Source organism: Arthrobacter koreensis, assembly GCF_009193255.1.
GTDB classification, from domain to species: Bacteria; Actinomycetota; Actinomycetes; order Actinomycetales; family Micrococcaceae; genus Arthrobacter_B; species Arthrobacter_B koreensis.
This window is the reverse complement of the sequence record NZ_WACG01000001.1, coordinates 628885-684114: the sequence shown is the minus strand read 5'-3', so window position 1 is coordinate 684114 and position 55230 is coordinate 628885. Positions and strand designations below refer to the sequence as shown.

54 protein-coding genes and 1 riboswitch (2 of these 55 cut by a window edge) are annotated in these 55230 nt (G+C 67.1%); of the genes, 38 read left to right on the top strand and 16 right to left on the bottom strand.

Annotation, left to right across the window (positions count from 1 at the left end; genetic code table 11):
- The 3 genes from GD628_RS03205 to ccsB all read left to right on the top strand — a co-directional run.
- Positions 1 to 489, top strand: the 3' portion of a protein-coding gene (locus tag GD628_RS03205; protein ID WP_091602267.1) for a cytochrome c biogenesis CcdA family protein. The gene continues 228 nt to the left of window position 1, outside the view; the window shows 489 of its 717 coding nt (coding positions 229–717); the start codon falls outside the window, past its left edge; its stop codon occupies positions 487 to 489.
- Between the two features lie 68 nt (positions 490 to 557).
- A complete protein-coding gene (resB, locus tag GD628_RS03200) occupies positions 558 to 2294 on the top strand; it encodes a cytochrome c biogenesis protein ResB (protein ID WP_152273807.1) in 1737 nt (578 codons plus the stop codon).
- Positions 2294 to 3322, top strand: a complete 1029-nt coding sequence (gene ccsB, locus GD628_RS03195) for a c-type cytochrome biogenesis protein CcsB (protein WP_091602052.1) — start codon at positions 2294 to 2296, stop codon at positions 3320 to 3322. Before resB ends, ccsB begins: the two co-directional genes overlap by 1 nt.
- 259 nt (positions 3323 to 3581) lie before the next feature.
- Here the strand turns inward: ccsB and GD628_RS03190 are convergent, their stop codons facing one another.
- Positions 3582 to 3962 carry a PLD nuclease N-terminal domain-containing protein gene (locus GD628_RS03190; RefSeq protein WP_152273806.1) on the bottom strand — a complete coding sequence of 127 codons (381 nt, stop codon included), beginning with the start codon at positions 3960 to 3962 and terminating at the stop codon, positions 3582 to 3584.
- 121 nt (positions 3963 to 4083) lie between these two features.
- On the opposite strand from GD628_RS03190, the gene GD628_RS03185 reads away from it, so the two are divergent.
- Both GD628_RS03185 and GD628_RS03180 read left to right on the top strand, forming a co-directional pair.
- Positions 4084 to 4392 carry a DUF4229 domain-containing protein gene (locus GD628_RS03185; protein WP_091602055.1) on the top strand — a complete coding sequence of 103 codons (309 nt, stop codon included), beginning with the start codon at positions 4084 to 4086 and terminating at the stop codon, positions 4390 to 4392.
- Between the two features lie 79 nt (positions 4393 to 4471).
- On the top strand, positions 4472 to 5533 hold the full coding sequence (locus GD628_RS03180) for an SdpI family protein (protein WP_152273805.1): 1062 nt from the start codon (positions 4472 to 4474) through the stop codon (positions 5531 to 5533).
- Between the two features lie 13 nt (positions 5534 to 5546).
- Here GD628_RS03180 and GD628_RS03175 read toward each other — a convergent pair whose 3' ends face one another.
- The 3 genes from GD628_RS03175 to GD628_RS03165 form a co-directional block, all read right to left on the bottom strand.
- Positions 5547 to 6431, bottom strand: a complete 885-nt coding sequence (locus GD628_RS03175) for a 1,4-dihydroxy-2-naphthoate polyprenyltransferase (RefSeq protein WP_091602061.1) — start codon at positions 6429 to 6431, stop codon at positions 5547 to 5549.
- A gap of 212 nt (positions 6432 to 6643) precedes the next feature.
- Entirely contained in the window at positions 6644 to 7780 is a 1137-nt protein-coding gene (locus tag GD628_RS03170) for an AMP-binding protein (RefSeq protein WP_152273804.1), read from the bottom strand.
- A 6-nt stretch (positions 7781 to 7786) separates the two neighbouring features.
- Positions 7787 to 8740 (bottom strand): 1,4-dihydroxy-2-naphthoyl-CoA synthase, encoded by a 954-nt coding sequence (locus GD628_RS03165; RefSeq protein ID WP_152273803.1) that lies wholly within the window; start codon positions 8738 to 8740, stop codon positions 7787 to 7789.
- A gap of 125 nt (positions 8741 to 8865) precedes the next feature.
- Here GD628_RS03165 and GD628_RS03160 point away from each other — a divergent pair, with 125 nt between their 5' ends.
- From GD628_RS03160 to GD628_RS03125, 8 genes are read left to right on the top strand one after another with little or no spacing between them, the layout of a single operon-like run.
- The gene (locus tag GD628_RS03160; protein ID WP_152273802.1) at positions 8866 to 12591 is read left to right on the top strand and encodes a nitrate reductase subunit alpha; all 3726 of its coding nucleotides are present in this window, start codon (positions 8866 to 8868) and stop codon (positions 12589 to 12591) included.
- The gene (gene narH / locus GD628_RS03155; protein ID WP_152273801.1) at positions 12591 to 14267 is read left to right on the top strand and encodes a nitrate reductase subunit beta; all 1677 of its coding nucleotides are present in this window, start codon (positions 12591 to 12593) and stop codon (positions 14265 to 14267) included. Before GD628_RS03160 ends, narH begins: the two co-directional genes overlap by 1 nt.
- Complete coding sequence (gene narJ, locus GD628_RS03150) at positions 14264 to 14962, top strand: nitrate reductase molybdenum cofactor assembly chaperone (protein ID WP_152273800.1); 699 nt, start codon at positions 14264 to 14266, stop codon at positions 14960 to 14962. Before narH ends, narJ begins: the two co-directional genes overlap by 4 nt.
- Complete coding sequence (gene narI / locus GD628_RS03145; protein WP_152273799.1) at positions 14959 to 15786, top strand: respiratory nitrate reductase subunit gamma; 828 nt, start codon at positions 14959 to 14961, stop codon at positions 15784 to 15786. Before narJ ends, narI begins: the two co-directional genes overlap by 4 nt.
- 21 nt (positions 15787 to 15807) lie before the next feature.
- Positions 15808 to 17046: a nitrate/nitrite transporter gene (locus tag GD628_RS03140; RefSeq protein ID WP_152273798.1), complete on the top strand. Its 1239-nt coding sequence runs from the start codon at positions 15808 to 15810 to the stop codon at positions 17044 to 17046.
- A 36-nt stretch (positions 17047 to 17082) separates the two neighbouring features.
- Positions 17083 to 17808: a histidine phosphatase family protein gene (locus GD628_RS03135; protein WP_152273797.1), complete on the top strand. Its 726-nt coding sequence runs from the start codon at positions 17083 to 17085 to the stop codon at positions 17806 to 17808.
- Entirely contained in the window at positions 17792 to 18661 is an 870-nt protein-coding gene (locus GD628_RS03130; RefSeq protein WP_226802315.1) for an NAD(P)H-hydrate dehydratase, read from the top strand. Before GD628_RS03135 ends, GD628_RS03130 begins: the two co-directional genes overlap by 17 nt.
- Positions 18662 to 18709: 48 nt before the next feature.
- Positions 18710 to 19465 (top strand): CPBP family intramembrane glutamic endopeptidase, encoded by a 756-nt coding sequence (locus GD628_RS03125; protein WP_091602091.1) that lies wholly within the window; start codon positions 18710 to 18712, stop codon positions 19463 to 19465.
- Positions 19466 to 19482: 17 nt separating this feature from the next.
- Here the strand turns inward: GD628_RS03125 and GD628_RS03120 are convergent, their stop codons facing one another.
- Entirely contained in the window at positions 19483 to 19923 is a 441-nt protein-coding gene (locus GD628_RS03120) for a VOC family protein (RefSeq protein ID WP_091602094.1), read from the bottom strand.
- 264 nt (positions 19924 to 20187) lie between these two features.
- Between GD628_RS03120 and GD628_RS03115 the strand changes: the two genes are divergently transcribed.
- The 3 genes from GD628_RS03115 to GD628_RS03105 are packed head-to-tail and all read left to right on the top strand — an operon-like array spanning position 20188 to position 22999.
- Positions 20188 to 21399, top strand: a complete 1212-nt coding sequence (locus tag GD628_RS03115; protein WP_091602097.1) for a thiolase family protein — start codon at positions 20188 to 20190, stop codon at positions 21397 to 21399.
- Positions 21399 to 22154 (top strand): enoyl-CoA hydratase/isomerase family protein, encoded by a 756-nt coding sequence (locus tag GD628_RS03110; RefSeq protein ID WP_152273795.1) that lies wholly within the window; start codon positions 21399 to 21401, stop codon positions 22152 to 22154. Before GD628_RS03115 ends, GD628_RS03110 begins: the two co-directional genes overlap by 1 nt.
- Complete coding sequence (locus tag GD628_RS03105; RefSeq protein WP_152273794.1) at positions 22151 to 22999, top strand: 3-hydroxyacyl-CoA dehydrogenase family protein; 849 nt, start codon at positions 22151 to 22153, stop codon at positions 22997 to 22999. Before GD628_RS03110 ends, GD628_RS03105 begins: the two co-directional genes overlap by 4 nt.
- Positions 23000 to 23063: 64 nt before the next feature.
- Here GD628_RS03105 and GD628_RS03100 read toward each other — a convergent pair whose 3' ends face one another.
- Both GD628_RS03100 and GD628_RS03095 read right to left on the bottom strand, forming a co-directional pair.
- Positions 23064 to 23630 (bottom strand): hypothetical protein, encoded by a 567-nt coding sequence (locus GD628_RS03100; RefSeq protein ID WP_152273793.1) that lies wholly within the window; start codon positions 23628 to 23630, stop codon positions 23064 to 23066.
- A gap of 45 nt (positions 23631 to 23675) precedes the next feature.
- Positions 23676 to 24479 (bottom strand): MerR family transcriptional regulator, encoded by an 804-nt coding sequence (locus GD628_RS03095; RefSeq protein ID WP_152273792.1) that lies wholly within the window; start codon positions 24477 to 24479, stop codon positions 23676 to 23678.
- 97 nt (positions 24480 to 24576) lie between these two features.
- Here GD628_RS03095 and GD628_RS03090 point away from each other — a divergent pair, with 97 nt between their 5' ends.
- Positions 24577 to 25323, top strand: coding sequence for a tyrosine-protein phosphatase (locus GD628_RS03090; protein ID WP_152273791.1), 747 nt, complete (start codon positions 24577 to 24579; stop codon positions 25321 to 25323).
- A gap of 59 nt (positions 25324 to 25382) precedes the next feature.
- Here the strand turns inward: GD628_RS03090 and GD628_RS03085 are convergent, their stop codons facing one another.
- Positions 25383 to 25769, bottom strand: a complete 387-nt coding sequence (locus GD628_RS03085; RefSeq protein WP_091602115.1) for a hypothetical protein — start codon at positions 25767 to 25769, stop codon at positions 25383 to 25385.
- Between the two features lie 16 nt (positions 25770 to 25785).
- Positions 25786 to 25919, bottom strand: a riboswitch (SAM riboswitch).
- A 131-nt stretch (positions 25920 to 26050) separates the two neighbouring features.
- Here GD628_RS03085 and GD628_RS03080 point away from each other — a divergent pair.
- Positions 26051 to 27097 carry an NAD(P)-dependent alcohol dehydrogenase gene (locus tag GD628_RS03080; protein ID WP_152273790.1) on the top strand — a complete coding sequence of 349 codons (1047 nt, stop codon included), beginning with the start codon at positions 26051 to 26053 and terminating at the stop codon, positions 27095 to 27097.
- A 77-nt stretch (positions 27098 to 27174) separates the two neighbouring features.
- Here the strand turns inward: GD628_RS03080 and GD628_RS03075 are convergent, their stop codons facing one another.
- On the bottom strand, positions 27175 to 28110 hold the full coding sequence (locus GD628_RS03075) for an SGNH/GDSL hydrolase family protein (protein ID WP_193313185.1): 936 nt from the start codon (positions 28108 to 28110) through the stop codon (positions 27175 to 27177).
- Positions 28111 to 28420: 310 nt separating this feature from the next.
- Here GD628_RS03075 and paaZ point away from each other — a divergent pair, with 310 nt between their 5' ends.
- A complete protein-coding gene (gene paaZ, locus GD628_RS03070) occupies positions 28421 to 30505 on the top strand; it encodes a phenylacetic acid degradation bifunctional protein PaaZ (RefSeq protein ID WP_152273788.1) in 2085 nt (694 codons plus the stop codon).
- Between the two features lie 107 nt (positions 30506 to 30612).
- Here the strand turns inward: paaZ and GD628_RS03065 are convergent, their stop codons facing one another.
- The 3 genes from GD628_RS03065 to GD628_RS03055 all read right to left on the bottom strand — a co-directional run bounded on the left by GD628_RS03065 (position 30613) and on the right by GD628_RS03055 (position 33228).
- Positions 30613 to 31251 carry a TetR/AcrR family transcriptional regulator gene (locus tag GD628_RS03065; protein ID WP_091602126.1) on the bottom strand — a complete coding sequence of 213 codons (639 nt, stop codon included), beginning with the start codon at positions 31249 to 31251 and terminating at the stop codon, positions 30613 to 30615.
- 69 nt (positions 31252 to 31320) lie between these two features.
- Positions 31321 to 32664, bottom strand: coding sequence for a phenylacetate--CoA ligase PaaK (gene paaK, locus GD628_RS03060; protein WP_091602129.1), 1344 nt, complete (start codon positions 32662 to 32664; stop codon positions 31321 to 31323).
- Positions 32665 to 32751: 87 nt separating this feature from the next.
- Positions 32752 to 33228, bottom strand: a complete 477-nt coding sequence (locus tag GD628_RS03055; RefSeq protein ID WP_091602132.1) for a hotdog fold thioesterase — start codon at positions 33226 to 33228, stop codon at positions 32752 to 32754.
- Positions 33229 to 33389: 161 nt separating this feature from the next.
- Here GD628_RS03055 and GD628_RS03050 point away from each other — a divergent pair, with 161 nt between their 5' ends.
- Positions 33390 to 34178, top strand: a complete 789-nt coding sequence (locus GD628_RS03050) for a DedA family protein (protein WP_226802314.1) — start codon at positions 33390 to 33392, stop codon at positions 34176 to 34178.
- Positions 34179 to 34239: 61 nt separating this feature from the next.
- On the opposite strand, the gene GD628_RS03045 is transcribed toward GD628_RS03050, so the two are convergent.
- Both GD628_RS03045 and GD628_RS03040 read right to left on the bottom strand, forming a co-directional pair.
- On the bottom strand, positions 34240 to 36423 hold the full coding sequence (locus tag GD628_RS03045; protein WP_152273786.1) for a S9 family peptidase: 2184 nt from the start codon (positions 36421 to 36423) through the stop codon (positions 34240 to 34242).
- An 84-nt stretch (positions 36424 to 36507) separates the two neighbouring features.
- Positions 36508 to 37065: a hypothetical protein gene (locus GD628_RS03040; protein WP_152273785.1), complete on the bottom strand. Its 558-nt coding sequence runs from the start codon at positions 37063 to 37065 to the stop codon at positions 36508 to 36510.
- A gap of 226 nt (positions 37066 to 37291) precedes the next feature.
- Here GD628_RS03040 and paaA point away from each other — a divergent pair, with 226 nt between their 5' ends.
- From paaA to GD628_RS02985, 11 genes are all read left to right on the top strand, one after another.
- Positions 37292 to 38275, top strand: a complete 984-nt coding sequence (paaA, locus tag GD628_RS03035) for a 1,2-phenylacetyl-CoA epoxidase subunit PaaA (RefSeq protein ID WP_091602144.1) — start codon at positions 37292 to 37294, stop codon at positions 38273 to 38275.
- 2 nt (positions 38276 to 38277) lie between these two features.
- A complete protein-coding gene (gene paaB, locus GD628_RS03030; RefSeq protein ID WP_226802313.1) occupies positions 38278 to 38640 on the top strand; it encodes a 1,2-phenylacetyl-CoA epoxidase subunit PaaB in 363 nt (120 codons plus the stop codon).
- Positions 38637 to 39455 (top strand): 1,2-phenylacetyl-CoA epoxidase subunit PaaC, encoded by an 819-nt coding sequence (gene paaC, locus GD628_RS03025; RefSeq protein ID WP_152273784.1) that lies wholly within the window; start codon positions 38637 to 38639, stop codon positions 39453 to 39455. The genes paaB and paaC overlap by 4 nt, the downstream gene beginning before the upstream one ends.
- 5 nt (positions 39456 to 39460) lie before the next feature.
- Entirely contained in the window at positions 39461 to 40006 is a 546-nt protein-coding gene (gene paaD, locus GD628_RS03020; protein ID WP_152273783.1) for a 1,2-phenylacetyl-CoA epoxidase subunit PaaD, read from the top strand.
- Positions 40007 to 40009: 3 nt separating this feature from the next.
- Positions 40010 to 41170: a 1,2-phenylacetyl-CoA epoxidase subunit PaaE gene (paaE, locus tag GD628_RS03015; RefSeq protein ID WP_091602153.1), complete on the top strand. Its 1161-nt coding sequence runs from the start codon at positions 40010 to 40012 to the stop codon at positions 41168 to 41170.
- Between the two features lie 41 nt (positions 41171 to 41211).
- Positions 41212 to 41979: an enoyl-CoA hydratase/isomerase family protein gene (locus GD628_RS03010; RefSeq protein WP_091602276.1), complete on the top strand. Its 768-nt coding sequence runs from the start codon at positions 41212 to 41214 to the stop codon at positions 41977 to 41979.
- Between the two features lie 168 nt (positions 41980 to 42147).
- The gene (locus tag GD628_RS03005) at positions 42148 to 42762 is read left to right on the top strand and encodes a hypothetical protein (RefSeq protein WP_152273782.1); all 615 of its coding nucleotides are present in this window, start codon (positions 42148 to 42150) and stop codon (positions 42760 to 42762) included.
- A 55-nt stretch (positions 42763 to 42817) separates the two neighbouring features.
- The gene (locus tag GD628_RS03000; RefSeq protein WP_152273781.1) at positions 42818 to 43438 is read left to right on the top strand and encodes a copper resistance CopC family protein; all 621 of its coding nucleotides are present in this window, start codon (positions 42818 to 42820) and stop codon (positions 43436 to 43438) included.
- A gap of 127 nt (positions 43439 to 43565) precedes the next feature.
- Positions 43566 to 44171 (top strand): copper chaperone PCu(A)C, encoded by a 606-nt coding sequence (locus tag GD628_RS02995; RefSeq protein ID WP_152273780.1) that lies wholly within the window; start codon positions 43566 to 43568, stop codon positions 44169 to 44171.
- Complete coding sequence (locus tag GD628_RS02990; RefSeq protein ID WP_152273779.1) at positions 44171 to 45421, top strand: Dyp-type peroxidase; 1251 nt, start codon at positions 44171 to 44173, stop codon at positions 45419 to 45421. The genes GD628_RS02995 and GD628_RS02990 overlap by 1 nt, the downstream gene beginning before the upstream one ends.
- A 94-nt stretch (positions 45422 to 45515) precedes the next feature.
- Entirely contained in the window at positions 45516 to 45779 is a 264-nt protein-coding gene (locus GD628_RS02985) for a DUF6480 family protein (RefSeq protein WP_091602168.1), read from the top strand.
- 98 nt (positions 45780 to 45877) lie between these two features.
- Here GD628_RS02985 and GD628_RS02980 read toward each other — a convergent pair whose 3' ends face one another.
- On the bottom strand, positions 45878 to 46327 hold the full coding sequence (locus tag GD628_RS02980; RefSeq protein ID WP_152273778.1) for an Lrp/AsnC family transcriptional regulator: 450 nt from the start codon (positions 46325 to 46327) through the stop codon (positions 45878 to 45880).
- A 209-nt stretch (positions 46328 to 46536) separates the two neighbouring features.
- Between GD628_RS02980 and pdhA the strand changes: the two genes are divergently transcribed.
- The 5 genes from pdhA to GD628_RS02955 are packed head-to-tail and all read left to right on the top strand — an operon-like array spanning position 46537 to position 52303.
- The gene (gene pdhA, locus GD628_RS02975; protein ID WP_091602174.1) at positions 46537 to 47685 is read left to right on the top strand and encodes a pyruvate dehydrogenase (acetyl-transferring) E1 component subunit alpha; all 1149 of its coding nucleotides are present in this window, start codon (positions 46537 to 46539) and stop codon (positions 47683 to 47685) included.
- A gap of 12 nt (positions 47686 to 47697) precedes the next feature.
- Positions 47698 to 48768: an alpha-ketoacid dehydrogenase subunit beta gene (locus tag GD628_RS02970; protein ID WP_091602177.1), complete on the top strand. Its 1071-nt coding sequence runs from the start codon at positions 47698 to 47700 to the stop codon at positions 48766 to 48768.
- Positions 48765 to 50192, top strand: a complete 1428-nt coding sequence (locus GD628_RS02965; protein ID WP_226802312.1) for a dihydrolipoamide acetyltransferase family protein — start codon at positions 48765 to 48767, stop codon at positions 50190 to 50192. Before GD628_RS02970 ends, GD628_RS02965 begins: the two co-directional genes overlap by 4 nt.
- A gap of 51 nt (positions 50193 to 50243) precedes the next feature.
- Entirely contained in the window at positions 50244 to 51095 is an 852-nt protein-coding gene (locus tag GD628_RS16600; protein WP_091602183.1) for an MBL fold metallo-hydrolase, read from the top strand.
- The gene (locus GD628_RS02955; RefSeq protein ID WP_226802377.1) at positions 51074 to 52303 is read left to right on the top strand and encodes an MFS transporter; all 1230 of its coding nucleotides are present in this window, start codon (positions 51074 to 51076) and stop codon (positions 52301 to 52303) included. Before GD628_RS16600 ends, GD628_RS02955 begins: the two co-directional genes overlap by 22 nt.
- On the opposite strand, the gene GD628_RS02950 is transcribed toward GD628_RS02955, so the two are convergent.
- On the bottom strand, positions 52300 to 53199 hold the full coding sequence (locus tag GD628_RS02950) for a phosphatase PAP2 family protein (protein WP_091602186.1): 900 nt from the start codon (positions 53197 to 53199) through the stop codon (positions 52300 to 52302). The genes GD628_RS02955 and GD628_RS02950 overlap by 4 nt on opposite strands.
- 62 nt (positions 53200 to 53261) lie before the next feature.
- Here GD628_RS02950 and GD628_RS02945 point away from each other — a divergent pair, with 62 nt between their 5' ends.
- Positions 53262 to 54263 carry an o-succinylbenzoate synthase gene (locus GD628_RS02945; protein WP_152273777.1) on the top strand — a complete coding sequence of 334 codons (1002 nt, stop codon included), beginning with the start codon at positions 53262 to 53264 and terminating at the stop codon, positions 54261 to 54263.
- A gap of 97 nt (positions 54264 to 54360) precedes the next feature.
- Positions 54361 to 55230 carry the 5' portion of a 2-succinyl-5-enolpyruvyl-6-hydroxy-3-cyclohexene-1-carboxylic-acid synthase gene (menD, locus tag GD628_RS02940; RefSeq protein ID WP_091602284.1) on the top strand. It continues 831 nt past the right edge of the window, so only the first 870 of its 1701 coding nucleotides appear in the window; its start codon is at positions 54361 to 54363; its stop codon lies beyond the right edge, outside the window.

Genomic DNA, 55230 nt, shown 5'->3' with positions numbered 1-55230 from the left:
CTGCGCGGTGCGGAGCAGGTGTGGATCCAGCAGGTGCTGGGTGCGCTGATCATCCTGCTCGGTGTCATCTTCATGGGCGGCCTCTCCTGGTTCCAGCGCGACCGCAAGATCGAGGCCCGCCCGCCCGCCGGGCTCTGGGGCGCTCCGCTGCTGGGCATCACATTCGGCCTGGGCTGGGCCCCCTGCCTGGGCCCAACCCTCTCCGCCGTGCAGTTGCTCTCCTTCTCCGGCGACGACGCTTCCGCGGCCAAGGGTGCGCTGCTCACCTTTGTCTACTGCCTGGGGCTGGGACTGCCGTTCCTGCTGATCGCCCTCGGCTTCCGGCGCGGCATGGGGGCCCTCGGATTCTTCCGCCGCTACCGCGTAGGGCTGCAGCGTTTTGGCGGCGGCATGCTGATTGCCCTTGGCCTGCTGATGGTCACCGGCATCTGGAACCTTTGGATCAACCAGCTGCAGGGCTGGCTGGACAGCGTGACCCTGCCGATCTGATGACTAAACCCTCGAATCCCTCCCCAGAGAACAATGAGAACCAGTTGAAACCGAAACCGGAGAGCGAAATGACGCCACAGCCTCCCGTGGAGAACACGGAAGCGGAGACCGCTGCCGCGGACCGTGCGGGCAAAAAGGCTGACAACGACGTCGCCCTTCCTGCCCTGGGACTGCGCGGCACCCTGCGCTGGGCGTGGACGCAGCTCACCAGCATGCGCACGGCACTGTTCCTGCTGCTGCTGCTCGCAGTGGCGGCGGTGCCCGGATCGCTGTTCCCGCAGCGTCCAGCCAACCCCGGAGCAGTAACCCAGTACATCCAGGACAATCCGGACACCGGGCCCTGGCTGGACCGGTTCCAGCTGTTCGACGTCTACTCCTCGGTATGGTTCTCCGCCATCTACCTGCTGCTGTTCATCTCCCTGATCGGCTGCGTTATTCCCCGTGCCAAGGTGCACTGGAAGGCCCTGCGCTCCAAGCCGCCCCGCACGCCCACCCGGCTTTCCCGCCTGCCGGAATACGGAACCCTGGCCGTGCAGGCTGGTACGGGACTCACAGCCGCCGACGCCGCCCGCGACGCAGCGGCCGTCCTGCGCAAGCGCGGGTACCGCGTTGAGACCCGGGACCTGGACGGTAACCGTCCGTCCGTCGGCGCCGAGCGCGGTTTCGCCAAGGAGACCGGCAACCTGGTGTTCCACGTTTCGCTGATCGGTGTCCTGGCCTCCGTTGCCGTCGGCGGACTGATGGGCTACAACGGACAGCGCATCGTGGTTGAGGGGGATACCTTCGTGAACACCCTCGTGGGATACGACACCTTCAGCCCGGGCACGAACTTCTCCGAGTCCCAGCTCAGTCCCTATTCCCTGACGCTCGACGACTTCGACGTCACCTTCGACCGGCAGCCCAACGGCAATGTCCAGCCCCTGGACTTCACTGCCAGCGTGACCGTGCAGGAAGACGCCGAGGAAGAACCCCGCCAGGAGACCCTGAAAGTCAACGAGCCGCTGAACATCGGCGGCACCAAGGTCTACCTGGTCGGTAACGGCTACGCTCCGGTGGTCACGGTGCGTGACGGGGAAGGCGACATCGCCTTCCAGGGCCCGGTAGTCGGCGTGCCGACGGACGGCGTCTACACGTCCCTGATGGTCATCAAGGCACCCGACGCCAAGCCGGACCAGCTCGGATTCGTGGGGTTCTTCCTCCCCACCGCCATGCTGGACCCCGCCGGCGTCTCCTTCTCCGGAGACCCTGATCCGGTCAACCCGCAGCTGAACCTGAACTCCTACTACGGAGACCTTGGCCTGGATGACGGCGTGCCCACCAACGTGTTCGTCCTGGACACCGATGACCTCACCGAACTTAACAACCGGGACCTCGATTCCGGCGGCATCGTCCTGGGCATGAACCAGAGCTACGACCTCCCCGAGGGCAAGGGCTCCATCAGCTTTGACGGGCTGCTGCGCTACGCGGCCCTGGACGTGCACTATGACCCGGCGAAGACTGCGGTGGGCGTTTTCGCCGCGCTCAGCCTCCTCGGCCTCTCGGCGTCGCTCTTCATCGCACGCCGGCGCGTCTGGGTCCGTACCGGAACGGCCGACGATGGACGCATAATGGTCGAGTACGGATTGCTGGCCCGGGGCGAAGACCCGCGGCTGGAAACTGAGGGCGAAGCACTGCGGACCCTGCTTGAAAAGAAGTGGCTGGCGGACGCCCCCGCCGAAACCCCAGCGGAAGGCCAGGGAACCCCGGCCGATGCATCAGTGACCGGCAGCACCGGACGCACGGAAGAAGAAGGTAAGGACTCCTAATGCCCTCCATTGACTACCAGCTCGCGGAATACAGCGATCTCTTCATGCTGCTGGCGGCGTTCACGTACACCGTCGCGCTGCTTGCGTTCGCCTGGGACCTGGCAAAGAGCAGCAAAACCCTGAAGGCGATCGACCAGAAGGCTGCCGTCCAGTCCGCCCCGAAGGTCATGGTGACTGCCGGAGCGCCGTCGTCCGGCCCGGCGGATTCCAACCGTGAGTGGTCCGGCGAAGCCGTCACCGCTGACGACGCCATGGGCTACACCGGTAAGCGCCGCAACGCGGCCCGCGTCGCCGTCGCGCTGACCGCACTGGCTACGCTCATCCATGCAGCCGCCGTGGTTTCCCGCGGCCTTGCCGCGCACCGCGTGCCGTGGGGCAACATGTACGAGTTCTGCACCACCGGCGCGCTGGTGGTCTCCGTGGTCTTCCTGCTGGTGCTGCTGCGCCGCGACCTCCGGTTCCTGGGCACCTTCGTGGTTGGCCTGGTGCTGATCATGATGATGGCCGCGACCATCGGCTTCCCCACCCCGGTGGGGCACCTGATCCCGGCACTGCAGAGCTACTGGCTGATCATCCACGTTTCCGTCGCGGTCATCGCGTCCGCCCTCTTCACCCTGACCTTTGCCATGTCCGTGCTTCAGCTGCTGCAGGCTGACCGTGAATCCAAGGCCCGCGCCGGCGGCAAGGAACGTTTCGGCTTCCTGAAGATTGTTCCCTCGGCGCAGTCCCTGGAGAACTTCTCCTACCGCATCAACGCCGTCGCGTTCGTGCTGTGGACCTTCACCCTCATGGCCGGTGCCGTGTGGGCCGAGCAGGCCTGGGGCCGTTACTGGGGCTGGGACACCAAGGAAGTCTGGACCTTCGTGATCTGGGTTGTCTACGCCGGTTACCTGCACGCCCGCGCTACCCGCGGCTGGACCGGCACCCGCGCCGCCTGGCTCTCGATCGTCGGCTACCTGTGCGTGGTCTTCAACTTCACGATCGTGAACGTCTATTTCGCCGGCCTGCACAGCTACTCCGGCGTCTAGCAGCTCTCGTCCAAGGACCCCGCTCCGGCTTCTGCCGGGGCGGGGTTTCTTGCTGTGTCTGGTGAGTGCGGTCCGCTCTGGTGGGGCTTCCCTCCAACCACGGGAGTAGTCCGCGACGGCGCTGCAGCGGGGGCCCCGGCGAGATGGGCACGGCGGGTGGGGGCGCATGGACCGGGGGTCACACAGGTAACCGGGGCACACGAAAAGCCCCGTCCCGGAAAGGATTCCGGAACGGGGCTTCGAGGCTTACGGTGCCAGGCTAGCTGTTGCTGCTGGGCTTCTCGTCGTCGTTCTGCTTGGAGCGCTTCTCACGGTCAGCGATTTCCTGCTCGCGGCGCTTGAGCTCTGCCTCCTTGGCCTGCTGGCGGCGGCGGATTTCCAGGTTGCGGAGGAACTCAGGATCGTCATCCGGTGCGGTGGGGCGGCGGGGAGCGCGGGGCTTGGGCTCGGGTCCGTGGCCGGGGCGGCCAAAGAGGAACCAGAGAATAGCGCCGAGAACCGGCAGCAGGAGGATCACTGCGATCCAGAAAGGTTTGGAGATGCTCCGCACTTCATGGGCCCGGGACATCAGGCAGTCGATGACGGCGTAGATAATTACGGCTGCTACGACGATGACGCCGAGGAGTACGAAGCGGGGCATGCCCCCAGTGTAGTGGAGCCGGCTGGAGGCGGCCTGAATGGTTTCCAAAGGCACCTAATTCGTTTTCGAGGCTGTGAATCAACTGGGAGACCGGATGGGCCCGTGCCCGTAGAATGGGCACGTGGCTTTCTGGAAATTTACTGCTCTCCGCCTTGGTCTGGTGGCAATCTTCTTCATCGCCGGTGTGTACCTGCAGTTGGGGCTGGTGCTCTCCGCGATCGTCTCTGCCATCCTGGCCTGGTGCGTGACGTACCTCTTCTTCCGGGACATGCGCGACGCAGCGGCCGTCGGCCTGCAGAGCCGTTTCAGCGAGAAGACGCCTCCGTCCCGCAACCGGGCCGAGCTGGATGACTCGGCTGCCGAGGACTCGCTGCATGACGCCAACCCGGACGTCACCATCGACGCGGACCGCAAGCCCCGCGAGAGCTGACACCGGTCCCTCCGGCCGTCCCTGCTAGGGTCGACGGACAGTCCTGCCCGCAGAACGGCGGGTAGCCGTGGGGGAGCGCATGTCGAATTCAGAACTCAGAAGCCGGTCAGAGCAGGCCGAAAGTTCCCGCAACCGGCGCTGGCTGATCGCAGTGATTATCGGCCCGCTGGCCCTGGGGCTGGCTGCGGCAGTGTGGATGGCCACGGTTTCCGGCGATCTTCCCGACCGCCTCGCCAGCCACTGGGGACCTGACGGCGTAGACGGGTACTCGTCCCTGTGGACCATGGCAGCCATTGCTGTCTTCGCCGGCGGCGGAAGCGGTGCCGTCATTGCAGGTCTGTCCGTCCTGACCCGTGGCTATTCGGCAGTCCTAGCCCGCATCGGGGTTGGATTCGGTATCGCCTTCGGTGTGCTGATGACGGGACTGGCCGTCGCCGTCGTCGCCGGTCAGATCGGGCTCGCTGACGCTTCGCAGGCGGAGGTCGACGGACCGGTGATCTGGATGTCCGCCGTCGTCGGCTGTGCCGCGGGTATCGTCTGCGGCTGGCTCTATCGCCCCGCAGAAGCTGACCGGACGCCCAGCGCGGATACATTGTCCGCCGATGCAGCCGCAGCCAACCAGGACTCAATGGTGGCGGCAGATGCACGCCGGACCGCCGCCAACCGGGAAAGCATGACGGTCAGGATCTCCATGGGGCCGGGCAAGTGGCCGCTCAGCCTTGGCACCGGCGCCGCAGTCGCGCTGAGCCTCGTCTTCATCCATCCTGCCCTGGCCCTGCTGGGGCTTCCCACGGCCGCGCTGCTGTGGATCTTCTCCTCGGGCAAGGCAATCATTGACGACGCCGGTGTGCGGGTATTGGCGGGCGGGTTCTGGAAACTAATGCCGCTGGCACACCGGGAGATCGCCGCTGCGTCGGTGCAGGATATCCAGGCCCTGGACTTCGGCGGTTGGGGGTACCGGATCAGCGCTGCGGGCACTGGCTTCATCCTTCACAGCGGTCCGGCGCTGATCCTGACCGCAGGCTTCAACCAGAAGTACGTCATCTCAATGCCGGACGCTGAGACCGCAGGACGCGCCTGTGCCCTGGTAAATGCCTACCGCGCTGGCCTGGGGGATGAACCGGGTACGCCTCGGGGCTAAAATGCCCCGAAGGCTAGGCCAGCAGCCGGGTCAGCACCAGGGCCAGGCCGTAGATGACGCTGAAGCCAAGGTTGATCAGGCCGGTCTGCTTGAGCACCGGAATCAGGCTGCGGCGCTTCTTTCCCTTGAGCATCAGCCAGCTCGGCATCAGGCACGCCGGCAGCAGCAGCAGGACGAGCAGTACCCAGGGGTAGTCGCCCACCAGGAGCAGCGGCAGGAGCAGGGCCAGCGCCAGCATCATGACGTAGCTGATGCGTGCGGCGTCGTCGCCCAGGCGCACGGCGAGGGTCCGCTTGCCGGACTCCCGATCAGTGGGGATATCCCGCACATTGTTGGCCATCAGCAGTGCGGTGGCAATCAGTCCCGTGGAGACCGCGCCGATCCAGGCCGCGGCATTCACCGTGCCGGCCTGCGTGTAAGTGGTGCCCAGGGTGGCCACGAGACCAAAGAAGACAAAGACGAAAACATCACCCAGGCCGAGGTACCCGTAGGGGTTCCGGCCTCCGGTGTAGCCCCAGGCAGCGGCAATGCAGCCCACGCCGACGAGCAGCAGGAACCAGGCCTGGGAAAGGACCACCAGAGCCAGTCCTGCAGCCATCGCCAGGCCGAAGGCCGTAAACGCGGCGTACTTCACCGATTTCGCCGGTGCGGCACCGGAACCGGTGAGCCGCAGCGGACCAACCCGGTTGTCGTCGGTGCCGCGGACGCCGTCGGAATAGTCGTTGGCGTAGTTGACGCCCACCTGAAGCAGGACTGCCACGGCGGCCGCGAGCACGGCATTGAGCCAGCGGAAGCCGCCCAGATCGAACGCCGCAGCGGAGCCGATTATCACCGGAGCAACCGCCATCGGAAGTGTCCTGGGGCGTGCCCCCTCCAACCATTGCGCCGCTGTGGCCACAGTTCATTCCTTCTTCGTTTGGCGTTCTTGGGCTGATGCGCGCCGGAGGGAGATGTTCCCTCCGGACAGCTTCATTCTCCCGCACCGCCGCCGGGACCGCGAAAACGCCGTCCGCCGCGCGCCGAGATAGCAGAAAGTGCACGTCTCAGCGCTGAGACGTGCACTTTCTGCCATCTCGATGGGGGAGAGGGGGGAGCGGGGGGGGGGGTGGCCTAACCGCGGGCGGCGGCGAGCAGCTGGCGCACAGCCAGACGGTCGGTCTTACCGCCGGGCAGCAGGGGAAGCCGTTCCAGCTCCACCACTACCTTCGGAACAGCGGGCGCGCCGAGTGCGGAGCGGACGGCGCTGCGCAGCCTGCCGGTGTCCACGGACCCGACGACGACGATTCCCACCACCGCGCCCCACTCCGGGTCATCGAGCCCCATGGCCACCGCCTGGTGCACCTCGGGAAGCTGTTCGGCGGCTGCGGCAACTGCAGCGCCGGAGACCTTCACCCCGCCGGTGACGATCACGTCGTCGAGCCGGCCGGACACCGAGACGACGCCGTCCCCGGACACGGAACCGGTGTCATCTGTGCGGAACCAGCGCTTGCCGGAATGGAAGGCGAACCGCTCGGCGCTCAGTTCAGGCGCACCAAGATAACCTTCCGCGAGCATGTCCCCGGCGATCCAAAGCCGGCCCTGGTCTTCCTGGACCTCCACGCCGGGCAGCGGAACGCCGTCGTACACGCAGCCGCCGGCGGTCTCGCTCATGCCGTAGGTGCGCACCACGTGAAGTCCGGAGTCCTGGGCCTGCGCCAGCAGCGACGGGCTGGCGGCGGCACCGCCGAGCAGGATCGTGTCGAAGCGGCGCAGCACCGCCAGCGTGTCCGGAGCGGGATCCGTGAGCAGCCGGTGCAGCTGGGTGGGCACCAGGGAAGTGAGCCGGGTCCGGTCCGTCATGGCCTGCGCGGCGGCCGTGAAGGCCTCGGGGCTGAACGGGGCACCCGTGTCCATCAGCACCGGTTCAGTTCCGGCGTAGAGCGACCGCACCAGCACCTGCACGCCGGCAATGTAGTGCACCGGCAGCGCCAGCAGCCACTGGCCGTCCTGGCCCAGGTGCATCGCGGTGGCCATCGAAGAAGCCGCCAAGGCATCGGTGCTGAGCATGGTCTGCTTGGGTGTGCCGGTGGATCCTGAGGTGCTGATCACCAGCGCGACGTCGTCATTGGGCAGTTCCCCGGTGAAGGTCTGCGCCGGATCGGCATGCGGCGCGACGGCGGGGCCTTCCCCGGCCAGCGCAGCGGCGAGCGGCGGCAGCAGGTCCCCGGCGTTGAAGCCGGACGGCGTGTGGACTGGAAGCAGTTCCATGGCGTCCTAGAAGTAGTAGGGGAAGTTGGACCAGTCCGGGTCCCGTTTCGCCAGGAACGCTTCCTTTCCCTCCACCGCCTCATCCGTCATGTACGCCAGCCGGGTGGCTTCGCCGGCGAAGACCTGCTGGCCGGCCAGGCCGTCGTCAGCCAGGTTAAAGGCGAACTTGAGCATGCGGATGGCCTGCGGAGACTGCCGGGCAATGTCCGCAGCATATTCCAGGGCCACCTTCTCCAGGTTTTCGTGGTCCACCGCTTCGTTGACGGCGCCCATGGCCACCATGTCCTCGGCGGAGTATTCGCGGGCCAGGAAGAAGATTTCCCGTGCGCGCTTCTGGCCGATTTGCCGGGCCAGCAGGGCCGAGCCGTAGCCGGCGTCGAAGCTGCCAACGGTGGCGTCGGTCTGCTTGAACTTACCGTGCTGGCGGGAAGCGATGGTCAGGTCCGAGACAACGTGCAGGCTGTGCCCGCCGCCGGCTGCCCAGCCGTTGACGACGGCGATAACCACCTTGGGCATGGTGCGCATCAGGCGCTGCACTTCCAGGATGTGCAGCCTGCCGGCGCGTGCCGGATCAATGGTTTCCTGGGTCTCTCCATCGGCGTACCGGTACCCGTCCCGGCCGCGGATCCGCTGGTCGCCGCCGGAGCAGAAGGAGTGCCCGCCGTCCTTGGGGGAGGGGCCGTTGCCGGTGAGCAGGACGGTTGCCACGTCCGGCGTCATCCGCGCGTGGTCCATGGCCCGGTACAGCTCGTCCACGGTGCCCGGACGGAACGCGTTGCGCACCTCGGGCCGGTTGAAGGCGATCCGCACCGTGGGCAGGTCTCGCACAACGGCGCCGTCGGCGTCGCGCTCCACCTGCCGGTGGTAGGTCATGTCGGTGAAGTCGTCGAAGCCGCCAACCACCCTCCACTGCCTGGGATCGAAGATGTCAGAGACCTGCTCGGGAAGTTGTGTGCTCACGCATCGAGTTTATCGCGGCCGCAAAACGCGGCCTGCGGGACAGCCACGGCGGCATCTTCGCTGCTGCCGGACAGGAATCAACCCCCACGCTGTTGGCCCCGCGGAGCGGCGCGTAGCTTGAAGAAATGGCTAGCAGCTCCGTAACGGGGACAGACGGCCCCGCATCAGACGCACTCCTGAAACTCGGCAGGTTCTTCACCCGATGGGATGAGACGGCCGACGGCCGCGCGGTCTTCCGCGAAGGCGGACGGAAGGGCGACGCGTTCTACCGGAACCGGTGGAGCCATGACAAGGTGGTCCGTTCCACGCACGGGGTGAACTGCACCGGGTCATGTTCCTGGAAGGTCTACGTCAAGGACGGGATCATCACCTGGGAAGCACAGGAAACCGACTATCCAACGGTGGGCCCGGACCGGCCCGAGTACGAACCCCGCGGCTGCCCGCGAGGCGCCGCGTTCTCCTGGTACACCTATTCGCCCACCCGGGTGCGGTACCCCTATATCCGCGGGGTCCTGCTGGAAATGTACCGCGAGGCCAAGCAATCCTCCGGCGGAGACCCGGTGCTGGCGTGGGAGGCACTGGTGGCTGACCCCGAGAAGCGACGCACCTGGCAGCAGGCCCGCGGCAAGGGCGGGCTGGTGCGTTCCAGCTGGCAGGAAGCCCTGGAGATGACGGCGGCGGCGCATGTTTCCACCATCAGGAACTTCGGGCCGGACCGCTGTACCGGGTTTTCCCCGATCCCGGCCATGTCCATGGTTTCCCACGCTGCCGGTGCCCGGTTCATCAACCTGATCGGCGGGGTGATGAACAGCTTCTACGACTGGTACGCGGACCTCCCGGTGGCGTCCCCGCAGGTGTTCGGCGACCAGACGGACGTCCCCGAATCAGGAGACTGGTGGGACGCGACCTACCTGATGATGTGGGGCTCCAACATTCCCGTGACCCGCACCCCGGACGCGCACTGGATGGTGGAAGGGCGCTACCGCGGCACCAAAGTGGTGTCCGTCAGTCCCGACTATGCGGACAACACCAAGTTCGCCGACGAATGGCTGCCGGTCCAGGCGGGTTCCGATGCGGCGATGGCGATGGCCATGGGGCACGTGATCCTCAAGGAGAACTTCGTGGACCGGCGTGTGCCGTTCTTCGAGGACTACGTCCTGCAGTACACCGACCTGCCGTTCCTCGTCACCCTGGTGGACGGACCGGGCGGCACCACAGTGCCGGGCAAGTTCCTCACGGCACGGGACCTCGGCGGGGAGAGTGCGCAGGCGGCGGACGCCGCGTTCAAGACCGTCCTGGTGGACCGGTTCAGCGGGGATCCCGTGGTGCCCAACGGTTCCCTGGGGTTCCGGTACAACGACGACGACGCCGGCAAGTGGAACCTTGACCTGCAGGGTGTGGTGCCATCTCTCTCGCTGGCGGACACCGCCGGATGGTCCGGTGAGACCTCTGGCGTGGACCTGCCCGTGTTCTCGGATCCTTCCGGCACCGGGTCCGTGGCGCACCGCGGCGTGCCGGTCGCGGACGTGGCCGGCCGGAAGGTCACCACGGTCTTCGACCTGATGCTGGCGCAATACGGTGTGGGCCGGGACGGGCTGCCGGGGGACTGGGCGGCGGGATACGACGACGCCGCCACCGCCTGCACTCCGGCCTGGCAGGAGGAGCTGACGTCCGTTAAACCCTCCGCGGTGATCCGCACCGCCCGGGACTTCGCCGCGAACGCCGAGAAATCCAAGGGCCGGTCCATGATCATCCTGGGCGCCGGAATCTGCCAGTGGTACCACGGGGACGTTACCTACCGGGCGATCCTGGCCATGCTGATGCTCACCGGATGCGAGGGACGCAACGGCGGCGGCTGGGCACACTATGTGGGGCAGGAGAAGTGCCGCCCCATCACGGGCTGGGCGGCCATGGCCTCGGCCGGCGATTGGAACCGTCCGCCGCGCTTTATGATCGGCACCGCGTTCTGGTACATGCACACGGACCAGTTCCGGTCTGACGGCTACTCAACGGACGGGGTGCAGTCCCCGCTGGCCGAGGGCCATCTGCGCGGCATGCACTCGGCAGACGTGATTGCCAAGTCCACCCGGATGGGCTGGATGCCGTTCTTCCCGCAGTTCGATGCGAAGAATTCCCTGGACGTGGCGGATGAGGCCGCGGCCGGCGTCGAACGCGGCGAAGCCGAAACGCCGGCACGCTGGGTGGCAGACCGCCTGAAGGAAGGCCGGCTGCGCTTTGCCGTGGAGGACATCGACGCACCGGAGAACTGGCCGCGGACCCTCATCCTCTGGCGGTCCAACCTGCTGGGCTCCTCGGCCAAGGGCGAGGAGTATTTCCAGAAGCACCTGCTGGGCACCCTGAACAATGTGCTGGGAACGGACCACGGCGATGCCCGGCCCAGGGATGTGGTGTGGCGCGAGGAAGCACCGCAGGGCAAGCTCGACCTGCTGGTCTCGGCGGACTTCCGGATGACCAGCTCCACCCTGCTTTCCGACGTCGTGTTCCCGGCCGCCACCTGGTATGAGAAATACGACCTCTCCTCCACAGACATGCATCCGTACGTGCATGCCTTCACCCCGGCGATCGCGCCGCCGTGGGAATCGAAGTCGGACTTCGAGCTGTTCCGGCTGCTTTCCGTGGAGTTCTCCCGGCAGGCTGCCGTGCATCTGGGTGTCCGCAGGGACCTCGTGGCCACCGCGCTTACGCATGACACCCCCGGGGAGATCGCCCAGCCCGGCGGTCACGCCCCGGACTGGAAGAACACGGACGTTCCCGCGGTTCCCGGGAAAAACATGCCCACGCTCGCCGTTGTCGAGCGGGACTACCCGGCCATTGGGGACAAGTTCACGGCACTGGGTCCGCTGGCGGAAACGCTGGGCTTCACCACCAAGCACGTCACCTACAGGGTGGATAAACAGGTGCGGCAGCTGGCGCAAAAACACGGCGTCTTCGACTCCGGTGCCGCCCGCGGCAGGCCGGCAGTGGATACGGACGCCCGGATGGCGGAGGCCATCCTGCTCTTCTCCGGCACCACCAACGGCGAACTGGCCGTCCAGGGCTTCGAAACCCTTGAACAGCGCACCGGAACTCCGCTGGCAGACCTGGCGGCCGGCGCGGAAGACAGAATCATCACCTTCCGCGACACCCAGGACCGCCCGACGCCGGTAATCACCTCCCCGGAATGGTCCGGGTCCGAGTCCGGCGGCCGGCGCTACGCGCCGTTCACCATCAACATTGAACGGCTCAAACCCTTCCACACGCTCACCGGGCGGATGCACTTCTTCCTGGACCACGACTGGATTCGGGACATGGGGGAGGCCCTGCCGGTGTTCCGTCCGCCGCTGGACATGCACCGGCTGTTCGGTGAACCCAAGCTGGGCACCCGGGGGGAACTGTCCGTCGCGGTGCGGTACCTGACCCCGCACAACAAGTGGTCGATCCACTCCGAGTACCAGGACAACCTCTTTATGCTTTCGCTCTCCCGGGGCGGTACGGCGGTGTGGATGAGCCCGCAGGACGCGGAGCTGATCCAGGTGGCGGATAACGACTGGGTGGAGTGCGTGAACACCAACGGCGTGCTGGTTGGCCGGGCCATCGTCTCGAGCCGCATGCCCGCCGGGGTGGTCTACGTGCACCATGCCCAGGAACGGATCATCGATACCCCAAAGTCCGAGGCCACCGGACGCCGCGGCGGCATCCACAACTCGGTCACCCGGATCCTGGTCAAACCCAGCCACATGATCGGCGGGTACGCCCAGCTGTCATGGGCCTTCAACTACCTGGGCCCCACGGGCAACCAGCGGGACATCGTCTCCGTGGTCCGCCGGCGCTCGCAGGAGGTGAGCTACTGATGAGGATCATGGCGCAGACTGCGATGGTCATGGCACTGGACAAGTGCATTGGCTGCCACACCTGTTCGGTGACCTGCAAACAAGCCTGGACCAACCGGGCCGGTACCGAATACGTGTGGTTCAACAACGTTGAAACCCGGCCGGGGCAGGGCTACCCGCGCCGGTATGAGGACCAGGAGAAGTGGCGCGGCGGGTGGGAGCTGAACCGTCGCGGAAACCTAAAGCTGAAGTCCGGCGGCCGGGCCGCGAAGCTCTTTGGCCTGTTTGCCTCACCGGTGCAGCCCGAGCTCAGCGACTACTACGAACCCTGGACGTATGACTACGAGAACCTTATCCAGGCCCCGGCCGGGAACGATTTCCCGGTGGCCCGGCCCAAGTCCCTGATCACCGGGGACACCATGAAGATCAAGTGGTCGGCGAACTGGGATGACGATCTGGGCGGTGCCCCGGAGACCGCGCAGCAGGATCCGGTGGTGGAGAAGCTGCGCCGCGATGCCGAGGACAAGGTGAAGTTCGAGTTCGACCAGACTTTCATGTTCTACCTGCCGCGGATCTGCGAGCACTGCCTCAACCCCTCCTGCATGGCATCCTGCCCCTCCGGCGCGATCTACAAGCGGGAGGAAGACGGAATTGTCCTGGTGGACCAGGACCGCTGCCGCGGCTGGCGGCAGTGCGTCACCGGCTGCCCGTACAAGAAGATGTACTTCAACCACCGCTCCGGCAAGGCAGAGAAGTGCACATTCTGCTATCCCCGGATTGAGGTTGGCCTGCCCACGGTGTGCGCGGAGACCTGCGTGGGCCGGCTGCGGTATATCGGGATTTTCCTGTACGACGCCGACCGCGTCACCGAAGCGGCGGCCACGCCCAACGAGCAGGACCTCTACGAAGCGCAGCTGGACCTCATGATGGATCCGAACGACCCGGAAGTGGTTGCCGCCGCCCGGGCCGAAGGCATCCCGGAGGACTGGCTGGACGCGGCCCGCCGGTCCCCGGTGTACACGCTGGCGAAGGAACTGCGGGTCGCCCTGCCGCTGCATCCGGAGTACCGGACCATGCCCATGGTCTGGTACGTGCCGCCGCTCTCACCGATCGTGGACGTGCTCAAGGACCAGGGGCACGACGGCGAGGACGCCCGGAACCTGTTCGGCGCCATTGAGGCGCTGCGCATTCCGGTGGAGTACCTGGCGGAACTCTTTACCACAGGGGACACGGACCTGGTGACTTCGGTGCTGCGCAAGCTCGCGGCCATGCGTGCCTACATGCGGGCCATCACCCTGGGCGACGCCCCGGAGGAATCAATCGCCACCGACGTGGGGATGACCGGGGAAGCCATCGTGCGGATGTACCGGCTCATGGCGGTGGCCAAATACGAGGAACGGTATGTGATTCCCAGCGCCCACCTCGAGGATGCGCACAACCTCGAGGAAATCGGCTGCTCGCTGGATACCGACGGCGGGCCGGGGATGGGCCAGACTGGCGTTTTCGGTGAAGCGTCCGGGCGTCCTCTGCCGGTAGCGGTAGAGAACTTCGCAGCACTCGAGGCACGGCAGCGCGGCGAGGACCCGGCCGGGAACCGGGACATGACGGGCCGGGTCAACCTGCTGAACTGGGACGGACGGGGTTCGCCCCGCGGGTTGTTCCCGCCGGGCCAGGCTGAGGGCGGTGAACGGACATGAGCCTGCTGGAGAAGCTGCTGGGCAAACCCGGCAAGGGCACGCTGGCCCCCGAAGCCTACGCGGACAGCAATCCCCGGCGCAGCGCCGTCGTCCGCCAGGTGGCGTCGCTGCTGCTCCAGTACCCGGACGAGGCCCTGCTGGCCTCCCTGCCGCTGCTGCGCACCGCGCTCGCCGAGGAGGAAGCGCTCACCGACGGCATGGACGAGTTCCTGGAGTGGTTCACGGAACGCCCGCTGACGGTTCTCCAGAGCGAATACGTCCAGGAATTCGACCTGTCCAAACGGCACAGCCTGCACCTGACCTACTGGACCGACGGCGATACCCGCCGCCGCGGCGAAGCGCTCGCCGCCTTCAAGGAGGTCTACCGGGAACACGGGATACTGCCCGAGGGCACGGAGCTGCCGGACTACCTTCCGCTGGTGCTGGAGTTCGCGGCCAAGGTTTCTCCGGCTGACGGCTACGAACTGCTGCAGCGCTACCGTCCTTCCGTGGAACTGCTGCGGCTCGCCCTGCGGGACGCCGGCCTGCCCTACCACCACCTGCTGGCGCTGGTCTGCTCTACCCTTCCCGGTGTCTCGCCCGAGGACGCCCAGACGGTGATGCGCACCGCCGGCTACGGTCCGCCCACGGAAAGCGTGGGCCTGGAACCCTACAGCTCCCGGCTGCTGCCGCTCTCCGAGAGGAACCGGACATGACTGCTGCAGGCTCCCGCTTCCCCGCCGATGTGCCCCCGCCGGAGAACGTGACTGTCACCCTGGGCGACGTCATGCTCTGGGGCGTGCTTCCGTACGTGGTGATCGCCGTCCTGGTGCTGGGCTCAATCTGGCGGTACCGCTATGACCAGTTCGGCTGGACCACCCGGTCCTCCCAGCTCTACGAGGCGCGGATCCTGCGCATCGCCTCCCCGCTGTTCCACTTCGGGATCCTGGCGGTCATTGCCGGGCACTTCATCGGGCTGGTGATTCCCCAGTCCTGGACCCAGGAGGCGGGGATCTCCGAGGGGCTGTACCACGCGTTAGCCCTCGGGATCGGGCTCATCGCGGGGATCGGCACCATGGTGGGGATTGTCCTGCTGATTTACCGGCGCCGCACCACGGGGCCGGTGTTCATGGCCACCACCCGGAATGACAAGCTGATGTACGTCGTCCTGGTTGCGGCCCTGTTCGCCGGGCTGGCTACGACTCTCATCTCCGTCTTTGATCCCAGCATCACCGATTACCGGGAAACGGTCTCGCCCTGGTTCCGGTCCATCTTCATCTTCCAGCCGGACATCGCGGCGATGACCGCCGCGAGCCTCTCCTTCAAGATCCATACCCTGTGGGGCCTGGCCCTGTTCGCCATCTGGCCCTTTACCCGGCTGGTGCACGCGTTCACGGCTCCGCTGCAGTACATCTTCCGCCCGTACATCGTCTACCGCTCCCGCGGGAAGCGGAAAGCTCCGGGGGCCGTGCCGCCGCGCCGCGGCTGGGCGCCGGTGGGCACACCGGACCGGGACCGCAGGGGAGTTCCCCGGCAGTAAGGACTTCGCGAGAGGACAGCCATGGCACCGGCACCATCCGCACCGGCCGCCCCGGACCTGAAATCCGGGCAGCTGCTGAACCTGATCACGGCCACGGTGGCCTCCACCGTGGGCTTCTGGGCCTGGACCATCATCGGCCCGCTTTCCGCCCGCTACACCCAGACACTGGACCTGAACCCATCCCAGACGTCCATTCTGGTGGCCATGCCCATCCTGGTGGGCTCCCTGGCCCGTATCCCGGTGGGCGCCTGGACCGACCGGTACAGCGGGCGGCGCATGTTCACGCTGGTGCTGGGAGCCACGGCGCCGCTGGTCCTGCTGACAGCGCTGGCGGGAGAATCGGGAAGCTACGCGCTGCTCATCATCGTCGCGTTCTTCCTCGGCATCGCCGGTACAGTCTTCGCGATCGGCATTCCGTTCTGCTCCGCCTGGTATGACCGCAGCCGCAAGGGCTTCGCCACCGGTGTCTTCGGCGCCGGAATGGTTGGCACCGCCGTGTCCGCGTTCTTCACGCCCCGCCTGGTCGCCGGCGTCGGATACTTTCCGGCGCACCTGATCATTGCCGGCGTGGTAGCGCTGATGGCCGTGATCAGCTGGCTGGTGCTGCGCGAGTCCCCGGCCTGGAGCAGGCCCACGGAGCCAACGCTGCCCAAGATCCGGCATGCGTTCACGCTCAAAGCCACCTGGCAGCTGTGTTTCCTCTACGGGATTGTGTTCGGGGCGTTCGTCGCGTTCTCCAACTACCTGCCCACCTACCTTGGCAACGTGTACAACTGGGACGCTACAGACGCCGGGACCCGCACCGCAGGTTTCGCCGTCGCGGCGGTGATTGCGCGGCCCATTGGTGGAACCGTCGCGGACCGGATCGGCCCCAAGATCGTGACCCTGGTGTCCTTCGCGGGCACCGTGGTCCTGGCCATGGTAGTGGCGTTCCAGCCCAGCCAGGAACGGGTCTATGGAACGGCGTTCCTGCTGATGGCGCTGTTCCTGGGACTCGGCACAGGCGGCGTCTTTGCCTGGGTGGGACGCGCTGCTCCGCCGAAGGACGTGGGAACCGTCGGCGGAATCATCGCGGCCGCCGGAGGATTAGGCGGCTACTTCCCGCCGCTGGTCATGGGCGCAACCTACGACGCCGAGAACTCCAGCTACTTCGTCGGCCTGACCCTGCTGGCGGTTTTCGCGGCGCTGGCGCTGCTGCTGACCTTCACCGTGCGCAACGGCGGGAAAACCGACGAACGGGCGGCAGCGCCGTCGTCGTAGCCTTGGCCACGCCGGGCGCCGGAGTAGAGTCGGACGATGGGTGCAACAGAGCTGATCCTCATCCGTCACGGCGAAAGCGCCGGCAACGTCGCGGCCACCCGGGCCCAGGAAACCGGGGCTGAAGTAATCGACGTCGGGCTCCGTGACCCGGACGTGCCGCTGAGTTCCGACGGCGAGCGGCAGGCCATGGCGCTGGGCGCCTGGCTGGCAGCCCTTCCCGCGGGCGAACGGGCGGACTCGGTCTGGTGTTCACCGTATCTGCGGGCCCGGCAGACGGCCGAACTCGCCGGGCTGTCCCCCTTCCGGGTGGATGAACGCCTGCGGGACCGCGAACTGGGAATCCTTGACCTGCTCACATCGCGCGGCGTCGCAGCCCGCTACCCGGCCGAAGCCGAGCGCAAGCAGTGGCTGGGCAAGTTCGCCTACCGTCCCCCGGGCGGTGAGTCCTGGGCCGATGTTGCGCTCCGGCTGCGCTCGCTGCTGCGGGACCTGGACGACGCCGAAGACGGACGCCGCGTGGCGGTAGTCTGCCACGACGCGGTGATCCTGCTGCTGCGCTACGTGTGCGAAGGGCTCCTGGAAGCAGACCTGCTGGACATCGCCTCCACGGCCAGCGTCCGGAACGGCTCCATCACCCGTCTGGTCCGCCCCACGGGAACCGGTTTCTGGGCCGTCGCGGACTTTAACGCAGTGGAGCACCTCGCCGCAGGCGGCGCCCCGGTTACCGAACATGCAGGAGATGACAATGTCCACCCGCGCTGAACTGGTCACCCCGGCACTGCTGCGTGCCTGGCAGGTCTCCCGGGACGCCGAGGGCAAGGATGACAGGGGAACCGTCCTGGTGATCGGCGGTGCCCGGCGCACACCCGGCGCCGCGATCCTCACCGGGCGGACGGCGCTGCGGGCCGGCGCCGGGCGGCTGACGCTCGCTGTTGCCGAAGCCGCCGCCGTCGCCTCCGCCGTCTCGCTGCCTGAGTGCGGCACCGTGGGCCTGCCGGAGAAAGGACAGCGCATCGAGGGGAGCGCTGCCGCCGATGCCCTGGGCACAGACCTTGAAACCGCGGACGTCCTGGTGGTGGGTCCTGGCCTGGACAACGCCGAAGACACGGCAGACCTGCTGCGCAGCATTAGCTCCGGGATCCCGCAGGAGGCATCCGTGGTACTGGACGCCTACGCGCTGGGCGTGCTGCCGGGCCTGCCGGAACTGGGCGGGCTCCTGGCCGGCCGTCTGGTGCTGACACCCAACCGAACCGAAGCTGCCCGCCTGCTCGAGGTGGATGAGGTTGAGGACGCCGACGCCGCAGCCCTGGAGATCGCGCGCCGCTACGGCGCGGTGGTGACCAGCAAGGGGCGGATTACCGCCCCGGACGGGCGCGCCTGGGAGGTTCCGGCCGGCAATCCGGGGCTGGCCACGTCCGGAAGCGGCGACGTCCTGGCCGGTTCCGTGGCCGGTTTCCTGGCCCGTGGAGCAACACCGGATCAGGCAGCCTGCTGGGGCACGTACCTCCATGCCGCGGCCGGGGACAGGCTGTCATCCTCGAAGGGGCCGCTGAGCTTCCTGGCCAGTGAACTGCTCGAAGCCATGCCGCAGGTGATGACGGAACTGACGGTGTAGTGCCTCTGCGTTAGTGCCTGCACGGCGCGGGGCCGATACTGTGGGTTGATGGCAACACCTGACCTCCCGGCCCAACCACGCCGCGCCGTCCTGCAGGAGGCGCCGCTGTCCTACCGCTTCTCCAGGAGCGACGGCGCAGCCCTGGCTTTCTACGTCGCGGCCATGCTGCTGCTCAGCCTGACGCCGGCTGCGCTTGCGGTGACTGCCGTGATCGAGGACCCGGTAACGGCGTCGTACGCCGTGAACTTCACCTTCTACCTGGTCGCGGGAGTCCTCGCATTTGTTGCGGCCCGCCAGTACGTGGTGCGTGAAACCCGGATCCTTGCGACGCGGCCCTGGCTCACGCTGGGCGTGATTCCGCTGTCCATTCTCGCGATGCTGGTCGCCACCATGATCCTGGTACTGCTGACTGGTCCGCCGGAAACCGCAGTCAACCAGGTGGCAGCCCAGGACCTGATGACCTCAGTGTCCCCGTGGCTGATCGTGCCGCTGTTCGTGGTGCTTGCTCCGTTCGTGGAGGAGTACATCTACCGCCATCTGCTGATCGGCAAGCTGTCGCGGCGGGTGAACATCTGGGTGTGCGCGCTGCTGTCCGTGATCGTCTTCTCCGGCATTCACGTCCTGGGCGAATCCGAGTTCTCGCTGGCTGTGCTCGTCCCGTACCTGGCCATGGGAGTGGTGCTGGTGGGCGTGTACATGTGGGCAGGAAACAACTTCATGCTGTCCTACTTTGTGCACGCGGCGAAGAACCTGCTGGCAGTGGTCCTTACCTATGCCGTTCCCGCGGAGCTGCTGCAGCAGTAGCCGGGCCGTTTGGGGGCCTAGCTGATGCAGAACTCGTTGCCCTCCGGGTCTGCCATGGTGTACCAGAGGTGCGGGCCCTGGCTGGCTTCCCAGAGGAACGTTGCCCCGCGGGCTTCAAGGGCCGCGCGGGTGGCGTTGATGTCATCCCCGGCGAGCCGGATGTCCAGGTGGATCCGGTCCTTGACCGTCTTGGGCTCGGGAACCGGCTGGAACAGGATACGCATCGGTGCCACCGGGGATCCGGGCGGCACCGGCTGCAGGACCGCTGACCCGGCCGCCCACATCCGGGTGCCGTTATGGTCAATGACGTCCTCGGGGGAAGCGAAGCCCTTCGCGAGCATCTCGTCAATGAAGTCCTGGTTGGTTTCCTCGACCGGCCAGCCGAGGGTTTCAGCCCACCAGTCGGCCTGGTCATGGGCGTTTTCGCAGTCGATGCAGATCTGGATGTCGTAAGCCATAGGGCCAAACCTAGGGCAGCGGCGGCTGTGCGTCCTGCGCAATGCGGACACATGCCGTCCGCAACATCCCGTCCGTCCCGTCGAGAGGGCAGATAAGGCTCTTTTGAGGTCCCAAACGAGCCTTATCTGCCCTCTCGCCGGGCGTCACCTGTTTGACCGCCCCCGCCGGGTCTGCGATTGTTTATAGAACGATTGGTCGGTAAATCCGGCGGCCGGACGGGCAGCGAAGCCCGGCGGTGAACTGGCAACTCTTTGGGAGCAGACATGGCTGAGGCTTTTCTCGTTGGCGGAGTGCGGACCCCGGTGGGCCGCTACGGAGGTGCGCTGTCCAGCGTCCGTCCCGATGACCTCGCAGCACTCACGCTGCGCGAACTGGTTGCGCGCGAGGGCCTCGATCCCGCGGTCGTCGACGAAGTTATCCTCGGCAACGCCAACGGTGCCGGCGAGGAAAACCGCAACGTGGCCCGCATGGCCGCCCTGCTCGCGGGCTTCCCGGACACGGTTCCGGGCATCACCGTGAACCGCCTCTGCGCCTCGGGCCTCTCCGCAATCATCATGGCCTCCCACATGATCAAGGCGGGTGCTGCGGACATCGTCATTGCCGGCGGCACTGAATCAATGTCCCGTGCCCCCTGGGTCACCGAAAAGCCGACCAAGGCCTTCGCTAAGCCCGGCGACACGTTCGACACCTCGATCGGCTGGCGCTTCGCCAACGAACGCTTCGTCTCCGGCGACCTCTCCCGCGACGGCAAGATGACCTACTCCATGCCGGAAACCGCCGAGGAACTGGCCTCAACGGACAGCATTTCGCGTGAAGACGCGGACGCATTCGCCGTCCGCTCCCACGAAAACGCCCTGGCCGCAATCGCTGCCGGCCGCTTCAAGGACGAAATCGTTCCCGTCACCGTCAAGGGCCGCAAGGGGGACACGGTTGTGGACACCGATGAAGGTCCCCGCGAGGGCACCACCCTGGAGGTTCTCGGCAAGCTCCGCCCCGTGGTCAAGCCCGGTGGAATCGTCACTGCCGGCAACGCCAGCTCCCTGAATGACGGCGCCTCGGCGATCATCATCGCCTCCGAGCGCGCCATCAAGGAATACGGACTCACCGCCCGCGCCCGGATCGTCGACGGCGCCTCCGCCGGTGTCCCGCCGGAAATCATGGGCATTGGTCCGGTTCCGGCCACCCAGAAGGTCCTGCAGCGCAGCGGCATTCGCCTGGACCAGGTGGGAGCCTTCGAACTCAACGAAGCCTTCGCCACTCAGTCACTGGCCTGCATCCGCCGCCTCGGCGTCGACGAGGCAATCGTGAACAACGACGGCGGCGCCATCGCCCTCGGCCACCCGCTCGGCTCCTCCGGCTCCCGCATCGCCATCACCCTGCTGGGCCGCATGGAACGCGAAGGCGCTTCCCATGGCATCGCGACCATGTGCGTCGGTGTCGGGCAGGGCACCGCCATGCTGATCGAGGCCGTGTAGTGGCAGGGTTCGATTCCTTCACCACGCTGGAGGTCACCGTCGGCGAGGACCGGGTTTCCGCGGTCCTGAACCGGCCCGAGGTCCGCAACGCCATTGACCAGGCCATGGTCGATGAACTGCACGAACTCTGCGCCGAACTCGAACACAACCCGAAGATCCTGATCCTCTCCGGAACCAACGGGATTTTCGCCTCCGGTGCGGACATCGCCCAGCTGCGTGAACGCCGCCGGGAAGACGCCCTGCGCGGCATTAACTCCACCATCTTCCACCGCATCGCCAAGCTCCCCATGCCGGTCATCGCCGCGCTGGACGGCTACGCACTGGGCGGGGGAGCGGAGCTGGCCTTCGCCGCCGATTTCCGCATCGCTACTCCGAGCGTGAAGATTGGCAACCCGGAAACCTCGCTCGGCATTATGGCTGCAGCCGGCGCAACCTGGCGCCTGAAGGAACTGGTGGGCGAACCCCTGGCCAAGGAAATCCTTCTGGCCGGCCGCATCCTCAACGCCGAGGAAGCCCTCGCGGCCCGCCTGGTCACCGAGATCCATGAGGCGAACGAGCTGCTGGCCGCAGCGAACGCCCTGGCCGACCGGATCGCGAAGCAGGACCCGCTGGCCGTACGCATCACCAAGTCCGTGTTCCACGCGCCGGCCGAGGCGCACCCCGTGATCGACACCCTCGCCCAGGGCATCCTCTTCGAGTCCGAGGCGAAGTTCGACCGCATGCAGGCATTCCTGGAAAGGAAGAAAAAGAAATGACAGTTCCCTCCAAGGTCGGTGTCCTCGGCGGCGGCCGCATGGGTGCAGGCATTGCCCATGCCTTCTGCACCGCAGGCGCCTCCGTCGTCGTCGTCGAGCGCGACGAGCAGGCAGCAAACGCTGCATACGAGCGCGTCGCCTCCAACCTGGCCAAGAGCGTCGAGCGCGGCACCACGGATGAATCCCTCGACGCCCTGGTGGCCCGGCTCAGCGTCTCCACGGACTACGCGGACTTTGCCGGCTCCGGCCTGGTTGTTGAAGCAGTTCCGGAAGACTTCGACCTGAAGGCTTCGGCCCTGCAGGCTGTGGAGGAACAGCTCGACGCCGATGCCTGGCTGGCGTCCAACACCTCCTCCCTGTCGGTTTCGGAACTGGCGGAGAAGCTGCAGCGTCCCGAGCGGTTCTGCGGACTGCACTTCTTTAACCCGGTTCCTGCCTCCACCCTGATCGAGGTGGTCCTGGGCAAGCAGACCTCGGACGAACTCGCCGAGGCTGCGCGGACCTGGGTCGCTGACCTGGGCAAAACGCCCGTCGTCGTCAATGATGCTCCCGGCTTTGCCAGCTCCCGGCTGGGTGTGGCCATCGCCCTCGAAGCAATGCGCATGGTCGAGGAGGGCGTGGCGTCCGCCGAGGACATCGATGCCGCCATGGTCCTGGGCTACAAGCACCCGACCGGCCCGCTGAAGACCACCGACATCGTGGGCCTGGATGTACGCCTCGGCATCGCCGAATACCTTGCTGCCACCCTCGGCCCGCGCTTCGAGCCGCCGCAGATCCTGCGGGACAAGGTGGCCCGCGGCGAACTCGGCCGCAAGACCGGCAAGGGCTTCTTCGACTGGAGCTAGTTTTTCGCCAAACACAGCAGCCCGAGTGCTTCGCCCCGTAGAGCGAGCACGCGGGCTGCTGCCGTTAACGAACCCGGGCGGCATCAACGCCCGCAAGCCATCCCGGCGCCCGGCCCCCGTTCGGCGGGAAAACGGCCGCGGCGTCCACGCCCGATTCCTGCAGCAGCCAGGACACCAGGGAGTTCGAGTTCCACATATCGCCGGCGGACGTTTTGGCACCCCACACCAAGCGGGGAACCTGTGGGACCCGCGCGAGCAGGGCCGCGGCGTCGGATGAGTCCATGCCGAACACCACCGGCGGACCGGGAGCGTAGCCGAGATCGGGTATGACGCCCCCGCGCCAGCACCTCACCTCATACCGGAGAAGCCTAAAACGTCCCAGCAGCCGGAGACCGACCGGGCCAGTCGCCACCACCCCTGGGCCGCCGGCACTCCGGCCCCACGCGGGTGCCATCTCGACGGCGTAGCGACCGGCCGGGGCCAGTATTTCCAGAGCGGCGTGGAACAGCGGGCGGGGGCTGCGCCCTTCGCGCAGGGCATGCCAGTGCTCCCACCAGCGGCTGGTGTGGATCACCACGTGTCCGCCGGCGCCCACCGGCAGCCACCACAGCCGGATCTCGGCTTTGTTCACCGGTGCCTCCTCGTAGCTGGTGCGCGGCTGCCTACCGGATTCCGGCTAGGCCCGGGCGACCGGCTGCTGCAGCTCAGTGACCCAGTCGGCCTGGTCCGCAGACTCCGACCGCAGGTAAACTTCACGGCACGGACCGGACAGGGTGAAACCGCGGGCAAGAATCTCGGCGTGTACCGCCTGCCAGCTCTCGGCAATGTGCTCCATTGACCCGAGGTGGACTCCGCAGACTGCCGTTGGGACGGCCGGCAGCTCAACTGCCTCGGCGCCGTCGGGCACCGGTCCTGTGTGCGCGAAACCGGCAGTGATCCGCAGGCCGTCTTCGCCCATGTCATACTCCGCCACCGGCACACCGCCCGGCGTACCGGAGGGTGCCAGGAGCGCCCCGACGGCGTCGAAGAGCGGCCCGACGACGCCGGGGACTTCGGGCTGTTCGGACACCACAGCGCGCCGGGCCGCGAGCCGGACGGCGGGGAGGGGCTTTTCGATGATTTCGATCTGGGTCATGGCATTCTCCTTTTCAATAAGGTGGAGCCTGCGCTCGACGTCGATGAGCCGAGCCGCCGCTGTCCGCGCTTCCTCCGCGACTTCCGCACGCCGGATGCGCAGCAGGCCGGCGATGCGGCCCGAGTCCACCCCGGAAGCGAGCATCGCGGATATATCGTCCAGGCCAAAGCCGAGGGAACGCAGTGCCACAATCCGGTGCAGCCGCTCGAGCTGGGACGGGTCGTAGGAGCGGTAGCCGCTGAACTCATCCACGTGGGCGGGAACAAGCAGCCCGGCGGTGTCCCAGTGCCGCAGCATGCGGTGGGTCACCTGCCCGATCTGCGCGAACGCTCCAATGGATAACATGCCTCAGTTCTCCTGCCTTCCACAGTGTCAGGGTCAAGTATCGCCCCCGGACTGCTTTTCGTGACGCCGGCGGTGCCATGACGCCTACGCTGGAGGCATGGGGAACCGGCCGAACCGCACTGTGAACTGGGAGGGTGCCGCGAATGCGCGGGACCTCGGGGGAATTTCGGCAGTAAGCGGGTACGTCCAGCCGGGGCGCGTGTACCGGATGGGGCGCTCCGAATGGCTGACGGGCCGAGGCTGGCGGCAGGCGCACGACGCCGGTGTCCGCACCGTCGTCGACCTGCGCAACGCAGCGGAGATTGGCCGCCGGGACACGGACCCCGTAGTGCCGCCGGCCGCAGTCCGCGGCATCCGGTTCCTGAACCTGCCCACCCAGGAACCCGACGATCCGGACTTCACCGCATTGACCGGCCCCTATATGAGCTCGCCGCGGTTCTACGCGGAGAACCTGCGCCGCTGGCCGGAGACGTTCGCGGCAATCGCGCAGGCCGTCGCCGATACGCCGCCCGGCGGCGTCGTTCTCCACTGTTCCGCAGGCCGGGACCGCACCGGCCTGGTGGCGGCACTGCTGCTGGACCTGGCCGGCGTCCCGCCGGAGGGCATCGCCGCGGACTACCGGGCAGCCCTGGCGGGTATCAATGCCTGGCACCGGAGGCAGCCGCAACCGCGTGAACGTCCGCTGGACGACGCCGAACTGGCAGGCCGCGCGGACGCTGCCGAAGCCGAGCTGCTCAGTTTCCTGCGGGACCTCGACGCCGCAGCCTACCTGCGCAGTGCCGGAACCGGCGAGGAAACCCTCGCCCGGCTCCGGTCCCGGCTTCTTGACTCCCCATCGAGATGACAGAAACTGCACGTTACAGCGCTCATACGGGCAGTTTCTGCCATCTCGGCGGTCGGGGTTTAGGCAGAACCGTGGTCCTGCATGGTGGCGTCATGACGCGGAACCCGGCCGCGGCAGGGAACCACCCTCTCAGGAGTGGCTAAGTAGAAAAAAGAGCTCCGGTTCCGGCCTGCATAGGCACCGGGGACCATCAGGGATGAATACCGGGTGCACCACTGGGGCTGTCCCTGCGTGGCAGCAAGGGCCTCGGCCACCAGCGGAACATCGTGGTGCCACATGATCTGCTGCCGGCCGTCCAGCACCAGGTAGATCAGGTCCAGCTCCGGATCGGCGTGGACTTCGACGTCGATCCAGTCGTCGTACCTCATGAGGCGGCCGCCGTGGATCCAGTGGATCTTATGGCCGGGGTAGAAAGCGGTGCAGCGCGGGTCACTGGAGGGAATCACAGCGTGTCCTTCGAGATGAGTGTCCTTGCCCGCTCCGGATGGACGCGGGCCGCTTCGTCATCCGAACCACCCGCCGAACAGTGGGGTTGGTGCATGGCCAGTCGGAGCTTTTCCGTACCCTGACGGGTGCGGAGGCCATATCTCGTGAAGCACTGATTACGTTAGCAGCCCGCAGGGACACCGGTACATCCTCCGGGGCTGCCGAATTGGGTACATGTAAATGCATGTATGGTGAGGAAGGTGGATAACCTCCACCCAACCGATTCAAAGAAGAAGGCATCATGCGTGCAGTTGTATTTGAGAAGTGGCAGACTTTCCCGTCCCTGACGGACATCGAGCGGCCCAAGCCGGGCCCGGGAGAAGTCCTGCTGAAGGTGGCCGGTGCCGGAGCCTGCCATTCCGACGTCGCCCTGTACAAGGACTTCGAAGAAGGTGCCCCGGGGTCGATCCCGCCGGCGTTCGTTCTGGGCCACGAGAACTCCGGCTGGGTCGAAGAACTTGGTGAAGGTGTGACCGGCGTGGAAGTTGGCGGCGCGTACCTGGTCTACGGTCCGGTGGGCTGCGGCCGCTGCAAGGCCTGCTCCCGTGGCCAGGACACGTACTGCGAGAACGCTGCGGAGATGCCGTACCTCGGCATGGGTCTGGGCCGCGACGGCGGCATGGCCGAGTACATGGTGGCTCCGGTGCGCAACCTCGTGCCCCTGGGCGACGCCGATCCGGTCGCTGCCGCCCCGCTCTCGGACGCAGCCCTGACTCCGTACCACGCGATCAAGAACTCGCTGCCGAACCTGGCCGGCGGTGGCAAGTACGCCCTGGTCATTGGCCTGGGCGGACTCGGCCAGATGGCGGTCCAGATCCTCAAGGCCCTGACCGGTGCCACCGTGATTGCCACGGACATGAAGGAAGACGCCATGAAGCGGGCAGAGGCAGCCGGCGCCGTTGTGGTGCCCGGCGGTGACGGCCAGGTTGAGCGTATCCGTGAGATCACCGGAGGCCGCGGCGTGGATGCCGCATTCGACTTCGTGGGGGCCGGCCCGACCATCAAGACGGCGGCCGCATCGATGGCCCCGCAGTCACGTTTCACCGTGGTGGGTATTGCCGGCGGAACGTTCGAGTGGAGCTTCTTCACCACGCCGTACGAATCGACCGTCACCAACACCTACTGGGGCACCATCGAGGACCTGCACGAAGTGGTTGCCATGTACCGTGCCGGCCAGATCAAGCCCGAGGTGGAGCTTTACAGCATGGACAACGCGCTGGAGGCTTACCGCAAGCTGGAAGCCGGTGAGCTCACCGGACGCGCCGTCGTCGTTCCGCACATGAAGTAGTTCTTCGGGAGTCAAAGGCACGACGGCGGTGCCCGCGTTTGGCGGGCACCGCCGTCGTGCTGAGGGAGTGCCTGCGGTCAGCGGCGCCCGCGGCAGGGGTGGCCGCTGCCCGGATGCAGGTCGACGTCGGCCGTGATGGCTGCGAGGTACCCGTCGCGGTAGCCGGTGGCATTCGGGTGCAGGTCGAACGGGCCCCGTTCGAAAATGATCCACGGATCGGCCGAGCCAACACCGTGCCCGGCAAACTCGTCCACGACATCCACGTACGCAGACCGCCGGTCCGGGAGCTGGGCGGCGAGCACTGCGTTCAGCGCGTCGGTGCCGGCGTTGAACAGCCCGGCTGCCTCCGCGGTCAGCAGGCCGGGAACCCCTGCTGAGTCGAACAGGTGCGGATAGCCCACCAGGACCAGTTCCGCCCGGGGCGCCAGGATGCGCAGCTGCTCCAGGGACTGGCGTACTTGTGGGGCCAGTGCGGTCTCCGCGTACGCCTGGGCTGCGGCGATGGCGGGTTCACAGGTGGCCGGAAGTTCGGCTCCGGCACAGGCCGCGACGACGTCCGTGAAACGTACGTCGTTGCCGCCGATCGTCAGGGTCACCAGATCAGTGTCCCGGTCGATGCTGCCTGCCGCCTGCAGGGCAGCGATCTGCTCCGGCAGGTCCACCGGCCCGGCAGGCGGCGCAGGCGGCGTCGTGGACGCCGTGGCGCCGCCGCAGGTTACGTCAGCATCCAGTTCAATCCTGGGCAGTGCGTCCAGCAGCGCGGGATAGCCCTCGGCAGTCCGGCCGCACGCGTCCAGCACCGCGCCGCCGCCGAATCCGGCCGCGTACGAATCCCCGAGCGCCACATAGTCAACGGTCCGCTTTCCGCCGCGGTCCCAGCCCTTGGGCGGCCCATGGTGCCCGCGGTCCCGGTCAATGCCGGACGCGGTCCATCCCGGCGGAGTGTCTGCGGCGGCTCCGGCCACCGGCGTCACCACGGAGCCTGCCGTGAGCAGGCATCCGGTTAAAAGCACGGCTGCCGCCCGCCTCCACTTGCGTAACTCGAACATGTCCTTGCCTTCCGGCGTCGGTGTCCGCAGCGCCGTGCCGCGTAACGGAATACGGTAACGGCCCCACCGCGGCGGCGGAACACGAAGGGTGCCGGGAGGCGCCCGCGCCGAAAATACAGGAATAGCCAGCTGCCAGGGTGATGTGCGGCACGGCACTCTCATGTAGGCTGGATTCATTACCGACCGTCCGGTCAGTTATCGGCATGTGCCGCAGCTGCGGCCAGCCGGGCCGGACAGGCCAACGAACGTCCAGTACCGAAAGGGTCCGTCAAAGATGACCTCAACCGCCATAGACGTGCAAGTCGTCCCCAGCTTCGTCCAGGACGAATGGTGGACCCCGGAGAACACCTCCGCCAGCTCCGCCGAAGTCCGGGACGCCTCCACCGGCGAACTGCTCGCCCTGGTCAGCACCGACGGCCTGGACACCGCCGCGGCCATTGAACACGGCCGCACTGTGGGCCACCGGGGCCTGGCCGGGCTCACCTTCCATCAGCGCGCCCTGAAGCTGAAGGAACTGGCCCAGTACCTGAACGGCCGCCGCAAGGAACTCTACGAAATCTCCGCCCGCACCGGTGCCACCAAGATCGACTCCCTCGTGGACATCGACGGCGGCATTGGCGTCCTCTTCACCTTCGGTTCCAAGGGCCGGCGCGAACTGCCGAACTCCACCGTGGTGATCGACGGAACCCCGGAGGTCCTCTCCAAGGACGGTTCGTTCATCGGCGAGCACGTCTACACGTCCATTCCCGGCGTCGCCGTGCAGATCAACGCCTTCAACTTCCCGGTCTGGGGCATGCTGGAGAAGTTCGCCCCGGCCTTCCTCGCCGGCGTTCCCACCATCGTGAAGCCCGCGACTCCCACCGGCTACCTCACCGAAGCCGCCGTGCGCATGATGATCGAATCCGGCATCCTGCCCGCCGGTTCGCTGCAGTTGATCTCCGGGTCCGCCCGGGACCTGCTGGACCACCTCGACTACCGGGACATGGTCTCCTTCACTGGATCGGCGTCGACCGCCAACAAGCTGAAGAACCACACCAACGTCGTCGAAGGCGGTGTCCGCTTCACCAGCGAAACCGACTCGCTGAACGCGTCCATCCTCGGCCCGGACGCTGTTCCGGGAACGCCGGAATTCGACGCGTACGTGAAGTCCCTGGTCACTGAAATGACCGTCAAGGCCGGACAGAAGTGCACCTCCATCCGCCGCGCCATTGTGCCCAAGGCGCTGGTGGACGACGTCGTTGCTGCCGCCGCCAAGCGCATCGAGGAGCGCGTTGTGCTCGGCGACCCGCGCGCCGAAGGCGTCACCATGGGTGCGCTGGCCTCGGTGGAGCAGCGCGACGGCGTCCGTTCCTCCGTGCAGGCCCTCCTGGATGGCGGCGCGAAGATCGCGTTCGGCAGCCTGGACGCTCCGGAAACCGTGCAGGCGGACGGCAGCCGCGGCGTCGTCGAGGACGGTGCGTTCCTGGCGCCCATCCTGCTGACCTGGGACAACCCCGAGGCTGAGGCCCTGCACTCCGTGGAGGCCTTCGGTCCGGTTTCCTCGGTGATCGGCTATGAAGACACCGCCGACGCCGTGCGGCTCGCTGCCCTGGGCGGCGGCTCGCTGGTAGCGACCGTCGCCAGCAACGATCCGGAGACCGTCCGCGAGGTCGTCACGGGCATCGCCGGCCACCACGGCCGCGTGCACGTGCTGAACCGGGAAACTGCCCGCAGCTCCACGGGCCACGGCTCGCCCGTGCCGCACCTGGTCCACGGCGGCCCCGGCCGCGCCGGCGGCGGCGAGGAGCTCGGCGGTATCCGCGCCGTCAAGCACCACATGCAGCGCACCGCCATCCAGGGCTCGCCGAATATGCTGACTGCCATCACCGGCGTCTGGCACACCGGCGCGGACCAGAACTTCGACGAGACGCACCCGTTCCGCAAGGACCTGGCCACCCTGAAGATCGGCGACGCCATGGCCTCCGAGCTGCGCGAAGTGACCCTCGAGGACATCACCGCCTTCGCGAACAGCACCGGAGACACGTTCTACGCGCACACCAACCAGGAAGCTGCCGAGGCGAACCCGTTCTTCCCGGGCATCGTTGCGCACGGCTACCTGCTGCTCTCCTGGGGTGCCGGACTCTTCGTGGAGCCGGCTCCGGGACCCGTACTGGCCAACTACGGCCTGGAAAACCTGCGCTTTATCACTCCGGTGGCAGCAGGAGATTCAATCCGCGTCACGCTGACCGCCAAGAAGATCACGCCGCGTGAAACCGACGAGTACGGCGAGGTTGCCTGGGACGCCGTCCTGCACAACCAGAACGATGAGATTGTTGCGACGTACGACGTGCTGACCCTCGTGGAGAAGCAGCGCGCCTAGCCTCCTTCACCCCGCATCGAGATCACAGAAACTGCCCGTTAGAAGCTTCTAACGGGCAGTTTCTGTCATCTCGATGGGGTGTATGGGCGCGGGTAAAGAGAACGGGGTCAGGGCTTGCCGTGCAGGCCGTCGAACATCATGGAAATGATGTCATCGGCCAGCTTTTCCCCGCTGAGGGATCCGCCGGGCTTGTACCACTCGACAATTGAGTTGATGGTGCCGAAGAGCAGTCGGGTAGTGGTGCGCGGATCGATGTCGCTGCGCAGGGAGCCTTCGGAACGCGCGGCGTCCACGAGCGCGGCAACCCGGCGGTCGAACTGCCGACGCCGTTCCAGCGCGTCACGCTCAATGTCAGTGTTCCCGCGCAGCCGCAGCAGCAGGGTGACGAAGGGCAGTCGTTCGGTCAGGACGTTGATCGTCCCGCGCAGCACGAACTCAAGTCGCGCGTCGGCAGGACCGGTGGAGGCACGTGGATCATCGAGGACGCCCTCGAGTCCGCCCAGTGCGTTCTCCAGGGCCAGGCGCAGCAGGTCGCCCTTGGACGGAACGTGGTGGTAGATGGCGGACTTCGTGATGCCCAGGTTCTCCGCCAGGATGCCCATCGAGGTCGCTTCATAACCATGGCGGTTAAAGACGTCGACGGCGATGTTCAGCACGGTCTGCTGGTCGTAGCCCGGGCGTCCGCGGCGGGAACCGTTGCCGGCTGCGGAGGACGGGGAAGTCGCGGAACTCGAGGGACTAGGCATCTGGATATTTTCGCATGACCGTTCGGTTGGCCGGGACAGGCCCGGCCAACCGAGTGATCACATCGGCCGCTAGGCCGGCTTGTTCTCCTGCTTGCGCAGGTCATAGATGCGGCGCAGCTTGCCGCTGGAGCGTGCCAGCGAGCCGGGCTCCACAACGTGGATGGCGCAGGAGGAACCGATGTGGATCTTGATCTGGTTCTTCAGCTCGGCCGCCGCCTTGGTGCATTCGTCCGCGGAGGACTCGGCGCGGCGCTCGATCTTTACAGCCAGTTCGTCCATGCGGTCCGGACGGGTAATTTCGAGCTGGAAGTGCGGGCTCAGGGCGGGAATCCGCAGTGCGATTTCCTCGATCTGGCTCGGGAAGAGGTTCACGCCCCGCAGGATGATCATGTCATCGTTGCGGCCCGTAATGCGGCCCATGCGGCGCATGCCCGGCCGTGCGGTACCCGGCAGCAGGCGGGTCAGGTCATGGGTGCGGTAGCGGATGATCGGCAGCGCTTCCTTGGTGAGGGAAGTGAAGACCAGTTCTCCGTGCTCGCCGTCGCCAAGGACCCGGGTGTCATCAAACGGGTCGATGATTTCCGGACGGAAGTGGTCCTCCCAAATGTGGGCGCCGTCCTTGGTCTCAACGCATTCCCCGGCGACGCCCGGGCCCATGACCTCGGAGAGCCCGTAGATGTCGCAGGCGTCGATGTCCATCATCTGCTCAAGTTCATGCCGCATTTCCTCGGTCCACGGCTCGGCACCCAGTACCGCATTCTTCAGCGAGGTGGAGCGCGGATCAATCCCGGCGCGCTTCATGGCGTCGGCAATGGTCAGCAGGTACGTGGGCGTGGCGAGGATGGTGTCCGGCTGGAAGTCCTGGATCAGCTGGATCTGGCGTTCGGTCTGGCCGCCGGACATCGGAATGACCGTGCAGCCGAGCTTCTCGGCGCCGAAGTGGGCACCCAGGCCGCCGGTGAAGAGGCCGTAGCCATAGGCGTTGTGGACCTTGTAGCTGGACTTCACGCCGGAGGCGCGCAGTGAGCGGGCTACCAGGGTTCCCCAGCGGTCCAGGTCGCCCTTGGTGTAGCCAACCACGGTGGGCCGGCCGGTGGTGCCGGAGGAAGCGTGGATTCGGGAGACCTGGTCCATCGGTACGGCGAACATGCCGAAGGGGTAGCTTTGGCGCAGGTCTTCCTTGGTGGTGTACGGGAACTTGGCCAGGTCCGCGAGTTCCTTGAGATCGTCCGGGTGGACGCCGGCGTCGTCGAACTTCTTGGTGTACAGCGGCACCCGCTCATAGGCGTAGCGGACCGTCTCCTTGAGGCGGGTGAGCTGAAGGGCCTCGATCTGGTCCCGGCTCATGAGCTCCTCGGCGTCGAGGGTGCTGGGATCTGCTGCGGTGGCCTTGATGGCGGAGGCGGTATTCATTGCGTAGAACCTTTGGGAGAGGGGTGGGGCTTGATTGTGCAGTGTGGGAAGGGAAAACGAAAGAGCGGGATCCCGCGGGCCTGGACCCTAGCTGCGGCGCGCCGGGTTGGGAATGGTGCGGGAACGGCCCCTGAACTCGGCGATGACGCGGGTGGTGCCGTCGGGGGACTGGGCGGTGACTTCAATGTCGAAGACGCCGCTGCGGCCTGCCGCAGCCCGCCGGCTGGCTTCTGCCCGCAGTTTGTCGCCGGCACGGGCGGAGGAGATGAAGTTGATGTCCGCGCCGGAGGCCACGGTGATCGTGTCCATGCCGGCGAGTGAATCGGCACCGAAAGGGTTGCAGGCCAGGGCGAAGGCAGTGTCCGCGAAGGCGAAGACCATGCCGCCGTGGGCGATGGAGAAGCCGTTGAGCATCTCCGGCCGCAGGTCCATGGTGATCACGGCATAGCCGTCTGCGAGTTCCTGGACAGAGATGCCGAGCCATTCGGACGTCGCATCATGTTCGAGGATCGGATGCGCCAGGCCCGTTTCACGGACCGGGGCGGTGACAGCGGAGTCAGCCATGGAAGCCCTCTCTTTTCTTTACCGAATGTTCATTAGGTAATCCTGTGAGCATGATCACTGTCAAGTTGATGAGCGTCCGCCGTCATCTGTGACGACCGTCGCCGCGGGTAAAAGCAGGGCTCTCCCAGTCGGCGCGAAGGCTCATGGTCTACCCTGAGGTGGTGTCCCTAGCCACAGCTGCTCCCGCTGCGCTGCAGCCAAAGTCCTCGCTCCTGCCGGAATGGCTGGACCCCCAGGTTTTCCTGGCTGATCCCGCAATAGGCCCGTGGGTAGTGCTGCTCATCTGCGGCATCGTCTTCGTGGAGACCGGGCTGCTCATCGGCTTCTTCCTCCCGGGAGATTCACTGCTCTTCACGGCGGGGCTGCTGGTAGCCACCGGAGCGGTGCAGATCAACATCTGGGTGCTGATCCTGCTGATTGCTCTCAGCGCCTTCCTCGGCGACCAGCTGGGATACCTCATCGGACGCAAAGCCGGTCCGGTGGTGTTCAACAGACCCGAGTCCAGGTTCTTCCACCAGGAGAACGTGGACCGCGCGGAGGCCTTCTTTGCCCGGCATGGCGGTAAGGCCGTGGTGCTGGCACGCTTTATCCCGGTGATCCGTACCTTCACCCCGGTAGTGGCCGGCGTGGGGCGGATGCATTACGCCACCTTCATTGCCTACAACGCCATCGGCGGCGCTGTGTGGGCGCTCTCTGTCACGCTGCTGGGCTACATCCTGGGGGACCGCGTCCCGTTTGTGCGGGACAACCTGGACCTGATCTTCCTCGGCGTCATCGGGCTCACGCTGGTGTTCGTCGTCGCTGGCCTGTTCCGGCCCGGCCACCGCCCGCAGCGGACAGGTAAGCAGGAAGACGTGTCCGAGCCGGAAAGCGCGCCGCAGGAAAAAGGGGTGCGGAAGCCGCGGCCGCTGCCCCGCCCCCGGCCGGAAGCAGCAGCGGAAGAGGACTGAAACGGCAAAAGCCGGGCACCCGCGGGGGCACCCGGCTAACGCCGTCGTTCTTTGCTGCTCCTTACCGGGCGGCAGCAGCCGGTGAGCTGACGCCCGGAAGCAGATCCCGGGCATCCAGCGCGGACAGCACAAAGGCGTAGTCCCAGGCGCGGTCCTTCCAGGCCTCGTAACGGCCGGAGGCGCCGCCGTGCCCGCCGTCCATTTCGATCTTCAGCACCACGGGCTCGGAGCCGGTGGTGGTTTCACGCAGCTTTGCCACCCACTTGGCCGGCTCCACGTAGAGCACGCGGGTGTCATTGAAGCTGGTGACCGCGGCGATGCGCGGATAATCAACGGCACGCACGTTCTCATACGGGCTGTACTCGCTCATGTAGCGGTACACCTCCGGATCGGTGATCGGGTTGCCCCATTCCTCCCACTCCAGCGCGGACAGCGGCAGGTTGGGATCCAGGATGGTGGTCAGAGCGTCCACGAACGGCACCTGCGCCACGATCGCGCGGTACTTCTCCGGCGCCAGGTTCGCGACGGCGCCCATCAGCAGCCCGCCGGCGGAGCCGCCCATGGCCGCGATCCGTGCCGGGTCAACCCAGCCGGACGCCGCCATGTGGTCGGTGGCTGCCACGTAGTCCGTGAAGGTGTTCTTCTTGTTCAGCTTCTTGCCCTGGTCATACCAGGTGCGGCCCATCTCGCCGCCGCCGCGGATATGCGCCACCACAAAGACGACGCCGCGGTCCAGCAGGGACAGCCGGGCAATGTTGAAGGCCGGGTCCATGGAGACTTCGTAGCTGCCGTAGGCGTAGACCAGGGCGGGATTGGATCCGTCCCTGACCACCTCGGCCCGGCGCAGGACAGAGAGCGGAATCCGGGTGCCGTCGGATGCCGTGGCCCAGTCGCGTTCCACGACGTACTGCGCGGGGTCGTAGCCGCCGCGCACCGGGGTTTCCCTGCGCAGCTGGAGCTCGCCGGTGGCCAGCACGTAGTCGTAGACCCGCGGAGGGGTCAGGTAGGACGTGTAGCTCAGCCGGATGATCGGCGAATCATATTCCGCGTTGGTCAGGCCTGCGGTGTAGAGCTCCTCGTCGAAGGCGGGTTCGGCGGGGGATTCCTGCTCCGGGGTGCCGATCCCGGCCAGCGGCAGGATTTGCACGCGCTCGGTGGTGTCCTTGCGCACCGACACCAGGACGTGCGTGGAGGTGACGGACGCGCCGTTGACCCGCACGGCGTCGTCGTGCGCCACTACGGTCTGCCAGTGCTGCTCGCTCAGCGGCTTGGCGAACTCGCCCTCGGCCACCAGGGACACCATCGAGTTCAGGGCGTCCTTGTTGTGCGTTACCAGGTACTGGCGCACGCCATCCCGGGTGAACGGCTCGGCTTCGTAGAGGATCCGCTCGCTGCGTGGAATCAGGGTCCGGAGGGTGTCCGACGCGTCGTCGAAATCCATCACCCGGTATTCGCTGTATTCCGAGCAGCTGATGCCGATCAGCAGCTGCTTCCGGTCCGCGGAAAGATCGAAACCAGTCCACATGGCGACGTCGTCCTCCTGGTAAATCACGGCGTCTTCACTGACGTCCGTACCCAGGGTGTGGGCCTTGATCTGGTACGGACGCCAGGAATCATCGACGACCGTGTAGAAGACGCGGGTGCCGTCCGGGGAGAAGGCCAGGGAGTAGAAAACGTTGGAGACGACGTCGGGCAGCAGTTCGCCGGTGCGCAGGTCCTTGATCCGCAGGGTGAAGCGTTCATCCCCGGCGTTGTCTTCGCAGTAGGCCAGCAGATTGCCGTCCTCGGTGACGGCCAGCCCGCCCAGGGAGAAGAACGGCTTGCCTTCGGCTTCGGCATTGCCGTCAATCAGGATCTGTTCCCCGGGCACGGCGACGCCCGGTTCGACGACGGGTGGTGTCCAGTCCGCGTGCAGATCGCCGGTGTCCTGCGCCGCGGTGCGGCAGTGGATCGCGTACTGCTGGCCTTCTTCGGTGCGGGTGTAGTACCACCAGCCGCGCTTGCGGGCAGGAACGGACAGGTCCGTTTCAACGGTGCGGGCCTTGATCTCGTCGAAGATCTGCTGCCGCAGCGGCTCCTGGTCCGCGGTAACCGCTTCGGTGTAGGCGTTCTCCGCGTTCAGGTGCTCAACCACCTCCGGGTTGTCCTTTTCCCGCATCCATTCGTAGTCATCGGTGAACGTCTCACCGTGGTGCGTGCGTTCGACGGGGACTTTTTTCGCGGCCGGGGGAACAGGTGTAGTCATGTCCCGAATATATCGATCCGTCTGTCAGCCCGCGACGGGCCGCGCCCCCTTTATGCTGGCGGCTTATGCTCCGCAGCAGCGTGCCTAGCGGCCCAGCAGGATCCAGGCGCTGAACATGCCTGCCGCGGCGAAGAACACCCAGTTGGCTACCACCAGGGCCAGGGTGTGGGCGAAGGGCCTGCGGATCTGGACGCCCCTCGTGTATGCCGGGTCCTGGCCGGCGGGCCCGCGGCGGAACTGGGACCACAGGGAGGTTGCGAGCAGGAGGCAGCCGCCGGCGGCAGCGACCGGAAAGGCCGGCAGGGCCAGGATGACGGTGCTGCCTGTGGTCCAGTACAGAAGGACATGCGCCAGTGCGACGCCGGCCAGGACGGCCAGCGGGCGCCCGGGCCTTCCCGCGAGGGCCACGGGCAGGTACCGGGGCGTGGCGGCCGCGGCGGCCAGGAGCGTCAGGACCACGCCCAGCCCGCTGACCGTGATGCCGAGGGTGCCTCCGGTGGAGGCCACGGCAGCGGCAACGGCGCAGAACCCCAGCAGGCCCAGCAGGATGGGCACCAGCAGGTGCGCGGCCAGGCCCGGGGCGGAAGCCGCGTCGGCGGCCGGACGCACCCGGGTGCCTTCAGGCGCTCCGCTTGCTGCCATGCTCTGCTTCCTCCTTGCCGGGGCTGTTAGTTCAAAGGTAGCCCCTGCCCGGACACCCCGCGTCCACGGCGCCTGCCTGCCACACCGCCGCAGGCCGCAGGAATCGCGATCCGCCTTGACGTGCGATCGCTCACACGCATATCCTGAACGAACGGTCGGTAATTATTGGCCGAACGACTTCCGCGGAGCTGTCCGCGGCCCCGTGGAAAACAGTGAGGTGACATCTATGGCTACGCAGACAGAGTTGTACGCAGTCCCGGCCCAGCAGGATGATGACGCAGCCGGACAGGCAGCATTCGATGCGGTCATCGCCGACGATTCGCGGATCGAACCGCGTGACTGGATGCCCGAAGGCTACCGGAAAACCCTGGTCCGCCAGGTCTCCCAGCACGCGCACTCCGAGATCATCGGCATGCAGCCCGAAGCCAACTGGATCACCCGCGCACCCTCACTGAAGCGCAAGGCCATCCTCCTGGCCAAGGTCCAGGACGAGGCAGGCCACGGCCTCTACCTCTACTCCGCCGCCGAGACGCTCGGAACGCCGCGGGAGAAGATGACCGAGGACCTGATCGCCGGCAAGGCGCGCTACTCCAGCATCTTCAACTACCCCACCCGCAGCTGGGCGGACATGGGCGCAATCGGCTGGCTCGTCGACGGCGCAGCGATCTGCAACCAGGTTCCGCTGTGCCGCGCCTCCTACGGCCCCTACGGCCGTGCCATGGTCCGCATCTGCAAGGAAGAGTCCTTCCACCAGCGCCAGGGATTCGAAATCCTGCTTGAGCTCGCCAACGGCACCGAGGCCCAGAAGCAGATGGCCCAGGACGCCATCAACCGCTGGTACGCGCCGGCCCTGATGATGTTCGGCCCGCCGGATGACGATTCCCCCAACTCCCGCCAGTCCATGGCGTGGAACATCAAGCGCTTCTCCAATGACGAACTGCGCCAGCGCTTCGTCGGCATGATCTACGAGCAGGTGAAGGTCCTTGGCCTGACCCTGCCCGATGACCAGATCCGGTTCAACGAAGAAACCGGCAAATGGGAGCACGGACCGCTGGACTGGAACGAGTTCAAGGAAGTCCTCGCAGGACGCGGCCCGTGCAACTCGCAGCGGCTGGCCCGCCGCCGCGAAGCACACGAGAACGGCGCCTGGGTGCGCGAAGCAGCAGCAGCCTACGCGGCAAAGCAGGCACGAAAGACTGAGGTGGCATAAGCATGGTTTCCGGTTCGACAACGGGCGACGACGGCACCAAGACGGCGGCAACGTCCGGTTCGGTGGAGCCTGACACGGGCGTCAACGCGGCCTGGCCGCTCTGGGAAGTCTTTGTCCGCTCCTCACGCGGCCTCTCCCACGTCCACGCCGGTTCGCTGCACGCGCCCGACGCCGACATGGCGCTGCGCAACGCACGTGACCTCTACACCCGGCGCAACGAAGGCATTTCCCTGTGGGTGGTTCCGGCGGAGGCCATCATCTCTTCCGACCCCGATGCCAAGGGGCAGTTCTTCGAGTCCCCGCAGGGCAAGGACTACCGGCACGCCACGTACTACCGCAAGTCAGAAGGGGTGAAGCACCTGTGAACACGGACAGCGCCACCCGCATTACCCCGGGCAACGCCCTCCGCCCGGAGGACATCGCAGCCTCCGACGCCAAGGCCCCGGAAGCCGTTGCCGAGTACGCCCTGCGCCTCGGCGATGACGCACTGATCCTGGCGCAGCGCCTTGGCTGGTGGGTTGCCCGGGCTCCGGAACTCGAAGAGGACATTGCCCTCTCCAATATCGCCCTGGACCTGCTTGGCCACGCCCGGTCTTTCCTCACCTATGCCGGCACCGCCTGGGACAAGACCGAGGACGACCTCGCCTACTGGCGCGGCGAAGAGGAATACCGTTCCGCGCACATCGTGGAGCAGGAAAACGGCGACTTCGCCAAGACGATCGCCCGCCAGCTGGTGGTTTCCTTCTTCCAGTACGAGCTCTACACAGCCATGCTTTCCTCCAAGGACGAGACCCTGGCCGCCATCGCAGCCAAGGCCGTCAAGGAAGTCGACTACCACCGGGACCACAGTGCCCAGTGGGTGCTGCGCCTGGGCCAGGGAACCGAGGAATCACGCACCCGCATGATCCGCGCGCTGGAACTCACCTGGCCGTACGTGGGTGAACTGTTCGAGGATGATGACCTGGTCCGCTCCCTCGACGGCATCGCCGTCGCACCCTCCACGCTCCGTGCAACCTTCGATGAGAAGGTAGGCGCCGTACTGGCTGAAGCCGAGCTTGAAGTCCCCGAAGTGCAGCCCGCACCGGGCGGCGGACGCCGCGGCGAACACAGCGAGTACCTCGGCTACATCCTGGCTGAGCTCCAGGTCCTGGCCCGCCAGCACCCCGGCGCAACCTGGTAACTGCCATGAACGAGACTGAGGCAGCCCCCGCCGTCGACGCCGCAGCCAGTACGCAGCTGCGCCCCGCGGACCCCGCATCAGCGGCAGCGTGGGATGTCGCGGCGACAGTCTGTGACCCGGAAATTCCGGTCCTGACCATCGAGGATCTGGGTGTGCTGCGTTCCGTGGAGGTGCAGGCGGACAATGCGGTGCGGGTGGCCATCACCCCCACCTACTCCGGCTGCCCCGCTATGGACGCCATCCGCGACGACGTGACCGCCGCGCTCCGTGCCGCCGGCTACGGCCAGGTCCAGGTGGACCTGGTCCTGGCCCCGGCCTGGACCACGGACTGGATGAGCGAATCCGGCAAGACCAAGCTCAACGAGTACGGCATTGCCCCGCCCACCGGCCGGGCCGCTGCCGGGCCCGTGCGGCTGGGCCTGAGCGTCAAGTGCCCCCAGTGCTCCTCACTCAACACGCGTGAAATGACACGCTTCGGCTCTACTTCCTGCAAGGCGCTGTACGTCTGCCGCGACTGCCAGGAACCCTTCGACTACTTCAAGGTGCTCTAAACCATGACAACCTCCACCACCGAGGCAGGCGCAGCTCCCGCCTCGCGCCGCACCGCCTTCCACCCGCTGACGGTCAGTGCTGTCCGCCGGCTCACCGAAGACGCCATCGAAGTCACCTTCGCGGTTCCCGAAGAGCTGGCCGGTTCCTTCGATTACCTGCCGGGCCAGTACGTCGCCCTGCGCACCACCCTGGACGGGGCGGAGATCCGCCGCAGCTACTCCATCTGCGCCGAGCCCCGGCCAGGAGAGATCCGGGTTGCCATCAAGCGGGACCTCGGCGGCAAGTTCTCCACCTGGGCCAATGAAAACCTCAAGGCCGGAGACGTCCTGGACGTCATGAGCCCCACCGGCGGTTTCATTTCCAAGCACCCGATGACGGCCCTGAACCATCCAGAAGACATTGACGTCACCGATGAGAACGTGTTCGTCGCCGTCGCCGCCGGCTCCGGCATCACCCCGGTAATTTCGATTGCCCGCACCGTCCTCGCAGCCTCGGAGAACGTCCGCTTTGACCTGGTCTACGCCAACAAGGCTGCCATGGACGTGATGTTCCTGGAGGAACTGGCGGACCTTAAGGACAAGTACCCGGCCCGCTTTGCCGTGCACCACGTGCTCTCCCGTGAACAGCGTATTTCTCCGCTGCTCTCCGGCCGCATCGACGCGGAGAAGCTCTCCGCGCTTATCGAGTCCGTGCTCCCCACGCGCGACGTGGACGAGTGGTTCCTCTGCGGCCCGTTCGAACTCGTGCAGCTGTGCCGGGACACCCTGGCCGAGCGCGGCGTCGAGTCGGAAAAGGTCCGTTTTGAACTCTTCACCACGGGCCAGCCCGGAAAGCCCGAGGGCCAGATTGGCCGCCCGGTCCAGGTGGACCCGTCAGCGGACAACTTCGAGATCAGCTTCCGGCTGGACGGGCTGCAGGGCAAGGTGGCCAGCCCCACCCACGCCCGCGAATCGATCCTGAACGCCGCGCTCCGCGTCCGGCCGGATGTTCCGTTCGCCTGCGCCGGCGGCGTCTGCGGCACCTGCCGCGCCAAGGTTGTTTCCGGAACCGTGGAAATGGAAGAAAACTACGCACTGGAACCGGATGAAATCGAAAAGGGTTACATCCTGACCTGCCAGAGCCGCCCCACCAGCCCCGAAGTCACCGTCGACTACGACGCCTAGGAACGAAGCCACCGATGAGCGAGCAGAACCAGACCGAATCCATGGTCCAACTCAGCATCTCCGACGGCGTTGCCGAGATCGTGCTGACGGCCCCGCACAAGCTCAACTCCCTGGATGAGCAGGCTCTTGCGGACCTGTCCAGGGCCTACGACGACGCCGCTGCCGCCGGAGTGCGCGCCCTCCTGCTGCGCGGGGAAGGACGGGCCTTCTGCGCCGGACGCGATATCTCCGGCGTCGTACCGGCCGAAGACGACGCCTATGCCTACCTGGGTGACCTCGTCACCCCGCTGCTGAAGAAGATGGCAGCCTTCCCGGCACCCACCTTCGCGGCCGCCCAGGGCGCCTGCCTCGGCGTCGGGCTTGGCCTGCTGGTGGCCACGGACGTGGTCTATGTGGCGGACAATGCGAAGATCGGTTCCCCGTTCGCGAACCTGGGGGCAACCCTGGATTCGGGTGGGCACTGGCTCTTCACCGAGCGGCTGGGCGCCCACCGTACCCTGGACCTGATCTACACAGCAGACCTGATGAGCGGCGCCGAAGCCGTTGCCGCTGGCCTGTTCAGCCGGGTCTTCCCGGCCGATGAGCTGCTCGAAAGCACCCGGGCCACGGTTGCCCGCGTTGCCTCCGGCGCCACCGGAGCCTTCCGCGCGTCCAAGGAACTCGTGGCGCAGATCCGCGATGCCCGCCTGGGCCTATGGGAATCGGTTGAAGACGAGAACAAGGCGCAGGGCGTGCTGTGCGGCACCGAGGACTATGCCGAAGGTTTCGCCGCGTTCAAGGAGAAGCGCAAGCCGGTGTTCAAGGGCTAGCCCTCCCGTCATCGAGATAGCAGAAACTGCACGATACAGCCCTGTAACGTGCAGTTTCTGCCATCTCGACGGTGACGGGGAGTGGATATTCGACACGGCGTCGAAACTTCGCGAGAATTACAGGGCCGGTTGCGATCCCGCCCGGTACACGGTGCCTGAGGAGGACCGATGACAGCGCGTGCCGCACGCTTGGTGCGCGGCTGGGCCGGAGCATTCGCGGCCACGGCCGTCGCTGCTGCGTCGCACATGCTTGGCGGCGGAGCAGCTCCCGAACCCGCCCTCGTCCTGTTCTGCCTCGCAGTCTCCGGCATGGTCAGCTGCCTGCTCGCCGGACGCGGGCTCTCGCTGCTCCGGCTCGGCACCGCCGTGGCGTTCAGCCAGGGACTCTTCCACCTCATCTTCAGCTTCGGTTCGGCTCCAGCCGCCGTGGATGCGGGTTCCGCCCACGCCCACCACACAGGCCACTCACTGGCAGGGACCGGAACTGCCACGGCAATGGCCGCAGCGCCGGCCCCCTCCCACGGCCTCCTGATGTGGGCCAGCCACGCCCTGGCCGCGGTGGCCACGGTGTGGATCATTGCCCACGGCGAACGGACACTGGTCCGCCTCATCGAAGCGCTCGGTGTCCGGCCCGGTGCACTGCTGCCGTTCTTCCGCCCAGCGCACCTTCCCCGCCCTATCGCTTCCGTCCTGGCCGTGCGCCCCCTTGGGCTGCGGAACCTCGGCATTCCCCTCCTCACGCTCCGGCACCGGGGCCCACCTGCTGCATTCGTGTCCAGCTAGGCGCACTCCGCGCACCCACACGAATCCCAGTTCCTTCCCGGAACGGAAAGCAGTTATGCCTACCTCTTTTTACCGCCAGGCCCGCACGCGCGCCTCGCTCCTTGCCGCAGCTCTCCTCGCCGCATTCGCAGCGGTTCTCTTCCTTGCAGCACCGGCACACGCGCACGATGAACTTGTGTCCTCCAACCCGGCGGACGGTGCCGTCCTGGACGCCGCTCCCTCCGAGATTGAACTGGTCTTCAGTTCAGAACTCATGGACCTGGGCAACCAGGTCATCGTCGAAGGCTCCGCTGGTACCAACCTCGCCGAGTCCGAGCCGGTCCTGACACGCGAAACCCTGGTCCAGTCCGTTCCCGCCCTTGAGGCCGGCGACTACAAGGTCAACTGGCGTGCGGTATCCAGCGACGGACACCCGATCACCGGCACCTTCAGCTTCACCGTGAACGGCCCCGCCGGCGAGAGCCCGTCCCCGGCTGCCACCGAGTCTGCTGCTGCTCCGGCGGCCAGCGACCCCGCCGCCGCGGAAACTGCCTCGCCCGAGGCCGCCACCTCTTCCGACAGCACCTCGTTTGGCCCCATGGGCTGGGTGCTGACGGCTGTCGGCGTCGCCCTCGTTGCTTTGCTGGTTTATGTCATCGTTGCGCAGGCCAGGAAGCGCCGCGGCACGGACGCCTAACCGGCACGCAGGCACCTCACAAACACCGCCGCCCAGCGGCACCTTCTGCGGACGTGCTCCGGCACGGCCGCACCCTTCCCTTTCCCGCGCCCAAAAACGCGGACCACACCTTTGGAGTACCGAAAACATGAAGAAATTCACCCTTGCCGCAGCCGTCCTTGCCGTGTCCGCCGCGGCCCTCACCGGCTGCGGCTCCTCCAACCCCGCAGCCGAAACGGCCCCTGCCCCGGATGATGCCGCAGCCCTGTCCATGACCGGAGCCTGGGCGAAGGCCGCAGAAGCAGACGGAATGACCGGCGCTTTCGGCACCCTCGAAAACTCCGGCGACGAGGACCTCACCATCGTCGCCGCCAGTTCGCCCGCGGCCTCCACCGTGGAGCTGCATGAAGTGGCAATGGACGACGACGGCGCGATGGTCATGCGCGAAATCGAAGGCGGATTCGTGGTCCCCGCCGGAAGCGACTACCTCCTGGAACCCGGAGCGAGCCACCTGATGCTGATGGGCCTGACGGACGGACTGCTCGCCGGAGACACGGTGACGATCACCCTCGAGCTGGCTGACGGCTCCACTCTGGACGTCGACGCCGTAGCCAAGGACTTCGCCGGCGGAAACGAAAGCTACGGGTCCGGCGAAGGCCACGACGCCGGGAGCCACGGGGCCGGATCACACGGCACTGAGACCCGCGGGGCTGAGACCCACGGGACTGAAACCCATGGGACTGCGGACCACTAATGAGCGCTGAAACCACACCACGGGGCGTGGGCCGGCGCCGCCTGCTCTTCGGCGGTGCCGCGGCGGGCCTGGGCGCGGTTGCGGCTGCCGGCGGCCATCTGGCCGGCAGCCGGGGGTTCGGGCAGGGAAGCACGGAGCTGGAACGCGCGGGGCTGGATGAGGCCGGAAGCAACGGCCGCCAGACAGTTCCGTTCTATGGACGGCACCAGGCCGGCATAGCCACGCCGCCCGGAGCCTACGCCGCTTTCGTTGCCCTGGACCTCCGCGAGGGCATCGGCCGGGACCGCATCCGGTCCTGGCTGCGGATGCTGAGTGATGACGCCGCCGCGCTGACCCAGGGCGAACCAGCGCTGGCAGACACCGAACCGGAGCTGGCCCGGAACCCGGCGCGGCTGACGGTGACGTTCGGATTCGGGCCAGGGCTGCTGGCCGCCGCCGCGCCGGAAATGGCCCCGGCCTGGCTGGCTCCGCTGCCTGCCTTCGGCGTCGACAGGCTGGAGGACCGCTGGAGCGGCGGCGACCTGGTGCTCCAGCTGTGCGCCGATGATCCGATGACGCTGGCTCACGCCCAGCGCATGCTGCTCAAGGACAGCCGCGCGTTCGCCGTCGTGCGCTGGGTGCAGCCGGGCTTCCGGCGCGCCTACGGCACCGAAAAGGCCGGGACCACCATGCGGAACCACTTCGGCCAGGTGGATGGCAGCGCCAACGCGCTGCCCGGCAGCCCCGAATTCGACCGGGTGGTCTGGGGTGACTCGGAGATCCCGGCGTGGCTTGAAGGCGGCACCTCCATGGTGATCCGGCGGATCGCCATGAACCTGGACACCTGGGACGAGCTTGACCGCCGCGGCAGGGAAGAATCGGTGGGACGGAAGCTGGACAACGGCGCTCCGCTCACCGGCGAGTCCGAGCGTGACGAACCGGATTTCGACGCGGTGACCGGGCTCGGCTTCAAGGTCATCCCGGACTATGCCCACATGCGCCGTGCGCGTCCGGACGATCCGCGCCAGCGGATCTTCCGCCGCGGGTACAACTACGACGCCGCTCCGGAGCCGGGCGGCGGCGTCTCCAATGCCGGGTTGATCTTCGTGGCCTTCCAGGCGGATGTGACCCGCCAGTTCGTGCCGATCCAGCAGCGGTTGGACAAGCTGGACCTGCTCAACGAGTGGACGACGCCGATCGGTTCGGCGGTGTTCGCCGTGCCGCCGGGCGCTGCGGAGGGCGGATTCATGGGGGAGGGGCTCTTTAGCTAGGGATTGCTCCTCCGCCGGTAGTCCCGCTAGGTTGGAAATGTCAGCATGCTGACTAAATGTTTCCTCCCTTGCGGGACATCACCGAAAGGCCACGATGACGCAAAGCTATGATCCGAACAATGATCCAGCCAATCCGGACAAACCCAAGGAAGCTGACCACGCTGCCGCCCAGAAGGGTCCGGATACTCAGGAGGGCACCGGGAACCATGCCGGCAGCGGTGAGAAGGGCCGCCGGGTGAACCCTGATCCCGCCGAAGGCAACATCACCGGCCTCGAGCCCGGCGGCGGAGTTCCGCCGGGGGAGACCCCTCCCGCCGAAGACCAGATGAGCATGGACCAGGGGCATGACGAGAACTAGCGTCCCCTCCGCCTAAATCGAGATGGCAGAAACTGCCCGTTTGAAGCTTCAAACGGGCAGTTTCTGTCATCTCGATGAGGGGGGAGGGGGAGGGTGGATCAGCGGACGTCGAGATCCTCGAAGACCAGGAACGTCTGAGTATCCAGGACCCCGGGGGCGGACTGCAGCTGGTCGAAGATGACCTGCCGGAGGTGCAGGTTGTCCTCGGCCCGGACCAGCAGGATCACGTCGAAGGTTCCGCCGACGAGGGCCACGTGGTGCACCTCCGGAATCTTGCGCAGGAATTCCTTGAGCTCGCGCCAGGACTGCTGGCGGACCTTCATGGTGACGTATGCGCTGGACCGGAGCCCGGCCTTGACCGGATCCACCAGCGCCGTGAACCGGGTCAGGACCCCGGAGCCGGTCAGTTTGGATATGCGCGAATAGGCGTGTGCCCGGGAGATGTGGACCGCTTCCGCCACGGCACTGACCGAAGCCCTGCCGTCCTTCGTGAGTTCCGCGAGGATCCGCTTATCGATCTCATCCAACGCCGCCTGCGCCTGGGCCATAGTGTCTACGTCCTTCAAAGTAATCCAGCTCACTTTTGCAACTTGTCCATCACAATACGCACTGGGATACAGAAAATCTAGGATTTCCGCCCGCGGTAGATGCGAATCGTTCAGTTCCGCATACTGGGCTTACAGAAATTCCATCCACGCTGGAGGCTCCGGGACGCCCGGTAACCCTCCGGCATCCGCCGCGGCAGACGGAGATTCCCATGACAATTCCCACCGGCAACACACGCGCCGGGTCCGCAGAGGGCACGCGGCCGGAGGACAACGAGGACCGCACCGCCACCATGCTGCCCTCCGCCGAGCCCGTCCAGCTGATCGACGCTGACGGCACCCACCGGCACAGCGACAAGTACCCCCTGCCCGACGGCGATGCGCTGAAGGCAGCCTTCGAAGGCCTGGTCTCCGGCCGGCGCATCAATGACCAGGCCAATGCCCTGGTTCGCCAGGGCCGCCTTGCGGTCTACCCCTCCTCCCACGGGCAGGAAGCGTGCCAGGTGGCCGCTGCCGCGGTGCTCGCCGAAGGTGACTGGCTGTTCCCGACCTACCGCGACACCGTTGCAGTCGTCCACCGCGGCGTGGACCCGCTGCAGGTACTGACCCTGCTCAAGGGTGACTGGCATGCCGGATACGATCCGTACGAGCACAACGTGGCACCGCAGGCGACTCCGCTCGCCACCCAGCTGCTGCACGCCGTCGGCGTGGCCCACGCGGCCAAACTGCGCGGCGAGAACACCGTGGTGCTGGCCATGTGCGGCGACGGCGCCACCAGCGAAGGCGACTTCCACGAGGCACTGAACTTCGCGGCCGTGTTCCACGTACCGGTGGTGTTCTTCGTCCAGAACAACGAATACGCCATCTCGGTTCCGCTGAAGAACCAGAGCGTTGCCCCGTCCCTGGCCCACAAGGCAATCGGCTACGGCATGCCCGGCGAGCGGGTGGACGGCAACGACGCCGCGGCCCTGCTGGCCGTGCTGGGCGCCGCAGTGGAGCGGGCCCGCGAAGGCGGCGGCCCGGCCCTGGTGGAGGCACACACCTACCGGATGCAGGCCCACACCAACGCCGACGACGCCACCCGCTACCGCTCCGACGACGACGTCGCCAAGTGGGTTCCCCGTGACCCGCTGACCCGGCTGCGGACCTACCTCACGTCGCTGGGCATGCTCGACGACGAGGCCGAGGACGCCATGAAGGCCGCCGCGGAGACGGTTGCCGCCCGCATCCGCGAGGGGCTGAACACGGACGTAGTGCCCGAGCCCATGGACCTCTTCAACTATGTCTATGACAGCCGCACCCCGCAGCTCAGCGAGCAGGCTGCCCTGCTGGCCGACGAGCTTTCCCGGGCACAGGACTAACAGGAGCCACCAATGACAGTCACAGCACAGGCGCCTGCGCCCGAAGACACCCGCGTCAGCCTGACCTTCGCGAAGGCCCTCAACACCGCCCTGGCAGACGAAATGGCCGCGGATTCAACCGTGGTGATGTTCGGTGAGGACGTTGGCCCGCTCGGCGGCGTTTTCCGCATCACCGACGGCCTGACCGAACGTTTCGGCGAGGAACGCTGCTTCGATACGCCGCTGGCCGAATCGGGCATCATGGGCATGGCTGTGGGCATGGCCATGAACGGCATCCGCCCGGTGGTGGAGATGCAGTTCGACGCGTTCGCCTACCCCGCCTTTGAGCAGGTGGTCAGCCACGTTGCCAAGATGTCCAACCGCACCCGGGGCAAGGTCAAGCTGCCCCTGGTCATCCGCATTCCGTACGCCGGCGGAATTGGCGGAGTGGAGCACCACTGCGACTCCTCAGAGTCCTACTACGCCCACACTCCGGGCCTGACCGTCCTCGCCCCGGCCACCGTCGCGGACGCCTACACCATGCTGCGTGAAGCCATCCGCTTCCCGGACCCGGTGGTCTTCCTGGAACCCAAGAAGCTCTACTGGACCAAGGAGGACGTTGACCTCGCAGCGCTGCGCGCCCCCTTCGAGGACAGCGCACCCTTCGAGGACAGCGCACCGGAAGCCGAGGCCGCGATCGGCAGGGCCGTCGTAGCCCGCGAAGGCACCGACGCCACGCTGATCGCCTACGGGCCGTCCGTTTCAACGGCGCTGTCCGCCGCGGAAGCCGCCGCTGCCGAGGGCCGCAGCCTGGAGGTCATCGATGTCCGCAGCATCGTCCCCTTCGACGATGAGACGGTGTGCGCTTCCGTGCGCAAGACCGGCCGCGCCGTCGTCATCTCCGAAGCCCCCGGTTTCGCGTCCGTCGCCTCCGAAATCGTGGCCCGTGTGCAGGAGCGCTGCTTCCACTCCCTCGGCGCCCCCGTGCTGCGCGTCACCGGCTTCGACATCCCGTACCCGGCTCCGAAACTGGAGCACTTCTTCCTGCCCGGCGTGGACCGGATCCTGGACACCGTTGACGAACTGCAGTGGGAGGACAAGTGAGCGTGCGTACTTTCCTGCTCCCGGACCTGGGCGAAGGCCTGACCGACGCGGAACTGGTGAACTGGCTCGTTGCCGAAGGGGACACCATTGCGGTGGACCAGCCTGTGGCCGAGGTTGAGACCGCCAAGTCGCTGGTGGAGGTCCCCTCACCCTTCGCGGGCGTCGTGGAGACCCTGCACGGCGCTGCGGGGGAGAGCATCGACGTCGGCAAGCCGCTGATCTCGGTGCGCACGACGGCGGATGCTCCGGCGCCCGGCGAGACCGCACCAGCTGCGCCGGCTGACCCGGATCCTGCCGGGGAAGCCTACCGGCAGGAGGAACGCGCGGGTTCGGGCAACGTGCTCATTGGCTACGGGACTCCGGGAGGACATGGCACCAACCGCCGCACCCGGGCGCCGCGCCGCCCGGCACCCGCCCCGGCCGCTCCAGCTCCGGCATCGGCATCGGCATCGGCACCGGCTGCAGCAGCCGCAGTTGCCGCCCCGGCTACCGCCACGCTCGAAGCTCCCCGGTGCATCTCGCCGCTGGTCCGCCGGCTGGCCCGCGAATCCGGGATCGCGCTGCGTTCCGTGCACGGCACCGGCCGTGACGGCCTGATCCTGCGCCGCGATGTTGAACTGGCCATCAGCGGCGGTTCCGCGCCTGCCCCTTCAACCGCGCCCGTGCCGGCTTCGCCGGCGGCTCCGGCCGCGGGCGACACGGATCCCCGCTCCGGCCTGGCCGTCACGTCCCGCACCCCGGTGAAGGGACTGCGCCGCACCGTGGCGGCGAACCTCAGCGCCAGCCGCAGTGAAATCCCGGAAGCCACCGTCTGGGTGGACGTGGATGCCACTGCGCTGCTGGAACTGCGTGCCGACCTCAAGCGCCGGGACCCGGAGAACACTCCCGGCCTGATGGCTTTCCTGGCCCGGTTTACGCTTGCCGGCCTGCGCCGGTTCCCGGAACTGAATACCCGCTACGTGGCAGGTGCCGGACCGGACGCTGAGCTGGTGGCGTTCGACGGCGTCAACCTGGGCTTCGCCGCGCAGACCGACCGCGGGCTGATGGTCCCCTCCATCCGGCACGCCGAAAAGCTCAGTGCCAGGGAACTGGACGCGGAGATCCGGCGGCTGACGGCGTCGGCCCGTTCCGGTGCCGCCACCCCGGCCGAACTGACCAGCGGAACCTTCACGCTGAACAACTACGGCGTCTTCGGTGTGGACGGCAGCGCCGCAATCATCAACTACCCGGAGTCGGCGATCCTGGGAATCGGCCGCATCATCGACAAGCCCTGGGTTGTGGACGGGCAGCTGGCCGTTCGCAAAATGACCGAGCTGACCCTGGTCTTCGACCACCGGGTGTGCGACGGCGGCACGGCAGGCGGATTCCTCCGTTACGTCGCGGACGCAATAGAGAACCCGGGCAGCGTCCTGGCTGACCTGTAACCGCCGGCACACGGTAGGTTGGTTAGCGCAGATACCCGAAGGACGGATGCCATGACCGAGACCCACCCGCAGACCGCCGGCGACTGGCTGGAGCTGGCGCCGCACACCTACGTGCGGTCCAGTCCGGGCTGGGGAATGAACTCCGGCCTGGTCATCGGGCAGGAACGGGCTCTGCTGGTGGACACCGGTGCCGGTCCAGTCCAGGCGAAAGCGCTGCTCGACGGCATCCGGAAGCTGACCGACCTGCCGGTGACCGCCGTCAATACCCACGCGCACTTCGACCATTTCTTCGGCAACGCCTACCTGCTGGAGAACGGCGTTGAAGACATCTGGGCAACCAGCGACTGCGCCCGGACGATCGCCGCTACCGGTGAGGAACAGCGGGCCTCCGTCGCCGCCGTCGAGCCGGACATGGCTGCGGGAACCGGGCCGGGGACCGCGGTTACGGCACCCGGGAAGCTCGTTGACGGTGCCCCCGTGGACCTGGACCTGGGCGGCATATCCGTGACGCTGTTCCACCTGGGCCGCGGGCACACCGACCATGACCTGCTGGTGGGCGCCGGGGACGTGCTTTTTGCCGGTGACCTGGTGGAGCAGGGCGCCGACCCGAACTTCGGCGACTCATATCCCAAGGAATGGATCCGGACGCTGGGGAAGATCGCCGCGCTGGAAGACCTGTACGGCACGGTGGTGCCCGGACACGGCAAGCCCGTGGACATGGACTTCGTGACCACCCAGATGAACAAGATGCGCACCGCCGTCGCCGTGACGCGCAGTGCCATGGACCAGGCCTCCACAGACATGACCAAGGCCATTCCGATCCTTCCCTACGGCCCGGAGCAGTCCCGGGCGCTGCTGACCCGGCTGCGCACCCTGGCGCGCTGGAAGTGGCTGAAGCAATAGATACCTTCAGCCTGCGGAGCATCGCAGTCCCTGCCTTTGGGCCCACCGTGCTGTACGGGACGGCCATTGGGGCGATCCTCCCTGTCATTGCGCTGACCGCCCGTGACCTCGGTGCCACCGTTGCCCTCGCCGCCGCGATCGTCACGCTGACCGGCATAGGGTCCCTGCTCACCAACGTTCCGGCCACACTGGTCACCACCCGCTTCGGGGAAAAATGGGCCCTCGTGGGGGCCTCCGCCTGGTGCGCGCTGGCCATGGTGCTGGCGGCATCCGTGCCGGTGCTGGGGGTCTTTGCCCTCGCCGTCTTCATGGTGGGCATGGCCGGCGCCGTATTTGGGCTGGCGCGGCAAAGCTACGTCACGGAAGCCGTGCCCCTGCATTTCCGGGCGCGGGCGCTTTCAACCCTGGGCGGGTCAAACCGCATCGGCGTATTCATCGGCCCGTTTGCCGCTGCCGGTGTGATGTCCTTCGCCGGGACGCCGGGCGCCTACTGGGTGGGCGCCGCGGCCGCCTTCGCTGCCGGCCTGCTGAGCCTCACCGTCCCGGACCTCAGTGTCCGGACGCCCCGCGCGGGGAAGCGGAACGGGGAACTGGAGGACACGGTGGAAGCCGTGGCCGCTCCCTCCATCGGCTCAATCCTCCGCAGCCATTCGCGGGTCTTCGGCACGGTGGGTATTGGGGTGCTCCTGATTGCCGCGGTGCGGGCCACCCGGCAGGCCGTGATCCCGCTCTGGGCTCAGCACCTGGGGATAGATCCCGCCCAGACAGCGCTGATCTACGGCATCTCCGCGGGCATTGACATGCTCATTTTCTACCCGGCGGGACGGGTCATGGACCTGCGGGGCCGCCGTGCCGTAGCCGTGCCGTGCATGCTGTTCATGGCGGCCGGGCTTGGCCTGCTGCCGCTGACCTCCACGCCGCTCCAGCTGCTGCTGGCCGCGCTGCTGATCGGGTTCGGCAACGGAATCGGCTCCGGGATCGTCATGACGCTGGGGGCGGATTTCTCTCCGCAGCCGGGCCGCCCCCAGTTCCTGGGTCTCTGGCGGCTGCTCTCGGACATCGGAATCCTCAGCGGCCCGGGACTGCTCTCCGCCGTGACGGCAGCGGTGTCCCTCTCCGCCGGAATCCTGGCGACTGCCCTCATGGGGCTGGCCGGTGCGGCGGTCCTCTGGAAGTTCGTACCGAAAGGGCGCCGGATCGGCCCCTAGCGGTCTCCGGCCTGCTGGCTGAACAGCCAGGAGCCAAGGGCAGCCAGCACGTATCCCACGCCGACGATGAGTGCGAGCCCGCACCAGAAGTACAGCGGACGCCCATCGAGGCCGGCCACTCCTCCGCCCCAGCGCGCATAGGCGTAGACGGCCCCGGAGAAGGCCAGCGCCACTAGCCCGGCTGCGGCGCAGAGGCCGGTCAGCAGGCCTCCGGCTGCGCCCCGGCTGCCCGCCGGAAGGGTGTTCCAGCCGCGGTTGGTGCGCATCATGATGAGACCGCCTACCAGGGTGCAGGCCGAGACCACGAAGAAGGCGGCAACCACGTCCGCGGGCCGGTGCCAGAGATTGAAGAACGTGGCCGAACCGGCCAGCACCGCGTAGGTGCCGCCCAGGACTGCCACAGCGGGCCGCCAGCGCGGTGAGGACACCAGGAACACCGCCGCCATCGCCGAAGCCGCCATGGTGGTGTGGCCCGATGGCAGGGAATTGAAGTCCAGGGTGATGACGCCGCGGTCCGGCCGGTCCAGCAGCAGGTTCTTCAGCAGCTGCGTGACCAGGTTGGCGCCGGCCATGGTGGCAATGGCGATGACGGCGGGGGAGAAGCGTTTCCGGTACAGGGTTACGGCAATGATGACGGCCAGGGCGATGAACACCGAGGCCAGGGGCAGGCTGTCCAGGAACTGAAGCGCGGGGAGCCGGGTTCCAGGATCCACCAGCTCCGCCTCGCGCCATGCCGACTCATCAGCCAGCTGGCCCGTGGTGGTCCGTACGAACCCAAAGTACGTGACCGCCGCCCCCGCGGCCGCCAGCAGCGCCGCGAAAAGGAAAAGGGCGGGGTTATGTCCGGCCTGGCGCCGGGTGGGCCGCCGTTTGTTCAGGAGGTTGCGCGTATCCATCCCCTCCAGCGTGCCATACCTCGGTGCAGGTTTCCTGTGAGCCCGCGCGGTAGGCTGGCCGGGTGGAGAACACACGCCCGTCCCTGTCCGACCTGCAGGCAAACGCCCGCGTGGTCACCCTGCCCATGCGGGTGAAATTCCGCGGCATCCTGCACCGCGAAGCGCTGGTTTTCCGCGGCCCGGCCGGTTGGGGCGAGTTTTCGCCTTTCCCCGAATACGGGGACCCGGAGGCAGCCTCCTGGCTGGCAGCGGGCATCGAGGCTGCCTGGGAGGGCTACCCGGAACCGGTGCGCACTTCGGTACCCGTCAACGGCACTGTTCCGGCCGTGGGCGTGGAGCACGTCGAAAAGGTCCTGTCCCGTTTCGGTGAGGTCCCCGCGGTGAAGGTCAAGGTGGCAGAACGCGGGCAGAGCGTCGCCGAGGACCTGGCCCGCGTGGCCGAGGTGCGCAGGCTGCTGCCGCATGCCGGAATCCGGGTTGATGCCAACGGCGGCTGGGACGAAGCCACCGCCGTCGACGCCCTGGAAGCACTGGCCGAAGCGGGGCTCGAGTACGCCGAGCAGCCCGTTGCCGGCATCCCCGGTCTCCGCGCCGTGCGCCTGGAACTGCAGCGCCGCGGCATTCCGGTGCTGATCGCGGCGGACGAAAGTGTCCGCAGGGAAACTGATCCCCTGCTGGTGGCGCGGGAGGACGCAGCGGACGTGATCATCGTGAAGGCCGCGCCGCTCGGGGGCGTGCGCCGTGCCCTCAGCGTGGTGGCAGCTGCCGGGCTTCCCGCCGTCGTCAGTTCCGCACTCGACACGTCCGTGGGTATCCGGGCCGGGGTGGCGCTGGCCGCCAGCCTGCCGGACCTGCCCTATGCCTGCGGGCTTGGGACGCTGTCCCTGATGGAGGGGGACGTCACGGGTGAACCCCTCCTGCCCCACGGCGGTGCGCTGGCGGTGCGGGGGGTGCCGGTCTCGGAGGAACTCCTGGAACGTTACGCTGCCGCTCCGGAGCGGCAGCAGTGGTGGCTGGACCGGCTCGCGCGCGTGCACGCTCAGCTGGCGTCCCGGACTCCCTGACAGCGATCCGGACCGCGGACCGCCGATGTGCGCCGGATCCCGCCGCTAAAGCGTCGGAACGGGCGGGCCGGGCAGGTTGAAGTGACAGTATGGAGGGGTGACCGGATCCTCCCTATCCTCCAGCCAGCCGTCCGACGCCGAAGGCAGCGCCCTCAGTTCCCTGCAGGCGGCGCGCTCGGCCATCGCTGCCCTCGCCCGGTCCGGCGTGCGGGATGTGGTCCTCGCGCCCGGGTCCCGCAGCGCACCCCTCGCCTATGCGCTGGCCGAAGCCCAGGCGCAGGGACAGGTCCACGGGCACGTGCGCATAGACGAACGGGTTGCGGGTTTCACCGCCCTCGGGCTCGCCCGGGGAGGCGCGCGCCCGGCTGCAGTGGTAACGACGTCGGGAACCGCCGTTGGCGAGCTGGTTCCGGCTGTCATGGAAGCCCACCATGCCGGAGTTCCGCTCGTGGTGCTTTCCGCGGACCGTCCTGCGGAACTGCACGGGACCGGCGCGAACCAGACCACGGTGCAGGACGGGATCTTCGGTCGATTCCCGGCCGCTGCCGCGGACGTTGAAGCCGGCATGGACCCGGCCGGACCCATTGCCGCGGCCTTTGCGAGACTCGCCGGAGCCGCGCCCACCGGCCCGGTCCACATCAACCTGCAGTTCCGGGATCCGCTGGTTCCCACGGAAGCGGACGCGCTCGGCGGCACACCGCAGGCTGGCTTCGAGGAGCTGCAGCCGGCCGGATTCGAGGAGGCACCCGGAGCGCTCGCGGAACTGGGCGGAACGCACCGCACGGTGGTCATCGCCGGGGACGGCGCCGGGGAGACGGCAGCCATCTTTGCCCGCCGTGCCGGCCTGCCGCTGCTGGCGGAGCCGTCCTCGAACGCCCGGTTCGGCCCCAACTCAATAACCGCCTACCGGCTGCTTCTGCAGGACCTCGGTGCGGAGATAGAACGGGTGGTCGTCTTCGGAAGGCCC

Excerpts from the sequence above, each read along its gene's own strand:
- paaE (WP_091602153.1), top strand. The coding sequence starts at position 40,010 with ATGACAACCTCCACCACCGAGGCAGGCGCAGCTCCCGCCTCGCGCCGC.
- GD628_RS03090 (WP_152273791.1), top strand. The coding sequence starts at position 24,577 with ATGGGGAACCGGCCGAACCGCACTGTGAACTGGGAGGGTGCCGCGAAT.
- GD628_RS03055 (WP_091602132.1), bottom strand. The coding sequence starts at position 33,228 with ATGGCTGACTCCGCTGTCACCGCCCCGGTCCGTGAAACGGGCCTGGCG.
- GD628_RS02970 (WP_091602177.1), top strand. The coding sequence starts at position 47,698 with ATGACAGTCACAGCACAGGCGCCTGCGCCCGAAGACACCCGCGTCAGC.
- GD628_RS03130 (WP_226802315.1), top strand. The coding sequence starts at position 17,792 with ATGTCCACCCGCGCTGAACTGGTCACCCCGGCACTGCTGCGTGCCTGG.
- paaB (WP_226802313.1), top strand. The coding sequence starts at position 38,278 with ATGGTTTCCGGTTCGACAACGGGCGACGACGGCACCAAGACGGCGGCA.
- GD628_RS03095 (WP_152273792.1), bottom strand. The coding sequence starts at position 24,479 with ATGTTATCCATTGGAGCGTTCGCGCAGATCGGGCAGGTGACCCACCGC.
- GD628_RS03005 (WP_152273782.1), top strand. The coding sequence starts at position 42,148 with ATGACAGCGCGTGCCGCACGCTTGGTGCGCGGCTGGGCCGGAGCATTC.
- GD628_RS02995 (WP_152273780.1), top strand. The coding sequence starts at position 43,566 with ATGAAGAAATTCACCCTTGCCGCAGCCGTCCTTGCCGTGTCCGCCGCG.
- GD628_RS03105 (WP_152273794.1), top strand. The coding sequence starts at position 22,151 with ATGACAGTTCCCTCCAAGGTCGGTGTCCTCGGCGGCGGCCGCATGGGT.
- GD628_RS03140 (WP_152273798.1), top strand. The coding sequence starts at position 15,808 with ATGGCACCGGCACCATCCGCACCGGCCGCCCCGGACCTGAAATCCGGG.
- GD628_RS03065 (WP_091602126.1), bottom strand. The coding sequence starts at position 31,251 with ATGCCTAGTCCCTCGAGTTCCGCGACTTCCCCGTCCTCCGCAGCCGGC.
- paaD (WP_152273783.1), top strand. The coding sequence starts at position 39,461 with ATGAACGAGACTGAGGCAGCCCCCGCCGTCGACGCCGCAGCCAGTACG.
- GD628_RS03170 (WP_152273804.1), bottom strand. The coding sequence starts at position 7,780 with ATGGAACTGCTTCCAGTCCACACGCCGTCCGGCTTCAACGCCGGGGAC.
- GD628_RS02985 (WP_091602168.1), top strand. The coding sequence starts at position 45,516 with ATGACGCAAAGCTATGATCCGAACAATGATCCAGCCAATCCGGACAAA.
- pdhA (WP_091602174.1), top strand. The coding sequence starts at position 46,537 with ATGACAATTCCCACCGGCAACACACGCGCCGGGTCCGCAGAGGGCACG.
- paaA (WP_091602144.1), top strand. The coding sequence starts at position 37,292 with ATGGCTACGCAGACAGAGTTGTACGCAGTCCCGGCCCAGCAGGATGAT.
- GD628_RS03135 (WP_152273797.1), top strand. The coding sequence starts at position 17,083 with ATGGGTGCAACAGAGCTGATCCTCATCCGTCACGGCGAAAGCGCCGGC.
- GD628_RS03180 (WP_152273805.1), top strand. The coding sequence starts at position 4,472 with ATGTCGAATTCAGAACTCAGAAGCCGGTCAGAGCAGGCCGAAAGTTCC.
- GD628_RS03125 (WP_091602091.1), top strand. The coding sequence starts at position 18,710 with ATGGCAACACCTGACCTCCCGGCCCAACCACGCCGCGCCGTCCTGCAG.
- GD628_RS03080 (WP_152273790.1), top strand. The coding sequence starts at position 26,051 with ATGCGTGCAGTTGTATTTGAGAAGTGGCAGACTTTCCCGTCCCTGACG.
- narJ (WP_152273800.1), top strand. The coding sequence starts at position 14,264 with ATGAGCCTGCTGGAGAAGCTGCTGGGCAAACCCGGCAAGGGCACGCTG.
- paaK (WP_091602129.1), bottom strand. The coding sequence starts at position 32,664 with ATGAATACCGCCTCCGCCATCAAGGCCACCGCAGCAGATCCCAGCACC.
- narI (WP_152273799.1), top strand. The coding sequence starts at position 14,959 with ATGACTGCTGCAGGCTCCCGCTTCCCCGCCGATGTGCCCCCGCCGGAG.
- GD628_RS03010 (WP_091602276.1), top strand. The coding sequence starts at position 41,212 with ATGGTCCAACTCAGCATCTCCGACGGCGTTGCCGAGATCGTGCTGACG.
- ccsB (WP_091602052.1), top strand. The coding sequence starts at position 2,294 with ATGCCCTCCATTGACTACCAGCTCGCGGAATACAGCGATCTCTTCATG.
- GD628_RS03000 (WP_152273781.1), top strand. The coding sequence starts at position 42,818 with ATGCCTACCTCTTTTTACCGCCAGGCCCGCACGCGCGCCTCGCTCCTT.
- GD628_RS03040 (WP_152273785.1), bottom strand. The coding sequence starts at position 37,065 with ATGGCAGCAAGCGGAGCGCCTGAAGGCACCCGGGTGCGTCCGGCCGCC.
- GD628_RS03120 (WP_091602094.1), bottom strand. The coding sequence starts at position 19,923 with ATGGCTTACGACATCCAGATCTGCATCGACTGCGAAAACGCCCATGAC.
- resB (WP_152273807.1), top strand. The coding sequence starts at position 558 with ATGACGCCACAGCCTCCCGTGGAGAACACGGAAGCGGAGACCGCTGCC.
- GD628_RS02950 (WP_091602186.1), bottom strand. The coding sequence starts at position 53,199 with ATGGATACGCGCAACCTCCTGAACAAACGGCGGCCCACCCGGCGCCAG.
- GD628_RS16600 (WP_091602183.1), top strand. The coding sequence starts at position 50,244 with ATGACCGAGACCCACCCGCAGACCGCCGGCGACTGGCTGGAGCTGGCG.
- GD628_RS02990 (WP_152273779.1), top strand. The coding sequence starts at position 44,171 with ATGAGCGCTGAAACCACACCACGGGGCGTGGGCCGGCGCCGCCTGCTC.
- GD628_RS03190 (WP_152273806.1), bottom strand. The coding sequence starts at position 3,962 with ATGCCCCGCTTCGTACTCCTCGGCGTCATCGTCGTAGCAGCCGTAATT.
- GD628_RS03045 (WP_152273786.1), bottom strand. The coding sequence starts at position 36,423 with ATGACTACACCTGTTCCCCCGGCCGCGAAAAAAGTCCCCGTCGAACGC.
- GD628_RS02980 (WP_152273778.1), bottom strand. The coding sequence starts at position 46,327 with ATGGCCCAGGCGCAGGCGGCGTTGGATGAGATCGATAAGCGGATCCTC.
- GD628_RS03115 (WP_091602097.1), top strand. The coding sequence starts at position 20,188 with ATGGCTGAGGCTTTTCTCGTTGGCGGAGTGCGGACCCCGGTGGGCCGC.
- GD628_RS03160 (WP_152273802.1), top strand. The coding sequence starts at position 8,866 with ATGGCTAGCAGCTCCGTAACGGGGACAGACGGCCCCGCATCAGACGCA.
- paaZ (WP_152273788.1), top strand. The coding sequence starts at position 28,421 with ATGACCTCAACCGCCATAGACGTGCAAGTCGTCCCCAGCTTCGTCCAG.
- narH (WP_152273801.1), top strand. The coding sequence starts at position 12,591 with ATGAGGATCATGGCGCAGACTGCGATGGTCATGGCACTGGACAAGTGC.